We start from the raw sequence: 57,671 nt of genomic DNA on the forward strand, positions 1-57,671 counted from the left end.
GTGGGTTGAAATCTGTTACTGCTGGTGAATTACGCGATAAAAACTCTCGTCGTTTAATCGAAACTTCTGTAAAAGGTATGCTTCCTAAAAACACTTTAGGCCGTAAACAATTTACTAAGTTGAACGTATACGGTGGAGCTGAGCATCCACATGCTGCACAACAACCAGAAGTATTAGATATTACTAACCTAATTTAAGGAGGGAAATTCATTGGCTCAAGTACAATATATCGGCACTGGCCGTCGTAAAAATGCAGTTGCCCGCGTACGTTTAGTACCTGGTACTGGTAAAATTACTGTAAATAAAAAAGATGTTGAAGAATATATTCCACACGCTGACTTGCGTGAAGTTATCAACCAACCATTTGGTGTAACTGAAACTAAAGGCGCTTATGATGTAATGGTAAACGTTAATGGTGGAGGCTACTCTGGTCAATCAGGTGCGATCCGTCACGGAATCGCTCGTGCATTATTAGAAGTAGATCCTGATTTCCGTGCTGCTTTAAAACGCGCTGGACTTCTTACTCGTGATGCCCGTATGGTAGAACGTAAAAAACCAGGTCTTAAAAAAGCCCGTAAAGCTTCACAATTTTCAAAACGTTAATTGTTGGAACCGTTGCGAATTTATTCGCTTACGAATACAATATGGGACGGAGATTTTACAAGAAATTGAGTACCATTCAATTGCGACATCTCAAGACACTTTCCAAGTTTTTGGAAGGTGTCTTTTTTTGATTTGAGTAAGATTTTTTTTTGACTTGCTACCAATTAATCTTGGTTTGTCTGTCTATATTTTTCTAAACATATGATTATATCAATTTTTGTCTGTTAGCATGACTATAAACATCTCGAATTCTTGCTGAAATTAGCACAACAAAAGTATGCAAAAAATAATGAAACACTAAAAACTACTTTCAAATACCGAAATAGCCGAAATTCGAAGACCGATTACCTTCAGGTGCTAATTAATAGATTTGAGACTCTAATAGAACAAAGTAGAGTATTTCAAAAGAAGCAACTAAACAAAAGAGAGCGTAAAGAATTACTAAGGTTTATAAGAGAATTGAAGAAATTTAAAGATGGATGTTTGTAGTATAACGTCATTAGTTAAGTAAAAGACCACCTAGAAGATACTCCTGTCAAAGGCTGTCTTTTAAGTATTCTTTTGATATGTACTAAGAAATTGTACTTTGTCTTATAATCTGAAAAATTATAAATTTATCATAAAGTGATATTTAAATTAAGGTGAATAGAAAAGATAAACTGTTTCAATTCAACTATTCGAATAAAAAAGGTACAGGAGCTACCAATATGAATAGTGATCATATATTAAGAAATCAAGCACATGCAACATTTTTTGAAAAAAATACTAAAAATAAAAAATTTGATTGTCATTAGTTTCCTTTAATTTATTTGCTAGGACTATCAGAAATAAGCAGAACTCATTTTAACGAAATTTATTCCAGTGGAAAGGGCGCTAAAATATGAATCTATTTCTGCAGATTGGCAAACCGAAGAATCAACTCGTCTAACAATTGTAGCATTTAATCTATATGAAGATTATTTATTTAGTTTTAGTGATCAAGCCTATCAGCATAAACTAAATCTAGAGTTTAATGAAGAACAAAAAGAAAACTGGAATAATTTTATAAAAATTAATTCAATTAGTAATCTATTCTCGGATTTAAAGCTGAGGGAATTTTATCTCCAAGCAATCGGTTTGCGTTTAGATTAATTGTATAAAAAAACTTACAATTAAATAATATATTTTTCCCTTAAAAAATAATCAATTAGAATCTGAATACTTGCATTAAATCGTATTTTTATTTCTAAAAAACGTTGACAAGAAAACTTAATGACCGATATACTTACTTATGTAAATGATTTTATTATAGAGTAGGAGCAATTTCAGTCACGCCCGAGCAACTGAAATCACAAGCAAAGGTTTATACACAATCACAACAACGAATCCAAGATGCGATTCGCAAAGTAAACTTAATGACTCAACAGATTGCTCAAGAATGGAAAGGACAAACTTTTCAATCATACTTAGAGCAATAAAATCAGTTAGAAGGCAACGTGAAAAAATGGAAAAATTGCTGATTAGCATTAATAGTCAATTAAACAAATATGGGGATACAGCCACACAACGTGATCAACAAGATGCAAGTTCTTTCGGTTTAAACTAAAAAATATAGTGACAACAAAAGCGTTCGTGCAAAGTTTTAGTAAAGGAGTTTAACGTTTGAATAAGAAAAGAGCAGTTAAACTAGGAATAATTACAGGAATTATCGTACTTGTAGGAATAATAGGTGTGTTAGGAGTGAAAAAAATGACCGAACCCTCAACAAAAGAAAAACAGATTGCTTTTCTTAAGGAACATGAAGGTGAATTGACTAAATATATCAAAACTAAAAATACCAAAAGTAATATTACACGCATTGTTTATAGTTGGAACTCTTTAAAAATTGAAGATAGTGGAGCGTTTACTCAAAAAGAATATGTTCTAAATATTAGTCTATATGATAATGATAACCTTAAAATTAATGGTGGCATTATCACCATTCGACCTGACAATATAGACATACCTTCAAAAATAAATGAATTATCAACCAATAACTTTGATAAAGAGATAGGTGAAGAAAATCATGGCTAACTTGGATAATTTCACAAATATATATGCAGACTTAGCTCAAAGTTCTTATACCAATAGAAAAGACAGCAATGGAAACATTTATAATTTTGCTAACGGTTTAACAGACAATCAACAAAATAAATTAAATTCTAATGAGTCCGTAAAATTTAATTTTTCAGATACAAAAGATGCACATGGAAATAGTCTTGATTCTGTCTATTTACAACCAGAAAGTCTTGCGCTAACGCTTTTTTTAGTAAAGGAGTCTAACTTGTGAATAAAAAAAGAGCAGTGAAACTAAGCATATTAACAGGAATTATTTTAATTTTAGCAATAATAGGTGTGTTAGGAGTGAAGAAAATGACCGAACCAACAGAGAAAGAAAAACAAATCACTTTTCTCAAAAAACATGAAAATGAAATGAATGAGTATATCGAAAATAGTGTTGAATTTCAAATATCAAAAGTTACTTATAATTGGGATAGTGTAATAGAAAATACGATAGGAAATGGTCTGCCTAAAGGAGCAGGTAAAGTTATTCAAATATTTGGGTTCGTAAATAATAAAGAGAATTTGGATTTTAGATTGGACATTCCAATAGACAATAGTAACCTCCCCGACCTAAATACTATCAAATATGGTCAACAATTAACTGACGAAGGAGAATGACATGGCTAATTTAGAAAAAGTTTATAATATATATGCTGATTTATCACAAGGTGCATATACCGGTAGGGAAAACAACTTTCCTTACAATGAATTAAAGCCTAGTCAACAAAATAAATTAGATTCTAATGAGTCCGTAAAATTTAATTTTTCAGATGCAAAAGATGCACATGGAAATAGTATTGATTCCGTCTATTTACAACCAGATAATACCGTTAAAACAGTCACTGAAAAAAAGTTTTTTGGCAAAGACAAGGAGTATCAAAAAGGGTTATTAACCGATGAAAAAGCAGGTTATAACTCTTATTATCTAACTAATACCCCTACTCTAAATACAGACACAAAACATACCTACTTCACTACCAGAGGAAGTGATGCTCTTCCTACAGGTGTGAAGGATGTGACAAAAGGGTGGGTAGGAAATAATTTAAACGATTGGGTGGACAATAATCTCGTTTTTGCTGAGAAAGGCTATATTCCTCAAGCGAAACTTGCTACAGAAGCGATGCACAAAAAAATAGAAGAGATGAGAACTAAAGCGCCGAATGCAACCATCTCAATGACTGGACACTCATTGGGAACAATGGTCACGATTCAAGCAGTCGCCAATCTTCCAGCAAAAGATATCAGCAAAATTGATAAAGTGATCTTATTTCAAGGTCCTGATGCTCGTGAAAGTATTAATAATATGTCTGAACAAGCACGAAAAAATATTCAACTGCTGGAAGAACAAGGAAAGATTGAGTACTACGTCAATGCATTTGATATTGTATCAATGTTAAATCGAAACAAAAAAGGCGTGGATGAAATTGGAAAAGTACATTACTTACTTCCGAAAACATTCACGTCTACGTTTGATATGGGTGGATCTCCAGGATCAAGTCATGATTTTGGCCAGTATCAATTAAATCCTGATGGCACGCCAAAAGAAGCGAATTTAAAAGAACATGGCTATATCTTTGCAGCTGGAATTAAGGTCTCAAATTTAATTGATAAATACATAAAAAAACTGATTAAAGAAAAAGACGGCGCTGGCAGCCTTTCGTATTATGAACTTGTAAAATTATTAACCTCTGGTGACTATAAAGACTTTGAAAAAGAATATTCAAAGATCATTGCAGATGCAGAGGTTGCCAGTAAATGGAATGGGAAAGTATCCGGTTTACAGGCAAGTATACGTGGGGCTTCTGGTAGTAAAAAAATTGAACTTCGAGGAGAACTTGCCACAGAAGTCGCAAATAAAGCGAAAACAGTTGGCGACGAATATGTATTGATTCAAAAAAATGAGCAACAAGAAGCGGAAGATGAAGTAGATTTAGTCGTCCGAGAAATTCGAGAAGGTGCTCTAGCAATCCAACAATCCTTAGAAAGCTATGAAGTTGAAGCTCTAATAGCGCCTTATAAAAAAAATAACTTGTGGGATAGTGGACAAGCAACAAGCAATACTAACGAAGCAAAAAAATATAAAGAAAAATTGACCGCATTTAGTAAGACGTTAACGACTGTTGCGAAGAATATTCAAGAATATGATGGCAATGCAGGGAAAAATATATTCACGAAGAAGTAATAAAGGAGTTTTATTATGGATGAAGAAAAAGCCTTGCTTTTAAAATTAAAGCAAGAACGAAAAAATCAGGAACGGATCGCTATAAAAGCAATAATTACCGCAAAAAAGGCACGGTTAAGCACAACAAGACAAACTTCTACTAGTACGCTAAATGAACTAGCAGAAGCCATGTACCAACAAAGCAACAGTGTCCTTCCGGGCGCACTAGAAGGAGCTTTACAGGGAAACAGTGCAACGTCTGCCAAACAGAGTTTGACCCAGTTAGCGAAACCAACCTTTAAAACCCCTGTAAAAGAGGTTTAATCGAATGAGTCCAGAAGAACAAAAAAAGAAACAACGACAAGCAACAGAACAATACGAGCAGGAAAAACGAGCTCTTCAACAAACACAGAAAAAAATGGAAGAAGAAGTGGATCGCTTCAAAAAAGACACCGAAAAGTTGATGGATAAAGTTCTCTATCTAACAAAAAATGATTCCTGGGATAAACGAGTGTTTTATAGACAAATGGAAGAAAGTCAAGCAACGATTCAATCTGAAAATCGACGATTCACGCAAAAAGTGGAAGAAAAACAAATCGAATTAAAACGAACCTACCAACGAGATATAGAAAAAATAGATCAGACCGAAGGAACAACCTGAAACTTTGACTTATAACAGAATCAAAACCTATTCCTGTTTTAGAGAAATGGGAGTATAGATGTATAAGAAATAGTTCAAAAATTATCGAATGACCATCGATATTCTTTCACTTCAGTATTATTTATTAAGGTTGTCTAAATCATCATCAGAACTTATTTTAATAGAATATATGCTGAAAGAGAAGCTATTAAGCATGAATCTATCAGAACAGATTGATAGTATTTTATAAAGATCAATTATATCAGTCACTTGTTTTCTGATATAAAGCTGAGTGAGTTTTATCTACAAGCAATTAGTTTATGTTTAGATTGATTACATAAAAGGTTACAATTAAATAATATATTTTACCTTTAAAAAAATAAAAATATTCAATTAGGGTTGAAGAATTTCCTTGGGATTGTATTTTATTTCTAAAAAACGTTGACAAGTATACTTATTGACCGATATACTGTTTATGTAAACAATTTTATTACAGAGTAGGAGAGATTATAATGGCAGGAGCAATTTCGGTCACACCCGAGCAACTGAAATCACAAGCAAAGGTTTATACACAATCACAACAACAAATCCAAGATGCGATTCGTAAAGTAAATTCTATGAATCAACAAATCGCACAAGAGTGGAAAGGTCAAGCGTTCCAATCGTATTTAGAACAATACAATCAATTAGAAGGTAACGTTAAAAAAATGGAAGAGTTGTTGATCAGTATCAATAGTCAGTTGAACAAATATGCTGACACAGTAGCACAACGTGACCAACAAGATGCAAGTTCTTTCGGTTTAAACTAAATTAATTTTTGAAATAAAAAAGCGTCAGTGCAATTCATTGCGCGGACGTTTTTTATTTAGGAGAGAAGAGCAAATTGAAAAATAAACTAAAAAAATACATTCCTATTATTTCGATTATTCTCGGCAGTATATTGTTCTTATCTATTCTTTCTTATATTGGGTTTAAAAGTGATAATATCCAACAAAACTCTAATGAAAAGGTAACAAAAATGCAGTATGTATTGGTAAATGAAGATAGAGGAACACTTTTTGAAGGGAAAAAATACTCTTTAGGAACGGACTTTGTCACATTGATCAATCAAGACACTGCTAACCGTTGGGAGACCACGACCAGAGATATTGCTAGCCGTGGAGTTGCAGATGGACAGTTTGATGCACAGATCATTATTCCGCAGGATTTCTCTGAACGATTGCTTTCTTTGCAAAGTATAAATCCTGAAAAGGCTTTAGTAGAGTATCAAGTAAGAGAAGGTCAAAATGAGATAACCAATCAGGCGATTCAGGTAAAAGTGAATGATATTTTAAAAGATTTCAATCAAAGAATTGTACAAATGTATTTTTCAAGTATTGTAGGAAATCTGTCAGAGGCCCAACAAAACGTCAATCAAATTGTTGGATTGGAAACAGATCACAAAAATAATTTGGAGAAAACAATTTACTTACCATTTAAAGAAGTACCAACTAATTTCTCAAATGTTATTGATACGGCAAGTATCTTTGATGAAGACAATAAAATGTTTACATCGGAACAAAAAGCATTTGTTGAGTCAGTGAAGCAGTTGATGGAAAGTAACAATACTGGTTTGGAAGCAAATAGCCAATCAACAGAGGAAGTACAGAAATCTGTGGATGATTATGCAGATGAAGCAAATGAAAAATTGGAAACATCTATTAAACAGTTTAATGAGCAATTTGAGCTACAAAAAGAACAATTAGAAAATCAATGGCAAAACGATTTGAAGGGATACAAAGCTCAATATGATGATTTTGATGATAGTATAAAAAATCAATTGGGACTGTTTCTTACAAAAGGGTCTGAAGAATCTAATAATACTGGCGTTTACGCGAATTTTTTAACGAATGCTTATGCGTTTAAAGATACGCAAACTAAGAGAATTGAAGAGCTAACAAGTGAAATAAAAGAATTGGAAAAACAAGTAACTGAATTAACAGTTTTAAAAGAAGATGTTGCTGAAAAGTACTACAACGATAGAGGTGCTAATCCAGAAACTGCGATAGAAGATCAAGTGAAACTAGCTATTTCAAAGTTAATCTCACCTGTGGATAAAGAATCAGAAATTAAGGAAGACGGGGAATATTTAACCGCTGTAAAGAACGAACTTATGCAATTACAGAATCTTGCTCTTCCATCAAGTGCTGATTTTCCTATTCTTTTAAATACGCTTTTAAATAAAGGGTTACTGACACGAGCGGCAAGTGATAAATTAAATGCTTCATACAATATTGTTACACATTATGAACCAACTCTGACTGGTAATGGGAATCAATTCAATATACTCACGACAACACCAAAAGAAGATCTTTCATCTGTATTCACTGTAACGAATACAGTAGGAGTAAATTTGAATCCTGGAACCAACCAATATTTACAATTCTCACATACTTTTGGTTCTGAGAGCAGTGGTACAGTTGAAGTCATTAATTTGGAAATGATTAGAGCAAATTTAGAAAGAAATATCATTGCAAATTTAACTGGTTCAAGCTATACAGCAACTGTTTCTATTAATGGAACACAACTAAATATAGCTATTATACTTAAGGACACCGAGAGTAGCGCACCGCCAAAAGCGCCTACACAATCTCAGATGTCTTACACATTTGATTCTGAAATAAAATGGACTTATCCAAATGACTACAGTAACAATGAGTATGTTCAATGTAATTACTCTTGGAGTTTAAATCGTTCAAGAACATCTGGGCAATTAGCTGCTTATATAGATAAAGATCAGCCTCTAAAGCAAGATTTACCTGAACTTTTTAACCTATTCACAACTCTGACTTCAGCTGCTGATAAATTGACAACAATCTATGCTGACCCGACTCAACAAGATATCATTAGTTTTGCTGGCTATGTCACAAGTAATCCAGATAAATCATTCAAGGAGTTAGCTACACCTAATTCTGTTTATTGGTTGTATGATAATATTACGGATACTAAAAAAGTTTCACAAATTTCGGAGTCACTTTATAAAAATTATAGTGCAAACGGAGATAGCCTATATAACGATATTGTAGCGCAAATCGACAAATTAAACGCCACAATCGGAACAAGCACCGATAAAAATGAAGGCGAAGCCATGACGTTATATGGGACGTTAAATCTGATGACTATTCCAGATATGATGTTACAAGAAGCCTCGATTTTAGGTGAGTGGTTCGATAAAGCCAGTCAAGAAATCGACGGGACCTATAATTCATGGACAGAAACAGAACGAGTAGCAGCAGAATCTGTTATTACGGATACAAATGCACATCCTGATAAGAATGATACGGCTGCAATCAATTCTACTACGGAAAACTTGGTGAAAAGTATCCAGACATTAGCAAGTAGTTCAAGAGAAACGGCTAAAGCAACAGAAGAATCCGCAGCACAGGTCAAAGACGTTGCACCGATTATTCAAACCTTGAAAGAATCGACAAACAAAGTACAAACAAATGCAAATGACATTTTAACGAACTTAGATAAAACTGTTACTAAAGTGGATGAAAAAACAAATGACAATGCGAAGTACGCAGAAACATTTGATAAAGTTCTTTCTAATACAAGAAATGGCGGTTCGGATAATTCAACAGTCTTTAACTTCCTTTCAAATCCAATTCAGGAAAAAGGCGATTTTGGTAAAACCAGACAAAATTCTTTGATTCCTTATTATGCAACGATTATTGCTGCATTTATTATTATTTTGGTCGCGACCGCGATGCAAAAATACATGAAACGAAGAAAAGTGTCTAAAACGGACTTGCTGATGAATCCATCAAGAGCTTGGTACAATACGTCAAATGTGATGGTGATACTGCTAAGCAGCGTTGCTTTGTCGATCGCATTTGCCCTTAATTTGAGTCTAGTTGTTGGGATGAATGCAAAATTAGCTTGGTTTAGTTATGCCTTTTTAGTTTTACTAGCAGGATTGTTGCTGACACTTGGCTGTATGAGACAGTTCAGATTACTGACGCTTTATCTTAGCGGTGCAATATTAGGCTTATTCTTTATGCTGACACCACTACTAGGAGTAGCCACTAAAACAGGCACATTCGCCAATATATTGTATCGAGTATCACCATTACAAAATATTCAAAATGGCTTCACCGCATTGCTAAACGGAGCCAGCATTGGTTGGGTAAGTTATCTGATTCTCGTAATTTTAGCATTGAGTGGTATTCTATTGAATTTTTGGGTGAAACCAGAAGACAAAAAAGTAAAAGCATGATCTTTTCTATTATTTGTAAGGGAGAAAAACGATGCGACATAGACCAAAAATTGATGTTAAAACGATTTTAAAAGGAATGCTTGTTCCTTTACTCTTCATTTTCTTACAAAGCATTCCTGTTCATGCAGATACTGGCGACTTAAAAATAAATAACCATGTGATCTACGATAAAAATGAAGGTAGTCAGAGTAATTCTGCTACCTTTACGATCAATCAATTATTTATGAAAGATATGTCTGCTCAGGATAAACAATTAGATGAAGAAAAAATGAAGGTAATTGCAAATGCACAAAAAGAAGTTTTTATGAAAGAAACACCAGCACAACGTACAGTTAACCAACAAACAACACCCCTTCTTTTCTCAAACGGATATGTCTTGAACGACAGTTTAGATTCTGGAGATTCAGGGTTAAAGCAAGGGAATAACATTGGATTTATTGTATTTTGTGTAGTCGGTGGACTCCTTGTGGTAGGCCTTGGAATTTTATTAGGTCGAGCATTTCCTGCATGGGTAAAAAAAGGATAGGAAGGTAGAATTTTATGAGGAAAGATACATCTATTGGTATTGGGTTACATGTGGGTAAACAAATTATTGATTTACAGATTCCTATAAAAGTTTCTGGAAATCGTTTAAAAGAACTATTGAGAGAATCACTAGAATTATTGAACATCTCTTTACCAGATACATTTGAGTTAGAGATATTGAATAAAGCAATTAAGTTAAACGGAGAAGTTCTTCTAGCAAACTATGCACTAGGTGATGGGGATCAATTAATTGTTAGAGAAACGATGAAAAAGTAAAGGGGCCTAAAACGTGAGTGAAGTAAAAGATATATCAGAAAAAATAGATATCCAAGTTCAAAAAGATAAGGTGCTAGTTACGCTACAAGCGAACCAATATCGCTTATCAGAGTTGGATCAATTTCAAGCCGTTCTCCAAAAAAGAGACGCACTATTAGCTGGAGAACTATTGGAGGCAACAGAAGAGCAGTTAGTCTTATCATACGAAAAAGATAACTACGCGGTACCAATCGATGAAGCAATAAAAAAAATGACGCCATTTAAGAGACTGCTTTTAGCACAAAAAATTCGTTTTATTGAGCCGTTCATCCATTCTACGATTCAACCATTTATCCACCCAAGAAATATATTTCTTTTTGGAGAAGAACTTTCGATTGCACATAGAGGTTTTATGAATCTAGTTGTTCCACATGTGACGAATGAAGAAGATTTTTTAAAACAATATCGTGCGTTGATCCTATTGATTCTTCATCCAAAATTAGATTATGAACGGTTGATCGAAGGATCTGGAACATTACAAGATCCTCTGTCTAAAAATATTCAAGCTGCACTTTCACCAGAACAAATCGATCAAATGATCAGTGAACAAGTCGTTATCCAAAAAATGAAACAAGAAAAGCAAAATCAACTTGTAAACAAAAAAAGCTATACGCTGTTTAAATGGGGCAGTCTTGTGTTGTTGGTTGCAACGCTTATTTTAGGTTTCTTTGTTGGAAATTATGCACTGAAAGAAGTTCCTACGCAAGAAAGAATCATTACAGCAGAAGCAAATTACATTGCTAATGATTATTCAGGCGTATTAAGCACGCTGAAAGAAGATACACCAGAGAATCTACCTAAAAGTGCACAATATGTCTATGCAGTAAGCTCGATACAACTGGATAATTTATCCAATGAGCAAAAAGAGATGATTTTAAATAATATTTCACAAAAATCAAATGAAAATACACTTTTATATTGGATCTATATCGGAAAAGGCGCGTTCGAAAAAGCTCTTGATATTGCGCAAAACGTAGGAGATAACCAATTTATTTTACATGCTTATACAAAACTGTATGACGCAACAAAACTAGATACAAAAATGAATGGTGAAAAGAAACAAGAGCTATTAACGAAATACGAAGAAGCCATTGCTAAATATATGAAACTATTAGGAGGAGCAACCGATGATTCTGAAAACGAATAAAACAGAAGATGAGTCAATTGTTCCTATCGATGATCAAATGCAGCCAGCTGCGGATGTTCTTTTTGATGTTTTCTATTTTGGCGATGTCTTTTCTCATCATCAGTTGACAACAGCGAAACAAGAACGAATGATCGAGGAACATTCAGTATCTTATGATGGACAGAAGATTTTATTTGATAACAAACCGTTTGAAAAAAATAATCCTCAATTTATTATTGTAAAACCAACCGAGTATCAAACGATTGCTACAAGTAAACCTAAAAAAGATTTTACGATCTCTTCTACGGCTTCCTCCGCAATTAGTTTACCAACTGCGGCATTTGTTTCAGTTACAGTTGAGGCAAAAACGACTAATTATACTGTTGATATTTATGCAAATGAAGAAACGATTTATTTCAACGGACAACGAATTGCTAAAGGAAAATTTGACTTTGGTACTGGCGATCAGCTAGTGATTGATAAACTGATTCTAGAAGTACGAGAAAATCAGCTGAAGCTAACAAATTTAGGTACTGATTTTAAATTGAATCCATTTGAAATCATTGAACAAAACTACGAACCTGAATACCCATCAGAATTTCCATTATTCAGACGAAGCCCGCGTATCCATTTAAAAGAACCGAAGATGGATGTAGAAGTAATGACACCGACACCGAAAGAAAAAGAAGGAAAAAATGAACTCTTAAGAACCCTTGTTCCTCCTTTGGGAATGGTGGTTTTAAGTGGTGCTACAAGCTTTTTAAGTGGCGGAAATCCAATCATGATGCTAAGTATGGGTGGCGCTAGTTTATTAACGGCAGGTTTTTCAGTTTCCAGTTATTTTACCAATAAGAAAGAAACCAAAGAGAAAAACGAACGTAGTGAAGGCTCTTATAGACAATACCTGATTCAGAAAAAAGGGGATATCTCTCTTTTACAACAAGAACAGGAACACGCTCTTACGTATATGTATCCTTCAATGAATGATCTTGCCTTGATGGCCAAAGACTACCAAGCACGGATCTATGAACGCATGACAACCAACGAAGATTTTCTGAAAATCCATGTTGGTACTGGAGAAATCAAATCAAGTTTTTCTGTAAAATATCAAGCAAATGAAGAAAGTGATTTAAGTTCGCTAGCGGAAAAACAACTCGTTTGGCCGTATCAACAATTAGAAGCTGCGCCAATTATTATTCCTTTGATGGATCAAACAGTTGGTCTAGCAGGAAATTATCCAGTATTACGGACCGCTGTTCAAACGCTCTTATTCCAAATCTCAATGCTGCATTCGTATCGAGATGTTGAATTTGTGACATTGGTTCCAGAAAATGACTATGATACTAATTGGCATGCGTGGCGTTGGCTGCCTCATTTGAAGATTCGCAGTTTGAATCTAAGAGGGATCATCCACAATGCCCAAACACGGGACATGGTGCTTAACTCGTTTTACCAAATTTTAACGAAAAGAAGACAAGAACTGAAAGAAAATGGCAATGAAAAGATTCGATTCCAGCCGCATTATGTATTCTCTATTTTAGAAGAGAGCTGGTTATCTGGACATGGGCTAAATGAATTTTTAGCAGAAGACATGAGTCCGTATGGTGTGACCGTGATTTGGGGGAAAGATGCCTTACCGATGTTGCCTGAGACAACGACGACGTTGATTGATTACCAAAGCAGTGAAGCGGCGATCTTGATCAACCAAAATAATGAATATGTGAATCAAGCGTTTGTACCGACTCATTTACCAACGGCTTATCCGATTGAAGAAGCGTTGCAGAGATTGGCGAATTTACATCATGTTGAGGTAGAGAAGAATGCCATTCCAGAAGCAATCGATTTTCTTGAATTATACGATGTAAAAGCAGTTGATGAATTAAACATCGGCACACGTTGGACAAAAGCAGATACGTCTAAATCATTAGCGGTTCCATTAGGTGTGCGCGGTAAAGACGATATTGTTTACCTTAACCTACACGAACGAGCACATGGGCCTCACGGGTTAGTTGCTGGTACAACAGGGTCTGGTAAATCAGAAATCGTTCAAAGTTATATCTTATCTTTAGCGGTGAACTTTGCACCAGAAGATGTTGGCTTTTTACCGATTGACTTTAAAGGTGGAGGGATGGCGAATTTATTTGCTGACTTACCTCATTTACTGGGTTCTATTACCAATTTAGATGGCGCAAGTTCTGCCAGAGCTTTACAAAGTATTCGGGCAGAATTACAAAAAAGACAACGTAAATTTAGCCAATTTGGTGTGAATCATATTAATGGCTATACAAAATTATATAAACAAGGCAAAACAATTACAGATCCAGAAGAAAAGAAAAAATACCCAAGCGACCCACTACCACACTTATTCTTAATCAGTGATGAGTTTGCCGAATTGAAAGCCAATGAACCTGATTTTATGGCGGAACTTGTTTCAACGGCTCGAATCGGTCGTTCTTTAGGTGTCCATTTAATCTTAGCTACTCAAAAACCTAGTGGGGTCGTGGATGACCAAATTTGGTCGAATTCTCGTTTCAAACTAGCGTTGAAAGTAGCCGATGCTAATGATTCAAATGAAATTATCAAAACACCGGATGCCGCAACGATCACACAACCAGGTCGTGCGTATTTACAAGTCGGAAACAATGAAATTTACGAACTATTCCAATCTGCTTGGAGCGGGGCAAATTATGATCCGTTTGTCTCACGAGAAGAAAAAGTAGATGAACGTATTTGGTTGATCAATCAATTGGGACAATACGAATTATTAACAGCGGATCTGTCACAAGAAGAAGATACCGTTGTGAAAAATGAAGAAGAAAAGACGCAGCTGGATGCTATTGTAGAAGCAATCCAAGCATATTCAGAAGAAACCAACGCGGTATTACCAGAAAAACCTTGGCTTCCGCCACTAGAAACAGTGATCGATTCGCCTATCTTATCGAAGGAATGGCGCGATACAAGACAATTAAGTGTTCCGTTTGGCTTTATGGATATTCCTTCTAAACAAGAGCAAGTCGTGTTCAACTTTAATTTTAACGAACTGACACATACGGCGTTTTATGGCTCACCAGGTTTTGGTAAATCAACGGCGCTTCAAACATTAGTGATGAATCTTGCGCGACTAAATACACCAAGTCAAGTGCAGTTTAATTTATTTGATTTCGGTACAAATGGTTTGCTTCCGTTGAAAAAACTTCCTCATGTCGCAGATTTAGTGCGTTTAGAAGAAGAAGAGAAGTTAGTGAAATTCTTGAAGCGAATCAGAAAAGAGATTCAAGAGCGAAAAGATGCATTTACCGATTATGGTGTCGCAAGTCTATCGCAATACGAAGAAAAATCAGGAAACAAACTTCCTGTAGTGATTACGATCATTGACGGATTTGATGCCATCAAGGAAAGTCCGTTAGAAGAAGAAATCGAATCTGTTGTGAATCAGTTGCTACGAGAAGGGGCTAGTGTAGGTCTGTACGCTGTTTTATCTGTTCTTAGAACGTCTACCTTCAAGATGAGCATGGCAAGTAATATTCCATCTCATATCGGTCTATTCCTTGTAGAAGAAGGCGCAATCAGAGATGTTGTTGGGCGAGATGCATTGATTCCACAAGAAATCATTGGACGAGCACAAATCAAATTAGATGATCCACATGAACTTCAAGTCTTTCTTCCAACACATGGCGAAAATGATATTGACCGCTTAAATCATTTAGAGCAAGAGATAGAAGCAATGGATCAAGACTGGACTGGTGAACGTCCTATTAAGATTCCGATGCTGGCAAAAGTGGTTTCAATGGCTGATTTCTACGAGTCAAAACAAACACAAATGATGCTGGAAAATATGCAATTGCCAATTGGTTTGGATAAAGAAACAACCAATGTAGTCGGATTTGACCCACAAGAGCATGGCTACTTTGTGATTGGAGACGATTCACCGCAACAAACAGAATACATTGAAAAAGTCATTGTAGAAAATCTAAAACACTTTGAAGGACGAGCGCAACGAGTAGTCTTTAACGGCTCAGAACGTTTCGGTGGTTTTACGGAAAGCTTTGACATGATGGTTGCAGAACCTGATTATAGTACCTTTGTAAATGATTTAGTTAGCGAAATCGAGGTTCGCCAGGACGCAACAGATCCAGAACCAATGTTTGTCTATGTTCCAGAGGCGCATGTATTTGGAGACAAGACATTCATTACCAATGATGCAATTGACGTGTATCTAAGAAAAGCAGCGAAAGTGAAGATTTACTTTATTTTCCAAGGCAATCAAAAACAAATTGAAAATAGCTTCGATGACTTTAATAAACGACTACGTACGAATATCCCAGCAGGAATGATCGGTACACGTTTAGCGGATCAAGGATTTATCAATGTGAAATCAGGCTATAGTGAACCGACAGTTGAACTAGATGAGTCTCATTTCTTTGTTGGACGGAATGCTTGTCGAGTGAAGTTGGTTAGTGAGTAAAATAAATAATTATATGCTGTAACAAGGAGGAAAAAGCGATGGCTAAAGATGATGCAGCAGAAAAAAAGCGTCAGGAGAAGAATGCTCAAAATAGACGAGAATCAACAAGATGGCAACAAATAGGAAATGAACGAAAAGCAAATTATGATAAAAATCAAAAAAAATTAGAACGATTAAAAGAAGCAAAGAGCAAATTAGAAAAATCTATGAAGAACTTTTCGCAATTTGAGAATCAAGTGAAGCAATACCCAACAAAATTAAGCACTGGACAATTCAAAGGAACGCTTCGAGACAAATTTGATGAAAAGGCTAAAAAAATGGGTACGACATTGCATAAAGAGGAAAATTCCTATCAACAAAATATGGCAAAACTAGATGCAGAAATAGCAAAGAAAGAATTAGAACAAGGGGATTTGATGAGTGCTGTAGAAAGTGCTTTTGATATGGCAAAAAATTTCTTGGCTTCTATCTTTTAATCTGACACAAGGAGTGATTATAGATGGGGAAAACAGGTGTAGATAAGGCGGCATGGGATGCAGTAGTTTCAAAAGCAGATAGTGCTGTTTCAAGTATTTCCAAACCAACGATTAATGAATTGGGCAAAACAACCCTAAAACGCTTTAAAAAAGTGATAGAGACACAAAAAACATTGGTGAATACAGTAGAATCTTTCAAAAATGTTTCAAGTACTGATACACAGAAAATGAAGCAAGTTGCTGAAAATATTGTGAATGAAGATAATCAAGCATCTAAATCATTTGAACAAAATACAACCAAAGTGAGGTTTAAATGATGGCGAATTATGATTCAAAGAAATTTTTTGAAGGTGTTTTAATCAATGATGAATCACTTACCTTTGAAGTGACAGAAGAGCTGATCCTAACAGGTGTTCTCTTAGGATCAAATTTTCAGCTATTAAAATCAGTCTATAAGACACACCGAAATTTAGAGCAACAATTTGAATACAAACCGATGATCGGTGCTAAATTGAGCGTATTCTTTGATTATGAGGAACAAACGGTCACCTTTGATCGCCAATCAAGTCAAGTGGTATTGACTATTCCCCAATTTTTACAATACATTGGCAAAATTGATGTTGCGTTTGCGCCTATTTATCCAGTTGGAACAACCGTTGAACTGGATGAAAGTATGTTGCCAGACAGCGTAGCAGAGATGTTTAAAGACGGCGATTTAGGAGCAATTGTCACTCTTACTGGAAGAAAAGTTCCGTTGATGTCAGGGTTTGATCACTATGTTGTCGATTATTTAGGACGACTATGGCCGTTTGGAGAAATCCCAGGGAATGATCCAGTCTTGATTTCAAATATGATGATTAAGCGTGTAATTGCCGAAAGTTATACGAATGAATATGAAGAAGCCTTTTCCTTTGATGTATTACGGGCTACCCAAGTATTGAATCAACAGATATCTACAGCCTACATGACGACAGAAGATGCGATTTCCTATTACGAAGCACTTTCTGAAATCACAGAAACAGAGTAAACTATAAAGAAAGGAGCATGTTATGGGCTTTCACGTAGAAACAGCCGAAATGAAAAAGGCGTTGGAACAGTATCAAAAACTATCAAGAACCGCACAAGAACAATTAGATAATGCCAAAAGGTCAATGAATGGTATCATTAACAGTAATGCGATGCATGGTCAAGTAGGCCAAGCAATCGCGGCTGATATCAATAATAATAAAAATGCCGTACTTGTTGGCTTAAAAAATAGCTATAAGTTAGTAGAAGCAGACCTCCAACAAACTTATGCAGATTTTGCAGGAACCACAGGAGAAACCTCACAAAGTGCGGTGTTAGATGAAGATGTTTTAACGAAGGCAAAAACAGCCATTGATAAATTTAAGACGGAGCACAAAGAAAAAAGACAAACAATCAAATCGACTTACAGTGATATAGCCGATTTGATTTCACTTTCTATGCCAAGCAGTAGTACCTTCACTAGTGCTTGTGATGAAGCAAAAAAGCACTTGGATAAGATTATTCAAAAAGTCAATGAGTTTGATAGTAAGCAACCACCAAACTCAGCAGAAGAGATTATCAATGCTCTATCTCAACAAATCAAAATGTCTGAAACAGCGAGCGGTGTAAGCTACACAGACCCAAGATTTATGGAGTTTGTCTCCCAAACAGGGTTAGCAGAATCAATCCAAGCTATTGACAGTCAACTAGCCAAGGCAGAAGCAGAAGCAAAATTAGAAGCAGAAAAAGCCGCAAAGGAAAAACAAGAACAATGGGCAAAAGATCATCCATTAGAGAATGCGTTACGTAATTTTTCAGACGGCATCGGTTCTTGGTGGAATGGGATTGTCAAAGGAACAAAAGGGCTCAATACGGAAGGGTTTTTCCTCTTAGAAACAGGCAAAGGTATTTTATTAGCCTTAGAATCTACAGTAGGATTTGTAGGAGAAGGGATCAGTTCATTAGCGATTGGGAGTGTACAAGTTGGGCAGCTTTTAGGTGGAGGACTCGCTACAGGGATTAATAATTTAAGAGGAGTAAAATCCCCAGATTGGATTGGGAAAGATTGGTCAGGAACTGTTAAGAATGTTCAGGCACTGACGCCTTCCGCTATTTTTGAAATGAGTAAAGCGGCGATCGGCTCAATGGCTGATGACTTTAAACGTGGAGATATCTATGATATGACGACAGATGTTCTGACAGTGGGAACGATGTTAACGGCAGCGAATGGATTGAAAAACACGGCGAAGAATGTTACAACTAAGTTGAAAGCGCCAAAAGTTGGGTCGGTTGTGGATGATGTAGCTAAGAAAGCCAAGAAAGCTGAAAAAATAATGAATAGCGCGGATGCTGAAAAATACGCTTTTAATGCAACAAAAGGTGCCAATAATTCAGATTCTATTGTATTAGGAAAATTTGATGGTGGTGGACCAACCGCTTATACTACTAAAGCTAAAAAAATTGGTGCACAATACTTTGAGTTGGATAATTGGGATGAATTAAGTAAAATGTATAGTGACAAAGAAATTTGGAAAATTAATGAGAAATTCTTAGATATACAAATTGCTTCTGGAAGAGAGATATATTTTTCACATAATCCACTCGATTTTATTGGTGATGGTTCATTTTATTCACAAGAAATAGCATACTTGCAGAGTCACGGATTTGGATTTGAAAAGATAGGAGACCTTTGGCATGTTATCAGGTGATGAAAAATTTATTAATAAACACTATTTAGACTATACGAAAAAAATTTTTTTGGAGTATTTTGGGCAAAATATATTTTTAAAAAAAGAAGAATGTTCTAATGAGGCAGCAGGTATGGGATTCTATAGACTTAATTATGAATATTCAAAGTATCAGATAGTCTTCGAGTATGAAAGATTACGTTTTACAATTAGAATCAAATGGAAAGATGCTGTTTCAAATTTCTTCTCACAACATAAAGAACTATCAAATGGTTTAAAAGAAGAAGATATAAAAAAGTCAATTTCTATTCTAAAAAATGATATTGATAATGGTTGTTTGGATTTTTTTCGCATTTCAAAAAAAGGTGAAATAAAGAAGATTGAAGGGGCGCTTATTGATGAATCAAAGATTTAATTTTGATAAACAAGTTGATGAGAAATATTTAAATAACAGATTACGAGTTTTGGAATACACAAATCAAGATATGAATTTAAGCCTTGAAAATAACAATCAAGTTTATATTGCAGTATTTGATATTCCAACAAAAACTAATATTATCGGTTTTCAGACTGAAACCCTAGCTTTAGTTTTTGGTTTAAATGTCCATCTTTATCATGGAAGTGGTTCAGTAATTACAAATTTAGAGCAATATCCAGAAGTAATGAAAGCAATGCAATCTTTATTACTAAGTAGCTCCCAAGCATTACCATATATGAAATTAACTGAGGATTTTAATTTCTACAATAGCGAGTATGTGAGAGTCTATTTAAAAACAGAGCAGGGTGTACATTTTAAAGAACTCAATAAAAAAGATAAAATTGACATTTTTTTGCAGAATATGATGAATTATGTTTTAAATGAGATTACGAAAACTAATGCTTTGAAATAAAAGCTACTTAATCACGAAACAGGTAACCAAGTGATTAAGCCTTGAATAGCAACAACTAAACTGCTAATAGCTAACTAAATAAAAATGTAATTAGCTAATTAGTATAGACTATGGGAACGGTATTAGTGAGAAACAACACTAATATCGATTTTCGTATATCAAAATTAAGAGGACAAATTTAAGGAAATCTTAATTCAGAGGTGTCTTCGGTGTGTATATATAAGCATGTATGACCAGAGAAGATGCGATTTCCTATTACGAAGCACTTTCTGAAATCGTAGAAACAGAGTAGATAGTAAAATGTAAAGAAAGGAGCATGTTATGGGCTTTCATGTAGAAACAGCCGAAATGAAAAAGGCGTTGGAACAGTATCAAAAACTATCTAAAACGGCACAAGAACAATTAGATAATGCGAAAAATTCAATGAATGGTATCATTAACAGTAATGCGATGCACGGTCAAGTAGGCCAAGCAATCGCAGCAGATATCAACAACAATAAAAATGCCGTACTTGTCGGCTTAAAAAATAGCTATAAGTTAGTAGAAGCAGACCTCCAACAAACTTACGCAGATTTTGCGGGAACCACAGGAGAAACCTCACAAAGTGCGGTGTTAGATGAAGATGTCTTAACGAAGGCAAAAACAGCTATTGATAAATTTAAGACGGAGCACAAAGGAAAAAGACAAACCATCAAATCAACGTACAGTGATATAGCCGATTTAATTTCGCTTTCTATGCCAAGCAGTAGTACGTTCACTAGTGCTTGCGATGAAGCAAAAAAGCAGTTGGATAAGATCATTCAAAAAGTCAATGAGTTTGATAGTAAGCAACCACCAAGCTCAGCAGAAGAGATCATCAATGTTTTATCTCAACAAATCAAAATGTCTGAAACAGCGAGCGGTGTAAGCTACACAAACCCAAGATTTATGGAGTTTGTCTCCCAAACAGGGTTAGCAGAATCAATCCAAGCTATTGATAGTCAAATAGCTCAGGCAGAAGCAGAAGCAAAATTAGAAGCAGAAAAAGCCGCAAAGGAAAAACAAGAACAATGGGCAAAAGATCATCCATTAGAGAATGCGTTACGTAATTTTTCAGACGGCATCGGTTCTTGGTGGAATGGGATTGTCAAAGGAACAAAAGGGCTCAATACAGAAGGGTTTTTCCTCTTAGAAACAGGCAAGGGTATTTTATTAGCTTTAGAATCTACGGTAGGATTTGTAGGAGAGGGGATCAGTTCATTAGCGATTGGGAGTGTACAAGTTGGTCAGCTTTTAGGTGGGGGACTCGCTACAGGGATCAATAATTTACGGGGAGTAAAGTCACCAGATTGGATTGGGAAAGATTGGTCAGGAACTGTTAAGAATGTTCAGGCACTGACGCCTTCCGCTATTTTTGAAATGAGTAAAGCTGCGATCGGCTCAATGGCTGATGACTTCAAACGTGGAGATATCTATGCAATGACGACAGATGTTCTGACAGTGGGAACGATGTTAACGGCAGCGAATGGATTGAAAAACACGGCAAAGAATGTTACAACTAAGTTGAAAGCGCCAAAAGTTGGGTCGGTTGTGGATGATGTAGCTAAGAAAGCCAGCGGGGCTAATATGGAAGAAACAGTCACATATAGCAGAGTTCAAGGTGGAGGCAGCAAAGATTTACTTTTAGTTAATGATGATGGTACACTATCGTTAAATGGTAAGTGGAAGTCTGACCATAATTTAAATGTTTCAACTGGGAAAGACCATGCAAATTATTTTCAAGGTAAGCGTCCAGATTCCTATGTAGTTGAGTTTGAAGTACCTCAATATTTAGATGATTTAATTAAAGAAAATGCAATTTCTCAAAATGGCTATAAAGCCAACCCTTTAAATCAAGGTGGAACAGCTCCTAAAATAGTTGATAAAGGTATTTTTGATAAATATAATTTTGAAGGTGTTGCTTATGAATTACCTGATCCTATTAATCAATGGTTAGTGGAGTATGCCCAAAATGCGCGAGTAGTAAAGTGAAAGAGGTGAACTAGCTGGTATGCTGAAACCCATGTATGCAGAAAATATTATTGTAGGAGTAAGATATAAAGAAGTATTCAATTGGTATATTACTGATACAGAATTATGGTATTTAGATTACAATCAAGCTGGATATTCAACTGAAGAATATCCAAAAGAAAGAACGAATATAAGTGTCTTAAATGAAGACACAGAGAGTATTTTTTTGGAAAATGTTGAAAAGTATAAAGTTTCAACAAATTCTATTAAACTAGACTTTTTTAAAGAGTTTAGAAAAGATAGAGAAGAAGCTATATATGATTATAATCCTAGCTTATTAATAGATTTTGATAATCAAATTTTTTATTCTAATTATCCTGAATCTATATCTTTTGAAGAATATATTCCTGATAATTGGGTTGGTCATTTCCAAAAATTTTTTGAAAGAATTCCCTCAAAATATAGATATTGGGAAGAAAAAGGTATAAATTATTTAACTAGAAAGGATTAAGTTATGGAAAACGATAAATTAACAATGATAAAAGAAACATTTAAAAATGATAAGACTGGAGAACTAACACCAGCTGTCACAATAATTCTTGATGGTAATGTAGCCCAAGTATTGGATATAATTATGAAAAAGAAAGGTTATTCTGATTATCCAGAAGCGCTAAGAGATGTTATTTTTGAGGGGATTCATAGTTTTATAAAACAAAATAATTAAATAAAAAGGCACTTTACTATCTGATTGGAGTCGAATAGCAAAGCTTTGACTAGTAAGCACTCACTAATCAAGTTGTCAATGGCTAATAAAAAAGATATGAGAATAACTAACTCTTTCAAGAGAGTAGGGTTCCCATATCTTTTTTAGCTATCGGTAATTGTATTAAATTTAGCATATTCCTTTTTATAATAATCTATCTGTTGTTCAAAATAATTTTTATCTGTTTTAAATTCAAACTCTGACTCTAAAAATCGTAAAGTATCTTTAAATAGCGTTGTTACTTCTTCGTTAGATAATCTGTTTTCACTACTCATTTCCATTACCTTATAAACAATGTCGTCGAATTGAGTTTTATATTCTCTGGTTATTTTTGAAAATGAATTACCTATGTTCAATAGCTCTTTTTTATGGTCTTGTACGTAACTATTTACATCGCTAACTCCCAATAAATAGTCTACAGAAACATTAAATAATTTCGCAAGCTTAGCGAGTGTGACAAAATTAGGCTCAGTTTTTCCATACTCCCAGTTAGAATAAGTTACACGATTTACATTCAGTAAGTCTGCAACCCCTTGTTTACTCAAATTTTCTTTCTCCCTAAGTTCAGTTAATCTATCAGTGAAAGTAGCCAAAATGAACGCTCCTTTGAAAAAAGTAATTATTTTATACTTTTTTATTGAATTAGTATCAAAATAGTGCTAATATGATTCTATAGTAATACTTTAATACGATTTTAGCAAATTAGGAACAAAATTACAATCATAGAGGAGGCATAACAATCTACGAGTATCAAGAAGTGATTTCTTTTGTTGAAGGGTTATCCAGTATTTCTACACTAAAACGTTGGCGAAAAAAGGCAGAAGAATTAACAGGGGTAACGTTCAAAGTTGAACAGATTCGTATAGGCAGAAAATCTACTCAAACGATTTATACGTTTACAGATGCGGACGTTCAAAAGTTCCAACAAGTCGCTGATACAAAAAAAGAACTAGGATTAGACAAGGCGATTATTACCGCATTTACTACATCTGATAAACAGACTGTTTCTATCTCTGAAAGAGTCGGCGTGTTAGAACAAGAGTTAGCGCAACAGCGTACTGATTTCGTCAACCGTATCAACTGTTTGGAAAGTCAAAATAGGCAATTTCAAACAGCGATTACTGACTTACAGGTTCAACTCCAACGGATAGAAACACAACCAAAAGGCTTAAGAAAGTTGTTTCAGTCCGAGAACGATAAGCACCGTTAATGGTGGGCGAGTGGCTAACACAGTAGCCCAACCAGTAACGAGTTGCACTAGCGGTCGAGAACGTTTCAAGGGTGTCTAGTAACACCACCCTCTGCAAGAGACAAAAAACGGCTGTAAGTGCTGGTATAACTAGTTTTTACCGAGAATATTTTTCTCAAAAACGTGTTGAAAAAAGAGGTGAGAACTATTGCGACACTAAAGAACTTAAGGGGGCTAGAAGATTGGCTACAAATTGACTTTCTACAAACAAATTTAGAGATGATTACGACACAATTAGGATTATCACTTTCTGACTTCAACTACTCTGAACAAGGATTGACCTATTATCCATTTGATTGTTGTTATAGCTTAGGTGATGTCAAAATCTACGGAATGGACTATTATTCAGTAACGGATACCGCTAGGTATATGTTAGTGCTAAGTGGGAGAGGCTGTCAGTTTTACCGAGAGTATACAAACAAAGAAACCTTAAAACCTTTGTTGAAAACATTCTTTAACGATTATGGAGACACAATAAAAGTTACTCGTTTTGATGTCTGTATCGATGATTTTAACCAAAAACCTTATTACACCCCTAGCCAGTTATTGAAATTTTGTGAAAAGAAACGATTTCACTATGGGAAAAGCACAACATATCAAACGTATGGGAATAAACAACAAGGCGTTACGCTTTATTTAAAACCAGCAGGTTCAGACGATAGACTGCGTATCTATGATAAACATATGGAACAAGCCAAACAACTTGGCATACGTCCCAAAGACTATGAATTTCCCTCATGGATACGGTATGAAGTAGAATTTCACCGAGAAAAAGCCCACCAACTAGCGAAAAAATATGCTTATGGTGAGAGTGATATAAAGGAATTAGTCAAAGGGTATCTAAAAGAAAAATTAGTATTTTATTCAGATGATTCCTTTCAAAAAGTTGCTCAACGATGGAAAGAGTTTTTAGGACAATCAGAACCGTTTAAATTAGTTATTAAAAAAGAAAAAAGCCCTTTGCTTGATAAGTTTGAGTGGTATCAATTTAAAGGCAGTTTAGCGATTTACAAGGCGATGATTTTTTTAGAAGAGAATCAGCTTTATCCTAAAAGCATAGACACACTTGACGAAGCAATAGATAAGACAACATTCTCAACAGAGTTATCAGATGAACTAAAAAAATACGTATTGTTGTATGGTCGAGAAGACCTACTTTCAGAAATAACAGTCAATACAAAACAACGAAAAAAATAGAAAAAGAAAGAGGAAGAAAAATTATGGCAAAATTATTATCCCAAAGGGATTGGAACTTTAACGATATTGGTACGATATTTGAATTGGATGAAGTGATTCCAGTGTATGAAACAGAACACCGAGCAGACGAAAACGGAGAAGTCATCAAAGATAGAGAAGGAAAAGCTCGTAACTTTCAAACAGAAACATTAATTGGTTATACCTTTAGTATCACTATTTTAGATGGACAATTTAAGAAAAAATCAACGCAAGTCAAAGTATTAGATACCAATTTACCAATAACCAACGATGAAATTATGAAACGTGATAGTGTCAAATGTACCTTTAAAAATTTACAAGCGAGTATGATTAGTACCGTTATGTATTATAAAGCAGATAGTATTACCCTTGTATCACCAAAATAAAAAAGCAGAATTTCAAAAATAAGAAACGAATTTCTTAGATTTAAAACTCTACCGTAGACAAGTTGAGTATACCATAATTTAAGAAATTCTCCAATTCAAGAAATGGGATAGGCTGACGCTTTCTTGCCCGCTACTCGTCATCATTGAGTATGCAGAGGCTTCAAACTGAGATTGCCACTCACTGATTGAATAGAATAGGAGAATCAATGGACAGAACACAGTATTTATATGTTGGTATGGATATACATAAGGAAACACATACTGCTGTATTATTAAATTATCTAGAAGAAAAACTAGGAGAAATTAAAATCAAGAATACCTTACAAGGCTTTCACAAACTAGAAGACTATGTAAACAAACAAAAAGGAGAACTGATTCCGATTTTCGGATTGGAGGACGTGACCCACTACGGTAGAAACTTATCTATATTTTTACTCGATAGAGATTATCCAGTAAAAGAAGTGAATCCGTCACTTTCTTATATGGAACGCATGAGTTATGCGAGTACACGAAAAAATGATAGTTGGGACGCTCAATGTATTAGTGCTGTCTTAATGAGAAGGTCACACTTATTACCAGAGGCTAACCCTCAAGACTATTATTGGACAATGCGCCATTTAGTCAATCGGAGAAATGCCCTAGTAAAGGCAAGTACAAAATTAATGCAACAATTTCATGAACAGATACAAACAGCCTATCCAAACTATAAAGGTTTTTTCACAGAATTAGACTGTCAAACGTCATTAACGTTCTTTGAACACTATCCCTCACCCAAACACTTAGAATGTATGTCTGAGGACGAATTAGGGGCATTCCTACGAGTTCCAAGTCATAATACCTGTTCAACCAATCGAGCTCGTAAAATCATTGATTTAGTGGCTCAAGAGACGACAAAAGAACGCGACTATCAATTTGCCCGAGATACAGTGATTCAAAGTATCACACGACAGCTAAGAGCCTACCAACGTGAAATTAAGGTGTTAGAACAGACAGAAAGAGAAATGTATCAAGAACTAGGTTACCAACTAGAAACAATGTCGGGAATTGATATCGTAACGGCTTGTGCGTTGGTTGGACATATAGGTGATATCCACCGTTTTTCTAGTGCGGATAAATTGGCGAATTATGCGGGTGTCGCACCCTTACGATTTAGTTCAGCGGGAAAAGGAAAAGATGTAAAGAACAAGTCACAAGGCAATAGAAAGCTGTATTCTACGTTGTATTTTCTAGCGATACAACAAATTTATCTTACAAATAAGGGAGAACCACGAAATCCAGTATTTCGGGCTTATTTCGAGCGGAAAGTTTCAGAAGGAAAAACAAAGATACAAGCGTTATTGTGTATTATGCGAAAATTAGTTAAGATAATTTATAGCATGATGAAGCAAAAAACAGTCTATAAACTGCCCGAAATTGAGGGGAAAATCGCTAGTTAAGAAAAACAGGTTGAAATGTTGATATGCAAGCGTTTTGACTGATTTTTAAAAAGAGTAGTTTTCCGCCCCGAGAAAGCCAGTGGACTTGATTATCTAGATGACCAATTGGGAAGCATGAAAAATAATGTAAAAGTTAATAAATATGAATCAGCCGAAAGTGTCAATAATTGGTGGAAAAATCAAGGATACGCGGAACCACCATATACTTCTAAAACAGTAGTTCAAGATTTAAATTTATTAGATGAAGGAAAATTTGTAAGAGTTTATGACAAAACTAATTCTAACTTGCATGGTGGATGGCTTATGAAAGCAGATGATATTAAAGGGTTAACTCCTGCTCAAATCCAAGATAAATTTGCACTCCCTCACTTACCAGAATATGTTGGAGAAGTAACGATACCAAAGGGAACTAATTTACGAATGGGCGAAGTAAATCCATTGTTCGGACATAAAGGTGGAGGTGTTCAATTTGACTTGAAAGGTCAATATATTGGGGATTTTAAAGAATTAGGAACTATTAAAGAATGGAGTGGGTTAAAATAGATAATAAAGTTGAATACGAGAATAATGAATTAACAATTTCAGGAGGGAAAATAGTATTTCAATATAATATATCTGAACTGAAATCAAATAATAATTATATTTTTGTAAGGTTAGAAATTCCTTCTGGGCGAAATTTGACCGAAGAAGAACTTTGTAATGTTGTTGCTGTTAATCAATCTGGAAGTATTAAGTGGCGAATAAAAAATATTCCTCCTCAAAATAATCCAGACTACATTTGTGCTCCCATAGTTGGGATGAATTTAGATGTAAATGACATATTATTTGTTACGGATTTTATGGGAAGAAAATTTCAGGTTAATCAAGAGACAGGTAGTTTAAACCAAATTGAAATTGTAAAATAAAATGAATGAGCTTGGGACGTAAGTCCCAAGACAAATGAAATAGCAGACCGAAAATCGAAAAAAGGATTTTCGGTTTTCTATTTTTAAAATTATGGGGAGAATCATCCTTGTTTGATAGCTTATTTAGACTATACTTCCTTAATAGACTCCAAGATAGATACTGCACTTTTACCAGAATGGAGTTTGTCTCCCAAACAGGGTTAGCAGAATCAATCCAAGATATCGATAGTCAAATTGCTAAGGCAGAAGCAGATGCAAAATTAGAAGCAGAAAAAGCCGCAAAGAAAAAACAAGAACAATGGGCAAAAGATCATCCATTAGAGAATGCGTTACGTAATTTTTCAGACGGCATCGGTTCTTGGTGGAATGGGATTGTCAAAGGAACAAAAGGGCTCAATACAGAAGGGTTTTTCCTCTTAGAAACAGGCAAGGGTATTTTATTAGCTTTAGAATCTACGGTAGGATTTGTAGGAGAGGGGATCAGTTCATTAGCGATTGGGAGTGTACAAGTTGGTCAGCTTTTAGGTGGGGGACTCGCTACAGGGATCAATAATTTACGGGGAGTAAAGTCACCAGATTGGATTGGGAAAGATTGGTCAGGAACTGTTAAGAATGTTCAGGCACTGACGCCTTCCGCTATTTTTGAAATGAGTAAAGCTGCGATCGGCTCAATGGCTGATGACTTCAAACGTGGAGATATCTATGCAATGACGACAGATGTTCTGACAGTGGGAACGATGTTAACGGCAGCGAATGGATTGAAAAACACGGCAAAGAATGTTACAACTAAGTTGAGAGTTACTAGACCTCAGACTTTGGGAGAATTTTTGAAAGAGATGGACGAATTACCCAGAGCTAGGCTATCGAAAAAAGTAGAAGACGGGCTTGTAAGTACTCCAAAGGGAGAAAGATTTGATCCTTCTATATATATGTCTAAAGCGGAAATAGAAGCACATTTATCAATATTTGATGACGGTGTCGTAAAAATTCAAAGCATAGAGGAATTCAATAATGGGCTTCGAAAATTTGGTGGTTCTATAGGGCACCCCAAAACTGGAACATACGTCTTACCTAAAAATGTAGTGGATAAAGCGATATCTGTTTCTAATGGAGATCCTAAAGTTCTAGAGAAACTGTTAGGATTGGAACCAGGATATCTGGGTAAAAATCCTGTTTTATTAGATATTAATAAAGTAGATGGGTTAAGGGTTCCAACAGGGAATGAAGCTGGGGCTTGGCAAGGCTTGTGGGAACCTGGTGGGGAATTCCAGAAGCAGTCATCAATCAGCTTCCCTCAAATGGATATACAGTAACAGATGTATTTAAGTAAAAAAAGGAGGATAATTATGGAAGAAATATTCCCAGGTAACGGTTTTGCAGTGATCAAGAAAGATGATAAATATACAATTGAATGGCCTCAAGGACCATTTGATCAAATAACATCATATCCAATAACTAAAGAATTGGCAGATAAAGCTTTTAGATCTTCTGACGATGCTTATGAAGTAATGATATATGCTGAAACAGGTCTATGGCCAGATAGAAACACAGAAGAAGAAGAGAATGAAAGAGTTAGAGAATTTGTAAGGAAATTCCCAGAGTTATTGATAAAAGTTCCTGATAATCAAGATTTATTTACAGAAGAGGAACTGAAAGAATTACTTCCTTTAGGGGAGAAAAATTTATCAGAAGAAGAGTAAGTTAATAAAATAAAAAGGCTCTTTACTATCTGATTGGTATCGGATAGTAAAGTCTTGGCTAGTGAGAACTAATTCACTAATCAAGTTGCCGATAGCTGATATAAGCTATCTGTATTTATTTTAGAAAACTTCAAAGGATTGTTCTAGTCTTTTCGAATACTTCTTTGACGTATAATCAGCCGGATTCTAGGCTCTTAAAACGGTATTGGTGGATAAATTACGATCACTGTACCGTTTTTCGTGTATCAAAATAAAAAGCTAAGATAGGGATATTTTAGCTGGAGATCTTGTTATGTTTGATGTACTGCGTGCGACCCAAGTATTAAATCAACAAATTTCTACAGCCTACATGACGACAGAAGATGCTATTTCCTATTACGAAGCACTTTCTGAAATCGTAGAAACAGAGTAGATAGTAAAACGTAAAGAAAGGAGCATATTATGGGCTTTCACGTAGAAACAGCCGAAATGAAAAAGGCGTTGGAACAGTATCAAAAACTATCCAAAACGGCACAAGAACAATTAGATAATGCCAAAAGTTCAATGAACGGTATCATTAACAGTAATGCGATGCACGGTCAAGTAGGCCAAGCAATCGCGGCTGATATCAATAATAATAAAAATGCCGTACTTGTTGGCTTAAAAAATAGTTATAAGTTAGTAGAAGCAGATCTCCAGCAAACTTACGCAGATTTTGCGGGAACCACAGGAGAAACCTCACAAAGTGCGGTGTTAGATGAAGATGTTTTAACGAAGGCAAAAACAGCTATTGATAAATTTAAGACGGAGCACAAAGAAAAAAGACAAACCATCAAATCAACGTACAGTGATATAGCCGATTTGATTTCGCTTTCTATGCCAAGCAGCAGTACCTTTACAAGTGCTTGCGATGAAGCAAAAAAGCAGTTGGATAAAATCATTCAAAAAGTCAATGAGTTTGATAGTAAGCAACCACCAAGCTCAGCAGAAGAGATCATCAATGTTTTATCTCAACAAATCAAAATGTCTGAAACCGCGAGTGGCTTAAGTTATACAGATCCAAGATTTATGGAATTTGTCTCACAAACAGAATTGGCAGAAGCAATCAAAGATATCGATAGTCAAATAGCTCAGGCAGAAGCAGATGCAAAATTAGAAGCTGAAAAAGCTGCAAAGAAAAAACAAGAAGAATGGGCAAAACATCATCCAGTAGAAAATTTCCTTCAAAATATGTCAGATAGCATCGGCGATTGGTGGGGAAATGTTGTCCAAGGAACAAAAAATCTTTCTATTCCAAAAGGATTTAAAGATATTCTTCTATTTGGAGAAGGGTTCCTTGGCGGTGCAGGTGAGATGGTAAGCTCAGTAGCTATTGGTGGTAGTCAAGTCATTCATTTAGGTGTTGAACTAGTCGAATGGGGTCTTGATTCAGCGAGAGGTATTGAAACACCACAATGGAAACTAGACGATATCAAAGGGGCATGGGAAAATACGAAGGCGATTGGCAGTACGTTAAAAACAATCGGTTTGGGGCTTCAAGGAGCCACGAATCCATGGTTATTGGCAGTGAGTCCAACGCATCGAGAGGCGTTAAAAGAAACCTTTGACATGGGTGCAGGAATCGTTAATACTATAGTTAACGATATAAAAACAGGAAATGCCTATGCAATAGGTGGCTATGTATTTGATGTAGCGAGTATGTTTGTCGGAGTAGGCGAAGTAAATGCGGCGTTGAAAGGAACGAAGCTAGGTGCAAAAATAGCTGAGGGATTAAATGCGTTCAAAGCAACAACGAAAGCCACGACATTAAGTAAATTAGGCAAAGTCACATCGATGATGGATAAAGCGCTGAAATATGGAGATGATGCGCTAAAAGCCTTTGTGACCAAATTAAAAAATATTCCGATGCCGATAATGGATGAGTTAGCAATTGCAGGTGGAGGAAGCGTTAAAGTCTTTGGTAAGGGAACGTTGGATGATTATATGAAGGCAGCAAAAGCGAACTTTAGTAAGGGAAGTGGCGCTGTTGATGATTTTACCGGTAAACTCCGTGGCAAAGAGCATACTTTAAAAAATGTTAAAACTGAAGTCATTGATTATATTAAGAGAAGTCCTTCAGAAGCGAAAAAACTAAGAAATAAATTTGATAGTTCAGTAAGAAAAAATTTCTTAAAAGAGTTAGGTACGGATGAAAAATATCTAAAGCAGTTAGGATTTAGCGAAAAAGATATAGCAAGAATAAAAAATGGAAATGTACCACAAGGGTGGCAAGTTCATCATAAGTTACCATTAGATGATAGTGGTACTAATGATTTTGCTAATCTTGTACTGATAGAAAATGAACCTTGGCATAAAGTTATTACTAATCATCAAAATAGTGTAGCAAGAGGAATGAAACCAGGAGACATTAAAAAGGTTGAGTGGCCTATGATCGATGGAAATATATATCCAAAATAGGAGGAAAATAAATGTGGAAAGAAAATTTAAACCGTGTAAAAAAAGTAGAAGAATCCTATGATGATAAAGTTAATAGAGGTGCTACAGATTATGAAATAGCTAATTTTATAAAAAAAGGTAGGGAAGATCTTAATATAGAATTTCCTGCAGAATATATAGAAATACTAAAAGAAATAAATGGTCTAGATTTCAATGGTTTTGTGCTATATGGTGTTGACGAAGAGCAATTAGAAAACAGAGAGAATATTGAGCAAAGGATTTATGGAGCTATAGAGTATAATGAGATATGGTACGACGTAGAAGAGAATAAAGCATATATATTTTTAGGAGAATCCAATATTAGTTGGTATGTATATGAAACAAAAACAAAGCTATATTGGGAACTTGACAACCCTTCTGGAAGTGAAATGTATAGCTTTAAAACATTTTCAGAATTATTTGATAAAATGTTAAGTGATTCATTACTATAGAAGCTTCTTTCCTAGGTTAAATAGGGGAGCTAAAATAGTTGAAATATGATTATTTAATATCTAAACCAGAGAGTAGTTCTTATCCAGTAAGATCAGATGAAATTGAGAGTCTAGACAAAGATTTAGTGTTGCATTATCCTAAATAACTTAAATATTTTTTTAATTGTTGGTTAAGGATTCATAAAGGATCTGAGTATAATATTAACCGTATAAAAAGAAAAAAGCGCAGAATGCAAGCTCTGCGTTTTTTGTAATTATTATGGTTCGTGGGATGGATGATAGTAATAATGTAATTAGATTTACTACATTAAGCTAACTTTAGTAAGGGGAGTGGCGCTGTTGATGATGTGGCTAAGAGCGCAAGTAAACTTGATGGAAAATTACTAAGAGATTACGTTAGGGACGTCGAGGCACGAACTGGTAGAAAGTTTGATAAATCTCAAATAGAAAATTTAAAAGAAGCACTGAGAAATAATGAATATGAACGTATGATACCAAAAGAAGTGGCGAAACATCGGGCAGAGTTCAATAGAAAGAAAAATTCTATGATTAGTGACTGGGAGAAACAAACTGGTCAACAATGGCCTACTTATACCGAAGAGGTAATAGGAAAGAATGGTGATGCAGTAAGGAAAATTGGAGATAGGTATGATGCGCATCACATAATAGAGAACTCTTTCGGTGGAAACAACGAGTGGTGGAATATTCACCCAGCTAAATTTCCAAATGAACACCAAGCAGGTATCCATAAAGCAGGATCCCCAGCAAGGGAGTTATTTAAGTAATAAGGAGGCACCAAAGAATGTTCAAAGATATCAAGGAAAACAGCAAAAATATTTTTTATGCTGTAAAAATGGAAGATATAATTGAAGTAGAAAAAGCGCTTGGAATCATTTTTCCCAAAGAACTTAAAAATTTTTATTTAGAAGTGGGCTATGGATTTATCCACAGTAATATTGGTAATGTAAACAGAATTATGCATCCATTCTCAGTTAGAGATTTTAGACTAAGACAAAACGATTTTGAATATTATCCTGATATCGAAATATATGATGAATTTGAAAATGAAAAATTAATATTTTTTGAGGGCAATGAGGCTTCTATGCTATCTATTGGACTTGCTCCAGAAGAAAACGACATTTTTTATTATGATGAAAAAGTAGCTAATAGTTTTTCGGATTTTTTGATGAAGATTAATGAAGATGATACTTTTTATTATGATGCTCTTTAATCTAAAACTTAAGAAGAAACTCGAAAAATATTTTCACTATCTAATTATATTTTATGTAATAGCTATTAAAGAGTAAAAATAGAAGTAATAGTATATAAAAACTAGTGATTCGTTCAAAGATTGCTAGTTTTTGTATATTTAAACTACCAAGTGAATCCGTGTATAACAATCTATGGTGTGATCTCTTGTAAGATATTGCTTTTTGAGTTTTCGAAAACAGCAAGGGAACAAAAATACGAAAAATGATTTTGAGTGGTATTACATAATTTTAATGAAAGTCTTATAAATAGAAAATTCTAAATCTGAAAGAAAGTTCTACAATATTAAGAAAAAGGCTACCATACCTCCTAGTGGAACTATCAAAATGTAGAATCTAAGGTAAGTGATTCTTTGCTGATGAGAGAATGTTAGAATTAGAAAAATGTCTGGGAATTTTTGAAAATTTTCATCAGAAGTAGGTTGAAATAAATGAAAGAATTTAAGCAAAAAATAGGAAGTAAAGAATTTATAGCTACTGTAGAAAAAGAGTTAGAGCCTCAATTGTTAAGCCTGTTCTACATTCTAAAAAATATGAATGAGGAAAAGTTAATAAATGGATTTTCATTCCAAATTGGCTGGTCAATTTATTTTTTAGAAGAAATAAATAAAGACTCATTCGTTATACTAACAAATGATACTAGCAAAAATCCTTTTGAAGATAAGACTAAAGATTTAACCTTGGCACTATGGGTACAGTTAGAACAAGGTCATTTTTTGAGAAAACTAAACTTAGAAGGCAAATCAATTAGTTTTAGCGATAAAATCATACTTCAAAAAAATATTTTAACTTTCGATACAATGTATATGCAAAGATCTAGTGATGTGGAACTAGGTGATTCAGGTTGGTATATAGGTAGTATAGAAGAGGATAATTCAGAAGAAGATCTATATGCCTTATATGCTTATCAACTTTTAAAACAAAAACCTGAGATAATTCAAGTTCTGGCTCTCCCAGATGAATATATGGTAATTTATGAAAATAATGAAATAAAAACTGTATTGAATGAAAATGATGAACCAGTTCTATAAAAAATATATGAGCAAAAGCTATACTTATTTACGATAAAATAAGGGAATAACGACTTATGATTAAATGTAGCGAAGATAATAGTGGGAATATTTTTTACAATATAAAAATGGAAGACATAATTGAAGTAGAAACGGCATTAGAATTAGAAATTCCTAAAGAACTAAAGGAATTCTTTTTGAGTGTAGGTTATGGTTTTATAAAAGGCTCTGAATATAATATCAACCGTATAATGGATCCTTATTCTATAAGAGATTTTAAATTAAAACAAAATGATTATGAATTTTTTCCAGATATTGAAGTTTATGATGATTTAGAAAATGAATTGGTATTTTTCGAAGCGAATGAAACCGCGATGATTTCAATAAAAATATCTAATAATGAGAGAAATGAAATTTATTATGATGAATTTAAGATAGCCGACTCGCTAGAAGAATTTTTAAAAAAGATTTCGGAAGATGATGAATATTATCTGAAGTTAATAGATTAATCAGTCTCAATAAGTCTAGTAAAATGGTATCAGCAAAAAATGCTGATACCATTTTTTGTGCATAATTGTAGGATAATCAAATTTTCGATAAGAGAACTGTTTAAATAATAAAAGACTTATTGAAATACATCAGAACAAGTTCAATGTATTTTATAGATTCTAAATAATCTAATGGTCAAAAACTAAGCCAGAGAGCAGTATTAAAAAGTAAAATTCTTACTATAAAAACAGTGTAAGTTCCCAAATGATGGTGTTTACACAGCATTTCCTACTCATTTCAACCGAATTATTTCGGAGATATCATCAATATCCAAAGCATCTGCTATCCTCTCAATATGAGGTAAATAAATTTTCTCTCTTTTATTATTAGCCAATTTATTAACAATTGAAGGCTCGATATCTGATAAACGAGCAAGTTCTCTTAAAGAGATTCCTCTATCATCAACTAGTTGTTTCAAACGAATTTCTATTTTTCTTTCCACAGAATTCTCTCCCTTTTTAGTGTTGTTTATAGGAACATCATATAATATAATGAAAAAAGAAGTGGTGTTTGTATAAGCATCGATTCTGAAAAAAGTAGGAGAATTATGGAAAAGCAAAGTTTAAAGACAACAAATAATCAACCTATTAAAATGGTAAGTTATCAGGAGGTATATTCTCTGCATGATCTGTTGGAACAACTAAATTCATGGGAGCGTACTTTAAAACTACTAAATGAATTTTTTAGCGATCAAAAACGTCCTTTTAATAAAAAGAAAATAGCGAATGAATACTATGCTTGTTCTCAGATATTAGCCATTTTTCACAAAGATTTTCACAGATGACTGAAGTGCAGATACGCACATATATAAGACTTGGAATGCTTACTAGAACTGGACTATCACATCGTTTGATAGATTACGACTGATGTGCGAAAAAAATTATTAAAGAAGAGATAGCTCTGTTTAAACGATTACTCAGATCTATTTAGATGACCAACTTGAGTTGGATTTAAATAAGCTACCTGAAACCGTCAGTGTGGAACAATCATTGATTGCTATAGTAGAGCCAGTAATAGAATAACTGACCTAAAAATTTCTTTCAGTAATAGAAGGCCTGTTTTGATTGGCTTTCTTTGATATCGACTACCATTTAAGGCACTCTCCAATTTTTGGAAGGTGTCTTTTTTGATCATTTAAAAGTTGAAATAGTTCTTTTTTTATACTCAGATATGATTTTTTAATGAGTAAGACGTTTATAGACATCTCTTTTTATAGGATCATTGTTTTTCTATTTAGACGTTTATTGATTGTTATTTAATACTTGGAAATCGCTATCCGAGCTCTTTTTCGTTAAAATGTAGTTCGGTACTATGATGCAGAATCAGAAAAAAAAAATTGGGAATCAATCCTCATAGAAATGTAAGCGGTTTTCGTGTAAATTTATATCAAGGAGTAGATGTATATGAATCTGGATGAGCGAAGCAATCAACTATTTATGTCAATCCTTCACAATCCTAAAGAAACAAGCAAACAGTTAATGGAAAAATTCAATCTTAGTAGAGGGCAATTAAATTATGATAGTCAAAAAATCAATGATTGGCTAAAAGAGCAACAGCTGGAAAAAATTGAGCGAACCAAAAGCGGTTATTTTATTGTTCCTAATGAAGTAAGAAAGAAATATCAAACCAAGAAAACGACTATTACCAAACAAGATTTTTATCTGTTTTCTATGTTGGAACGAATGTATCTACTTGAGCTAATGCTATTAAGTAAAGAAGAGTTCATTTCGTTGAATCATTTAATAGATGCTTTGCAGTTCAGTAAAAATACGGTGCTACGTTCCTTAAAAGAAGTAGAGCAAAATCTTACCCCGTATCATCTAAAACTAAACTATTCAAGGGCGCGTGGTTACTACATTGATGGAAAGGAATGGGATAAGCGACAGTTACTAAGAGATGCCTTAAATCTTTTAGCTGGAAGTACAAATAGTAGTGATCGAATCGGTGAATTTGCTCAATTAGATGGGGCAGATATTAAATGTTACAAGGAAAAATTTGAAACAATTGAAAAAGAATTAAATGTTCGTTTTACAGATGAGCAAATGACGATTCTACCATATTACTTCCCTTTGATTCTAAGAAGGATCGCAAAAGGAAAAACAATCAAATATAATTTTGAAATTGATTTTGAAGTACTAGTTGATACACAAGAATACAAGGCAACGAAAGAAATTACTGGAAACATTTACATTAGCGAAGAGGAAAAAATCTATCTGACGCTCCAATTACTAGCAACAAATGTCTCAAGTTCAGATACCTTAACTAAAGGTGAACTGACGAGAATGGAACTTGCTCTGAATGAAGTACTTACATTATTTGAAAAAGGTTCAGCGATTAAAATTGAACACAGAGCCAAATTGCTAAATCAGTTAATGCAACATATGAAACCTGCGTATTACAGAATAAAATACCAAATGAACTTAAAAAATCTTTTCTATGAAGCTAATAAAGAACAGATGACGTCACTTTTTTATTTAGTAAAAGAATCTCTTCATCCTTTAAACGTATTTTTCAATAAACCAATTCCTGATGTCGAAGTATTCTTTATTTCTTTATTTATTGGAAGCCATATTTTAGATACAAGTGATTCAACAAAAATAAATAAACAGTTAAAGGCAGCGATTGTCTGTCCAAATGGGATTTCTGTTTCTATTCTTTTGGAAAAAACATTGCGAAAATTATTTCCTGAACTTAATTTTTTGCCCGTGATGTCAATTCGAGAATTTTATCTTCAAAATCCAGAGGTAAATTATGTTTTTTCAGCTACGCCGATCCAAACAGATAAACAGTTATTTGTAGTTAATAGCTTTTTAACTGAAATAGAAAAACGACAATTGCGTCAACGAGTGTTCCAAAAAATTGAAAATGCAGAAAAAACCGTTTTAACTCCAGAAAAAATCATTAAGATTATAAAGAAACATGGGGCCATAAAAGATGAACAAAGCCTCTACCATGAGTTGCTGGAGATGATCGATAATGAATGGTCAGATGAAAAAGATCTTCCATTGACATTGACCGACTTGTTAAAAAAAGAGTACGTTCAGGTATTTACAGAAGACCTCAGTTGGGCGCAAACAATTGAAGCATTGGGCAAACCATTAGTGGAGAAAAAAATCATTACCCCACACTATATTTCTAAAATTATCACGGACTATCCTACCATTCCAGCACATATTGTATTAAGAGAGACCATTGCATTGCCTCATACTGAAGCGGAATATGGAGCATTAGGCGTAGGAATGAGCTTAGGTATTATACAAAAAGGACTTCCGTTCAACGAAAAAAAAATCTATCTTGTTGTTCTTATAGCCTCAAATGATAAGAAAAAACACATTGAGGCAGTGTTACAATTAATGGATTTAGCGGGGAAAGAACAGATCATTGCTAAGCTAGAAAGAGCATCGTCAAAAAAAGAGATTGTTCAAGTAATCAACGAATTTATGCTGATTTACGGGAGGGAAAAAAATGAAAGTAAGGCAATTAGAGCTCAATGACTTAGTACAAGAGTCATTGTTATTTTTGCAAAAGGATTATCAATCAAAGGAAGAACTGTTCGAAGATGTTTATCAAAGCACATTTAAGCAAGGGTTAGTTCGAGAAGACTTTTTACAAAGAGTACAAGCACGTGAAGAAGAATACCCGACAGGAATTCAGCTAGAAACAATAGGTGCTGCTATTCCTCATACTGACTCGGAATGTGTGCTACATGAATTTGTTGCAATAATAACGAATAAAAAACCTATCGAGTTCCAACGAATGGATGATAAAAACCAAACTACTCAAGCGAAGATTATCTTTCTTTTAGGACTCAACCAACCGCATACGCAATTGAGTATGCTGCAAACATTGATGGGATTGATGCAGAATCAAACGCATTTAGATAGGCTACTAAATAGTACAGAAAAGAAAGAAGTCATTGACTATATTGCTGAATTAAACAACAAAGAAGAGGAGAAAAAATCATGAAAAAATTAAATGTATTAGTTGCCTGTGGGGCAGGAATCGCAACGTCAACTGTAGTTATGAAGAAAATTGAGGATCTATTTAAAGAAAACAATATTTTAGCGAATTTTTATCAAATAAAAATCTCAGAAGCATCTTCCAAGCAAGACAATGCTGATTTATTGATCTCAACGACGGTTTTACCGACAAATTATTCAATTCCAGCTGTGATGGCGATGCCGTTTCTAACAGGAATCGGTGAAGAAAAATTAAAAGAAAAAATTGTTTCACTGGTACGTGATATTCAAAATGGTTGATCAACTTACGTTATAAGAGCTCATAATGTAAGCAAATAAAAATAAAATGCGCGCATAAAAAGAAATAGCTTCACATCAAAAATAGGCTAGGAGGATTCTTTTATGAATGTATTAATGGATGTAGTTCAAAGTATTTTGGATATGGGACCTAGTGTAATGTTGCCGATTATTATTTTTATTATTGGTCTGATTTTTCAAGTGAAACCTGGAAAAGCAATGGTTTCAGGTTTGACTGTAGGTATTGGGATGATCGGGATCAATTTAGTGATCAATCTCTTAACGTCAAGCGTAGGACCAGCTGCTCAGGCAATGGTGGAACGATTTGGTTTAAATTTGACGATTATTGATGCTGGATGGCCGGCGGTTGCTGCTGGAACATGGGCACAACCACTGTCAGCAGTCATGATACCAATTATTTTACTGGTGAATGTCTTAATGTTGATCGCAAATAAAACGAAAACCTTAAATATCGATATTTGGAATTATTGGCATATGATTGCGGCAACATCTACAGCGTATGTTGTCACAAAAAATTGGTGGTTCAGTATTTTATGTGGAATTGCTTATGAGATAATCGTTCTAATTATTGCAGATAAGACTGCACCAGCAGTTCAAAAATATTATAGCTTAGAAGGTGTCAGTTTTTCAACAGGATCGACTGCGGGCTATGCTGTAATTGGTATCCCAGTAGGCTGGTTAGTAGATAAAATACCGGGTATCAAGGATTTAGACGTTAATCCAGAAACGATTCAAAAACGATTTGGTGTGTTTGGAGAACCAATGATCATGGGGATTGTTATTGGAGCCACTTTAGCCGCACTAGGTGGATATGATATTCCTGGTATTTTACAAATGGGTATGACGATGGGTGGCGTGATGTTTTTAATGCCTCGAATGGTAAAAATATTGATGGAAGGGCTAATTCCAATACAAGAGAGTGCACAAAAAATGTTACAAAAACGATATGGTGATCGTGAAATTTATTTAGGTATGGATGCAGCATTATCAACAGGTTCACCTGCAACCTTAGCAACGGGATTATTAATGGTTCCGATCACACTCTTTTTAGCAATTATTTTACCAGGAAATAGAGTATTACCTTTTGGAGATTTAGCAACAATACCATTTTTTGTTGGAATGATCGTACCTAGTAGAAAAGGAAATATTGTCCATTCAGTGATTTCATGTACCGTTGTAATGGTTTTTGCGCTGTGGATGGCTACAAATTTTGCACCTGTTATTACTCAAATGGTTGAAGGAATCGTAGAATTTCCAGAAGGTGCTGCAAAAATCACAAACTTAGATACTGGTGGAAATATTTTAAACTGGGCAGTCTTAAAACTGTCAGAATTATACAATGCAGTATTTTAAACGATTGCTATAAAAGTGAATGGTAGAAGATTACTGGAGGGATTCATATGATGGAAACAAAAGTTAAAACGATGATGACTGTTACAAAAGTAGCAGATGGCTATGATCGAATGGAGCTAAAGGAAATTTCAATCCCTGAAGCGACAGGCGATAAGGTGCTGATAAAAGTAGCTTATACAGGAATTTGCGGATCGGATATTCATACATTTAAGGGAGAGTATAAAAATCCAACGACCCCAGTTGTTTTAGGGCATGAATTTTCTGGCCAAGTCGTAGCAGTAGGAGAAAATGTAACATCTGTGTCAGTTGGTGATCGAGTAACGAGTGAAACAACATTTTCTGTTTGTGGTGAATGTGAGTATTGTGAAGAAAAACAATATAATTTATGTCCGAAACGTAAAGGACTAGGTACACAGCAAAATGGGAGCATGGCTGATTATGTACTCGCAAGAGAAGAAAGCGTTCATACTTTACCGGATCATTTAAGTTATGAAGGCGCATCATTGACCGAGCCACTAGCATGTTGTGTTCACGCTATGTATCAGAAAAGTCAGCTGGTTCTTCAAGATAAAATTATTATCATTGGACCTGGACCTATTGGATTATTGCTCTTGCAAATTGCTAAAGAGATTGGCTCGTTTGTGATCATGACAGGAATAACGAAAGACAAACATCGCCTGGATTTAGCCAAAAAAATGGGGGCTGACATCATTATTGATACTCAACAAAATGATTTGTCTACTATTATAAATGAAGCGACTGAAGGATATGGTGTGGATAAAATTTATGATGCGTCGGGTTCTATTCAAGCAGTAAATGCTAGCTTACCTTTAATGAAAAAAGGTGGGACGTTTGTTCAAGTAGGGCTGTTCAAACAAAAGATGAATGCCTTAGATATTGAATCGACAATTCAGAGAGAGATCAAATACGTCGGGAGTCGTTCACAAAATCCGTTTGATTGGCCGATCGCTATCCATTTACTTGCCAAAGGTGCAATCAATATTGATGAAATGGTTACGAAAATTTATCCATTATCTGAGTGGAGAAAAGCGTTTATTGATGTTATGGATGGTAATGAAATCAAAGTGTTACTTGAGTCTAATAATGGCGAATTAAATGAAAGAAAAAAGGTGTAAGAATGAAAGTGGCTATTGCGAATGATCATGGTGGTTTCCATTTAAAAGATAGGATCATCAGCCATCTACATGAAAATAGCATAGATATTTATGACCTAGGAACCCATAATGCCTTTGAATCAGCAGATTATCCAGATTATGCTGAAAAAGTAGGTTTATCTGTCATAAAAAAAGAGGTAGACTTAGGTATTTTATGCTGTGGAACAGGAATTGGCATGAGTATTGCGGCCAATAAGATACCAGGAATTCGAGCAGCAGTCGTTGGGGATGTTTTTTCCGCTCAGAGAACAAGAGCGCACAATGATACAAATATTCTTTGCTTAGGAGAAAGAGTTATTGGGGAAGATTTGGCATTGATGATTCTTGATGTATGGTTGAATACATCTTTTGAAGAAGGACGGCATCAAAGAAGAGTGGACAAAATTTCGAAAATTGAGCGTGCGTATTAAGTGATAAATTGAAAGAATAAGAAGAGAGTATGAGACAAGAATTAGAGAAAAATCTGATTCTTGTCTCACTTTTTTTGAATGTACTGTACATAAAAATTACTCAAAATTATTTAACTGTAAGAACACACTATTTGTCAAAATTTCAAATTCTTTTAAACTATTTAGAGAAATTCTGGCAGATATCTATTCTTATATCTAGTTTAAGTACAGGCACTATTAGTATTTAAAAGTGAGTTATCAAGTAAAATTATATGCACATTTCATCAGGTAAGCGTTCGCATTCTCAATGGTATTATTGTACAATATTATCGAAACGTTTCGATAAAAAATGAAAAGGAGCTTTTAAGTGAAAAATAGACTAAAATTTATAATTTTACTTTCATTACTTGTACTACCGTTATTCTTTACTATCAATACATTCGCTCAAAATAATGAAAAAAATCAAAATACGGAAGTACAAGCTATGAAAGATGAACGATTAAGTATGTTATATAGAAACAGTTATGATGTTTTTAAAGACTTAAGAAATGATCTAGGTGTTTATAGAGATAGTATATTGCTGGAACCTGGTGAAAATTATCACCCTTCATCAGTTGCTGCAACAGGTGTGGGTTTGATGTCATTAACGATTGCCGATAAAAAGAATTGGGAAGAACGTGCATTGGAAAAAACTAGACAAACTGTAGCAACGATGACAGATCAAACAGCAGGTTTTCATGCTGATAGAACAGCAAATGGTTTTTACAGGCATTTCATCAATATGGAAACAGGTACACAAGAATGGAATTCTGAATATAGCACGATTGATACAGCAATATTTTTAGTGGGTGCGATGTTTGCTGAAAAATATTTTAATGATGAAGCGTTAAGTGAGGCGGTTGCTAAACTCTATCATTCTATTGATTTTGAAGCGGCAATTGCGGATGTTGAGACTGGTGGCATTTATCTTACAATGAATGAAGATGGAACTGGTGGTTTGAATTCAATAACATTACCCTATAATGAATACATCATTGTAGCATGGTTGGCTTATAATCAAAATAGAGCTGTTCCAGAAAGTAAAGCAGTCAAATTCTGGCAAAATCATTACGCAACACCAGACAAACTTCTAAATAAAACATTTGCTGATATAAGCCTTTTAACGGATCATTCAGAACATTATTTGTCATCATTTACATTGCTGTTTCCTTATTATATGGTGAATATGTTTTCTAAATCAAACGAGTATAATGTCTACATTGAAAATGGCTATAAAGCAGATAAGCTTTGGAGTGAAGAGACAAAAAAAACGGCTTCTTATGAATGGGGAAATGGTCCTGGAGCTTCTCCAGAAGGATATGGGTATCATGCGGATGCAATAAACAACAACCAATCAATAACCATTTCGCCTCATATTATTGCAGGTTTTTTACCTGTGAATCGTAGTGGCACTCAAGACTTATTCGATCTATACACAAATAAAAAAGGAATTTATCGTTTACAATCTGATAATTCTAAAGAAATCCTTTGGAGGTATAGCGTTGAAGATCCCACATGGAGAGCGAATTCAATACAAGGTATTGACTATTCGACGTTCTTATTTGGGCTAGCAACATTAGATGACAGTATTGGTCTTTCTTTTTTTCAAGATAATAATAATTTTTTTACAACTATAGATTTTGATTTAAATGGTGGAACCAGTGAGACACCGATGCCCCAACATTTAGCTGTGGGTGATATCCTGCAAGAACCATCGCCTAAACCAACGCGGCCCGGCTATACTTTTTCTGGATGGAGTACAGATGCAGATGGATTAGAAGATGTGTGGGATTTTTCTACTGGTATAACACCTGATAATGATTTAACGCTATATGCACAATGGCGAATGGATATGCGTACTGTTACGTTTGATCTAAATGGCGGAACAAGCGTCCTACCCCCAGTGCAAAGTGTAGCAATTGGAGCGCACATAAACGCCCCAACGCTTGAACCGACTCGTTCTGGCTATACTTTTTCTGGATGGAGTACGAATGTAGATGGGTCAGCAAAAGTATGGGATTTTTCTACAGATGTAATGCCAGATAATGATTTAACGCTGTATGCACAATGGCGAATAAATACGCATACTGTTACCTTTGATTTAAATGGCGGAACAAGTGTGGAACCAACAGCACAAAATGTAGCAGTTGGATCGTATATAGAAAAACCAAAGTCAGAACCTACCCGCTCTGGTTATAGCTTTGCTGGATGGTACGATGCACATGATGATTTATGGGATTTTAAAAAAATGACTATGCCGGACGATGATCTATTATTATATGCACGTTGGAAAACGATTGATTCTGGCTCAATAGATTCAGAGCATAAAGATACTTCAAAAAAAGAAGATCCTCCTTCGACGAGATCAACTTCACTACCAAAGACTGGAGAAAAATTAAATTTTTTAAGTATATTGGGATTCTTGCTGTTCGGTTATCTAGCTATTGCATCTTATAAAAAATATCTAAAATTTAACTGGGATTAAAGAATACCTTTTTACTCGATGTCTCTTAAGTATGCCCAAACTCACATGATTTTAATGGATCAATACCGATCACCTTAAAAATATTTTAAAGCAATTGAACTGTCTCTCAAAGTTAGTTTTTCTCTAACTTTAAGAGGCAGTTCAATACATTTAACCCAAGAAGATTCTGGAAGATAGACGCAGCTTGCGATGTGTACTACTATGAGAGTGACAAATATATTTGTTTAGAGATAAGGAAGTCCTAGATTATCTCAGAATGAATTGACTAGTTAAAGGGTTTCTTAAATTTAGATAATGACTTGGAGGATTTGTTTTGAAAAAAGTGAAGAGAACTATTTTGTTCGGTTTTTGTACGGTACTTTTGGGGGAATTAGTGGGATGTAGTCATTTAGATAAATCAAGTGCAGATACTGTTGAATCATCTAGTGCTAAAGTCATGACAGAATCAACTGTTAGTAGTAAAGAAGCTAAAGCAACCACAGAAATAACGACTGAGCAATCGAGTAGTGTTCAGGAAACGAAAGAAGCTGATGAATTAAATGCATCGGAAAAAGAAGAGCAAGTAAAAGTCGTAACAGAAGTAATGAATCTTGCTCAAATTCAACAAGGAGATTATTCAAGCCTGAATGGAACGTGGGAAAACGGATTAGGTAAGACAATCTATGTAGAAAATAATACAATGACTTTTACAGACATCTCTAATCAAGAACAACCAGCAGGAATAACGGGACTAAACATAGATATTCCCAAACTAAATTCACCTGATGGTACACCTGAAATAGTATCCTACATGGGGGATAGCAACAAAGTTAAATCGTATGAACAACAATTAGGGATTGAAGAGAATCAAGGGTTTATTTCCTTGAGAAGTAATCTCCCTGGTGCAGTAATCTATGTATCCTTTTTACCAAACGGTATAGTGGGGGACATAGTAGAAGGAGAGATTGACAGAGATAAAATTGTAGCTGTGGGTACTCAAAATACAGCTACCTCTGTTCGAGCAGCGTATGTTTATTATAAAATCGACTAAGTCATCCGAGCATGAAAGGATCTGTTCGACAATTATTAAGGTATATCCTTAATTGTTGTGATACCTTAGAAGGTGTGGGACAAAAGTAACATTCACGTTTGTTTCCCACACCTTTTTTATCATACTCTTTTTGCACTTCCTGAATTTCGGTAGTAAAAAGAAAAAACGCTCTTATCTACAGAGCGTTTAAAACAAAACTAGATACCAATATCATTCTATGAAAGACTCACGTGTCTTCTGTTTATAAAACTCCTTCAAAATCTCCCGAACCTCATCTGTAGATTTCGTCCCCATCAATTTCACTCGTAAATCACTAGCTCCAGGAAATCCCTTAACATAAATCTTAAAGAAACGATGCAAGCCAACAATCGAGCGGGGAATCATTTCAGCATACTGATCTTGCAAATCAAGTTGCATCTCCAACAAACCAAGCAACTCTTGAGCAGAGTGTTCCCTTGGTTCTTTTTCAAATGCATAAGGATTTTTAAAAATACCGCGGCCGATCATAATCCCGTCCACACCATATTGTTTCGCAAGTTGTAAACCAGTTTTACGATCAGGAATATCGCCATTGATCGTAATCAGTGTTTGAGGGGCTACACGATCACGGATTTCCATGATCTGAGGAATCAAATCCCAATGTGCATCCACTTTACTCATTTCATTTCGGGTTCGCAAGTGGATCGATAGGTTCGCGATATCTTGTCTCAGCAAGTGTGTAATCCAGTCTTCCATTTCAGCTATTTTGGCATAACCAATTCGAGTTTTAACGCTGACGGGTATTCCACCTGCTTTTGCTGCCTCAATCAATTCAGCCGCTACATCAGGTCGTAAAATAAGACCGCTTCCTTTTCCACGTCCTGCTACATTAGGAACGGGGCAGCCCATATTGATGTCGATCCCTTTAAAGCCCATTTCGGCTAAACCAATACTCATCTCTTTGAAGAATTCAGGCTTATCACCCCAGATATGAGCGACCATCGGCTGTTCATCTTCGGTAAAAACTAAGCGTCCACGCACGCTTTCTTTCCCGTCTGGATGGCAATAACTATCAGAATTCGTAAATTCAGTAAAAAAGACATCAGGTGCCCCTGCTTCTTTTATGACGTGGCGAAAGACAACATCGGTCACATCTTCCATCGGTGCTAATACAAAAAAAGGCTTTGGTAATTCTGCCCAAAAATTATTTATCATTCTATATTCTCCACTCTATTACTTTCGGTTAGATTTTGAAAAACACACTCATTATACTAATAATACTAGAAAGAATCAAAGAGAAGATTTTATAAGCTGATAAGGGCAACGTTGTGCCAAAAGAGTTTGTATAAATTGCTTATTTTTAGTAAGTATATTATACTGATTTCATCAGTTTGGTTCTAAACTTAAAAAGGAGGATCAATACATGGAGGAATTATCACTTTCAGAAAAAGTAAAATTAAGTAGCTGGATGTCTATTTTACAGTTTGTTCAAAAGAGCAATGCTCAGTCTAATGAGTTCCTAAAGCAATATGATTTAAATGTTTCAAAGTTTGATATGCTTCATCATATTCAGGAAAATCAACCAATCACGCAAAAGGAACTTGGAGAGAAGTTATTGATCTCTAAAGGTGGTGTTTCACAAATGATCAAGCAATTTGAAGCGGATGGTTGGATTGACCGTCAGCAAGAATGGAAGGAAAAATATATTTCTTTGACAGATAAGGGACAAAAGCAATTAAATACTTGCTTTATTAAACAGAGTAAATTGCAGGCATCTGTTTTTGATAATTTAACGAAACGTGAAGTCCTTGAGCTAGCAAAAATCAGTAAAAAATTAATGCAATCATAACTCTATTTAGAGAATGAAAAAGGAGTGTTGAAAAATGAATGAAACATTTGGCATCAATCCATCAAAAGGCATGGAAATTGGGTTGTATTCTTTAGGCGATCACATCAAAAATCCAATGACAGGAAACAAAATTAGCGAACAACAACGAATCAATGAGATAATCGAAGCGGCGAAATTTGCGGATGAAGCTGGGATCGATGTGTTTGGTGTCGGTGAAAGTCACCAAAGTCATTTTATTGGACAAGCCAATCAAGTGATTTTAGCAGCAATTGCGGCACAAACTAAAAAGATTAAACTCTCTAGTTCAGTTACAGTTTTAAGTACAAATGATCCGGTACGTGTATATGAAGAGTATGCTACATTGGATTTACTTTCAAATGGTCGTGCAGAAATCGTAGCAGGCCGAGGCTCTCGTGTCGGCGTGTATGAACTTTTAGGATTTGATTTAAAAGATTACGAAGAATTATTTGAAGAAAAAATGCATCTGTTAAAATTATTGAACGAAGCTTCACCGAATGAACGACTAAATTGGGAAGGGAAATTTCGCGCGACACTTCAAAATGCAGAAATTTTGCCACAACCCGTTCGCGGATATTTACCTATTTGGCGAGCAGTAGGCGGACCAGCAGATAGTGCAATCAAAGCTGGATTAGATGGAATTCCAATGATGTTGACGACATTAGCAGGACCTGCACCCATTTTCAAACGGGCAGTAGATGCCTATCGTTTGTCTTTGGCAGAAGCAGGTTATGATGAAAAAGAATTTCCACTTGCTACAACGAGTTTATTTTATGTTGCAGAAACAGGCAGTCAAGCACGTAAAGAAATGTACCCATTTTTAAATGCTGGTTGGTCAGCGATTCGTGGCGGCATCTATCCGAAACAACATTTTGCTCAATCACAAGATTCAAGAGATACACTGATGGTTGGAAGTGTTAATGAAATTATTGAGAAAATTCTTTATCAATACGAATTATATGGACATCAACGTTTTATGGCACAAATCGATTTTGGTGGTGTTCCGCTGGATCTTGTTAAGAAAAATATTGAATTGATTGCAACAAAAGTGATGCCAGAAGTTAAAAAATATACTAAACATTAGGAGGCCGATTTATGAAAATAGTAGCGATCATTGGCTCGGCTTTCGGTAGTAAGTCAAGAGTAGCAGTAAATTACACGGTAAACAAAATAAAAGAAGTACGAGAAGATATTGAACTTGAAGTGATTGATTTTTCTGAAATACAATTCCCATTTGCAGATGGGCGTGACTATTTTCAACATGAAGGAGAAGTTGGAGAAGCGCTGAAAAAAATCATGGAAGCGGATGGTTTGATTGTTGGAACACCGATTTTTCAAGCGTCAATGCCAGGCACGTTGAAAAATTTATTTGATATGTTGCCAGTTAATGCTTTTCGAAATAAGGTAGCTGGAATGATTGTGACAGCAGGATCTGAGAAACACTTTTTGATTCCTGAACAGCAAATTCGTCCAGTTTTGAGTTATATGAAAGCCAACTTGGTGCCAAATTATGTGTTTATTACGGATCAGGATATTATCCGCCAAGAAATCAAAAACCCTGATATCGAATTTCGGTTGGATCGATTTGTAGATGATTTTTTCTTGTTGTTGGATACTTACCAAACAATGATTCAGCAAAAAGAGGCGGAATATGATTTTTAATAATCTTTGTGTTTATACAGATAACAGCGATTAGTAAAAAAAGTTGAAAATTAGATAGATCGTTTATTTTTTATGAAAAATCAAAAAAAGGCTAGAACATAACTCTAGCCTTAAGTAATCCGAATACACGATGGGAGCAGAAACTTATTTGGAAATAAGTTTCTGCTCCCAATCTCTTTTGATTTTTTTATTTAAACTAGCTAACAACAGTCCATTCATTAAGTGTTTTACCATTCGCGTCGACCAGCTCCAGCCAACTATTTGTTCCGCCAAAGTATAAAAATAGACCGACTTCATTGACACTTTTCAAGATGATATCTTCAGTGGTAACAAAATTTTTCACTTTATCTTTATGATCGTCTCTGATTCGTTGCCCCATTTTTGCTGCGAATCCTAAAGACCCATCTTTATTTAGAGGCGGGTCGGCCATCATTGTTGCCCCAGCTTTTAAGAGCATTTCATTTCGTTTGTGCCAAAGAGCGGTCGCTTTGCTTTCTCTGGTATCGATAAAAAATTCTATCTGGCTGATTTCCTTAGTCCATCTATGCCGTGCTTTTGCAAGTTTTGCTTTGATTTTTTTTGGTTCTTCGTGGTGTTTTAAAGGATAACCAAATTTTTCAAGAACTAACAAAACATTGTCTGTATAAGTGGTAACCGTTTTTTTATAGCTCGTCGGGATTTTTGTTTCCGCTTGAGATGCATGGCTCAATTGAATCCCATTATCGGTTGCTTCTACAATAAATTGTTGTTCTAAATACTCTAATTCGATATCCCAAGACGGTGAAACGGTGATCATATTGTCAAAATCTACTTCATTTTGGAAAACCCCTAATTCTGCTTTTCCGATGGCAATAATAGAATTGCTTTTAACCAAAATATAAACAGCTGGTTGATCGAGTATGAGTTCGCTGTCGTTTTGATCGAATATATTGATCGTTCCTTGTTGGTTCTTAAATGCAATGCTCGTTTTCGTTTCTGTAATCTCTACAGTTAGTTGGATTTGCATAGTAGTCTCCTTTAAAAAATAGATTTATTTGCTATGTTCACTTTTTTTAATTTTTGGGGTAAGTCACTTGATTCTATCATGAAAGTAAAAATAAGTCTTGTAAGCTGAAATTGAGTAGGCAATACGTTTCATATTTGATTGAGACTATTCAAGAAATAAATGAACATCTATCTATTGACATTTTTGGTTAATCGCAGTATCATCTTAATGTAACCTTAGAAGTTACTAATAATTGGAGTGATAGACATGGCCATGTCGACGAAATTAAGTGTGGCGATCCATATTCTCAGTTTGATCGAAATCGGGCCACCCGAACAGGTCAATTCTGAATTGATTGCATCAAGTGTAAATACGAACCCGGTTGTAGTCAGAAGGCTGATGAGCAAGCTAAAAAAAGCTGGATTTATTCATACAAGCAGAGGGACAACCCAAACCTATTTATTGAAAAAACCAGAAGATATTTCGCTTTATGATATCTATGAAGCAGTCGAATTGGATCGCGAAGTATTCAATATCCATCAAAATCCTAATCCCGATTGTCTGGTAGGAGCAACGATACAAACGGCGTTAGAAGGACAATATAAAAAAGTTCAACAAAGTATGGAAACAGAATTAAAAGAGATTGCTTTATCTGATGTGATTCATCAAATCAAGCAGAAAGAGACGTAGGTCTCTTCTCTTTTTAAATTTAAATGTAACAAAATAAGTTTCATTAAGAGAAAGGAAGATAAATATGAAAGTAGCAATTTTAGGCGCAAATGGTAAAGCAGGTTCAGCAATTTTGAAAGAAGCAAAAAAAAGAGGATTAGACGTTACTGCTGTTGTTCGTGACGCAGCCAAAATTACAGATGGAACTCCTGTTATTGAAAAAGATGTTTATGCGTTAAAGACAGAAGATATATCAGGTTTTGACGTTTTGGTCAGCGCATTGGGTTTCTGGGGTGATGTAAGTGAATTTACAGGATCGACGCAACATTTGATCGACATTTTAACAAATCAAAAAACACGTTTATACGTTGTTGGTGGCGCTGGAAGTTTATTTGTAAATCCAGAACATACTGTACGTTTGAGTGAAACACCAGATTTCCCTGAAGCATTTAAACCATTAGCTACTGCAATGGGCAAAGGACTAGATTTATTAGAAGCTGCAAACAATGTTAATTGGACGTATATTAGTCCAGCAGCAGAATTTGATGCACAAGGTCCAGCAACGGGTGAATATGTTATCGCTGGTGAAGAGTTAGAAACAGACAAAGAGGGAAAAAGCTACATTTCTTATGCTGATTATGCGGTCGCTATGGTAGATGACATTGAAAAAAATGCACATCCGAACCAACGATTTAGTGTGCACCAATAAAACGCAATTTAAGAGAAGACTGGCATAGAAGCGTTTAACTTTGAGAAATAAGAAAAGGTTGCTTCTGTTACTATCATTTATTTGTATTTAGGGTGTGAAACAAAAGTAGAGTTTACTTTTGTCTCACACTCTTATTTTTATTTCTAACGGATATCGTTCATATAACAAAAATGATAGGCTCCTGAAAGATGATTCTAAGGTGAAAGAGTAATTATTCTTCTATAATTAGTTAGACGAATGTGTAAGGGGTGTATAACAATGAGTAAGTTTAAAGGTTTTACTACATTTGATTTAAAAGTAATTGGAATCATCTTGATGTTTATCGACCATATTCATCAAATGTTTGTTCCAATGGGAGTACCACTTTGGGTAGACTGGTTTGGTAGACCTGTTGCAACACTTTTTTTCTTTGTTAGTGTGATCGGTTTTATACATACGAGAAGTAAAGAGAAATATATGTTACGTTTGTATTTAGGCATGGTCATCATGACGCTAGGAAATAATGTTTTGGAGCAGATGGTTGGATATGATGAAGTGCAGCTGATGAACAATATTTTCCGTGACCTTTTGGTGGGTGCATTGATGATGTATGGAATTGACAAAATTTCTGAAGGGCATTCAAGTAAAAAATTCAGCAAAATAATTACAGGGATCGTCATTATTTTATTTCCTATATTGTCTTCAGGAGTATTTATGATTCTTATGTCAAATCCGAATACGATCACGGCAGCAGCTCTGGGTGTTACTTTTATTCCGGCTTTACTATTTGCGGAAAACAGCGTGCTGGTATTATTGATTCCACTTATGTATTTAGCTAGAAATAAGCGATGGTTGCAATGTTTGTTGATTACGATTATCGCAGTATTCTTCTTTTTCCAAGGTATGACACAATGGATGATGATTTTTGCAGTAATTCCTATTTTGTTGTTCAACGGTGAAAAAGGAAGAGGGATGAGAAACTTCTTTTATTTCTTTTATCCATTGCATATTTGGATTTTATATTTGATTTCTGCGTATTTATACATGCATTGATTGGAATTAGAAATTATTACTGTAAAAAACACCTATAGCAAAAACATTCTATTTATAAACGACAAGAGTTTACATGCAAAAAACCTCTACACTAAATGTAGAGGGAGTTGCTCTTGCTCCCGCCGCTTATTAAGGCTAGGATATGACTCGTAGCGTTATGTCCAACCTTCGTGGCATTTTTGTGTGTTTTACAAAAGTATTAAAATAGTTGTTACATTATTGATAGCATTTAGAACAAGGTGTAAGTCCTCGAGCTTTTGCTTGTTCTAATGTCGCAGGAGTATAGGTTCCACTGCCACATTTGTGATTATGATATTTTTCTCCTGTGCGAGTAACTAGAACCATTTCTCCTGTTTCTTGCGTGTCTGGTACAGGCGTTTCCGGCGTTTGAGCAGCAGCTTGTTCTTGTTCTAAGGCGACTTTTTGTGCTTCTGCAAGTTTTTTTGCTTCTTCTTTTTGAGCGGTGAGTGTTTGTTTAACCTTGTTTGCTCGCTTGGTTAATTCAGTATTACTGTTTGGCAATTCTTTGATCTTAGCAATTGCTTGATTGTAATGATCATCTGTTGGCTCTTGTTCGGCTTTTTCAACAGCTTCACGAGCAGAAGCAAGTTGTTTTTCTGCTAATTCTTTTTCTGTGATTTTTTGTTGGACCGTGGTCAAACGTTTTAGTAACGAATCTTTATTTAAGGTTGCATTAGCCACTAAGTCAGTTGCTGAATCGACTTGTTCTTTTGTTTGTTTCGACTCCGCCAATTCAACTGCTTCGTAGATGGGTATATTTTCTTTGACAATTGCTAAACGTTTTGTAAAGTCGTCTTTGTCTCTTGTTAAAGTGCTGATACGAGTTGCGGCTTCATCATAATTTTTTTGCGTCGGTTTGTTTTCTGCTGATACTAGAGCTGTTTCAGCTTTTTTTAGTGTTTCTTGTCCTTGTTTTTCTTCATTCAAAAAAGCAACGAAGGTTTTTGATGGCTTAACTTCGATTGTTTCAACTTTGTCAGTATTGCCAATGGAAGCAACAAAAGTAAATTTTTGCGAGTGATCATCTGTTAACGTTACTTTGTAAGAAAATTCACCGTTTTTTGTTTTGATTTTTTCGCCGTCAAGACTGATGCTGCTTTCGTCGTTTGTTTTTCCTTCGATTATTGCGATTCCTTGATCATTTGTTTCTATTATTTTTTTAGATAAATTAATTCGTGGAGATGCTGGTGTTAAGGCAATCGCTCCAACCATCATGATAAAACTAGCGCTAGTTAAAAGTAAAACTTTTTTCTTCGGTTGTTTCTTAAAGACTGCTCTCAATAAAAGAAAGCCACCAATTATTATTCCTAAAAAACCTATAAGTCCAATAAATACTGACATGTTCCCCTTTTCCCCCTTTTTCTCAATAAACAAATTGTAGCATATTATTATTTAAATGATAAATTATTTACCTTTTTGATTTATAAATGAATCAGAGTCGTTTCACCGCGACAAAAAAAATTCCTGTGATAAAATGAAATAAGAATTATTTACGTATCTTATTAGAGAAGAGGAGAAAAATGAAAGCAGAGATTATTGCAGTCGGTACAGAGCTGTTACTAGGTCAAGTTGTCAATACAAATGCGACTTTCCTATCAGAAGAGTTAGCAGATTTAGGAATCGAGGTGTATTATCATACCGTTGTAGGAGATAATCCTCAGCGTTTAGAACAATTGTTAGTGGACGCCGAAAAACGTAGTGATTTGATTGTTTTATGTGGGGGATTAGGACCGACAGAAGATGATTTAACGAAAGACACAGTTGCTGCACACATCCATCACCCTTTAATCCAAGATGAGCAGGGGCTTAAGAGCCTTCATGAATTTTTTACTTTTTCAAAAAATAAAATGACCGAAAACAATTTAAGACAGACCTTAATGATCGATGGTGGAATCGCTGTTCAAAATCCCACTGGCTTGGCAGTAGGCACCTTGATTACAGAACAGGATACGACCTATTTATTATTGCCGGGTCCACCGAATGAATTAAGACCCATGTTCCGACAAAATGCTCGTCCACTATTAGAAGAACGTTTCCCACAAAAAGAGCAGTTGATATCTAGAGTTTTGCGATTTTATGGGATTGGTGAATCGCAATTAGTGACAGAATTGAAGACATTGATCGATACACAGACAAATCCGACGATTGCGCCTTACGCTAAGCCTAATGAAGTAACATTACGCTTAACAGCTAAGATTGTTGATGAGGTAACAGGTCAGCAGTTATTGGATAATCTAGAATCAAAAGTCATGGATCAAGTCGGCGAGTATTTCTATGGGTATGGCGATGAGAACAGTTTAGCAAAAGTTACAGTCGATGCGCTAAAAAGAAATGGAAAAACTGTAACAGCAGCAGAAAGTTTAACAGCAGGTCTTTTTCAAAGTACTTTAGGGGATATTTCAGGTGTTTCAAAAGTATTTAAAGGAGGTTTTGTTACTTATTCTGCTAAAACAAAAGAACAGTTTCTAGACATTGATCCTAAGTTGCTTGAAAAAGAAGGAACAGTCAGTGAGGCTTGCGCAATCGCGATGGCAGAGCAAGCAAGAAAGTTAGCAGATGCAGATTTTGCCGTATCATTTACAGGTGTAGCGGGTCCAGATGAATTAGAAGAACAACCAGCAGGAACAGTCTGGATTGGTTTAGCAGAAAAAGGGCAACCGACTGTAGCAGTGCTTCAACATTTTAATCGTGATCGAAGTTACATTCGTCAAAGTGCTGTGATGAAAGGCTTAGACCTGATTCGAAGAGCAGTTGATAAGAAAAAATAAAAAGGCGAATGTTTGTTCGTTTTTCTCTTGCTTTTTTTAAATAAACCAGTTATGATATATTTATTGAAAAGGAATTTAAATCGTTTATATATAAGGAGGATTATCGATTGGCAGATGATCGTAAAGTGGCCTTAGATGCCGCATTAAAAAAAATCGAAAAGAACTTTGGTAAAGGTTCAGTAATGAAATTAGGGGAAAAAATCGATCAACAAATCTCGACTATTCCGAGTGGCTCACTAGCACTGGATGTGGCTTTAGGTGTTGGTGGGTATCCCCGGGGACGAATCGTTGAAGTCTATGGACCAGAAAGTTCTGGTAAGACGACTGTTGCATTACACGCGATCGCTTCTGTGCAACAAGAAGGCGGGACTGCTGCATTTATCGATGCAGAGCATGCTTTAGATCCTCAATATGCGCAAGCACTAGGTGTCAATATCGATGAACTGCTCCTTTCACAACCAGATACTGGTGAACAAGGATTAGAAATCGCAGATGCATTAGTTTCTAGTGGCGCCATCGACATCGTTGTTATTGACTCTGTAGCGGCGCTAGTACCTCGTGCAGAGATCGATGGGGAAATGGGCGCAAGTCACGTTGGACTGCAAGCACGTTTGATGTCACAAGCCTTACGTAAGCTTTCAGGTTCGATCAATAAGACGAAGACGATTGCAATCTTTATCAATCAAATTCGTGAAAAAGTCGGAGTTATGTTTGGTAACCCTGAAACAACACCTGGTGGTCGTGCCTTGAAATTCTACGCTACTGTTCGTTTAGAAGTAAGACGTGCAGAACAATTGAAGCAAGGAACAGATATCATCGGTAACCGTACAAAAATCAAAGTGGTTAAAAATAAAGTAGCACCGCCATTTAAAGTAGCTGAAGTAGACATCATGTATGGTCAAGGAATTTCTCAAGAAGGTGAGTTACTTGATATGGCTGTCGAAAAAGACATTGTTGATAAAAGTGGTGCATGGTACAGCTATAAAGAAGAACGAATTGGTCAAGGTCGTGAAAATGTCAAAGTCTACATGACAGAACATCCAGAGATGGTCGAAGAAGTTTCTAAGCGTGTACGCGATGCATTCGGTATTGGCGATGGAACAGCTGTTATTGAAGAAGAACAGGCGCAAGAAGAACTTCCTCTTGACGAAGAGTAATATTGAATACAAAGCAAGCCGATAAGCGCTGTCAAAAGCATCTTATTGGTTTGTTTTTTTTTGCAACAACTATTCTTTTCTACAAAGAAGCTCTTTAAACCAGAAAGGGCTTTTTTAAGTTGACACACTGGTGTACAAACATTAGAATAAAGTTGTATACAAATATTAGTATATAACTTTTACATGTATGCAAGTAGACATATTGATAATTGATTATAGTTTATCAGAAAACTACATGAATATTGAAAATTTGAAGATAGTACGGAGGTGGAAACAATGGGTTTAGAAATACTCCTCGCTATCATCGGTGTAATTGTCGGTCTTGGTTTAGGGTTAGTCGTTGCAAAATCACGTCATGAAAAGGCTATAGATGGTGCAAAGTCCTCTGCAGAAGGAATAATTGAAGGTGCCAATAAAGAAGCAGAGACTCTGAAAAAAGAAGCTTTATTAAAAGCTATGGAAGA

General features: G+C 35.1%; 61 protein-coding genes and 1 pseudogene (2 of these 62 running past the window's edge). 57 read left to right on the forward strand and 5 right to left on the reverse strand.

Features of this window, described 5'->3' with window-relative positions:
• The 25 genes and pseudogenes from rplM to IGI43_RS11295 all read left to right on the forward strand — a co-directional run.
• On the forward strand, nucleotides 1-197 hold the 3' end of the coding sequence (gene rplM / locus IGI43_RS11175) for a 50S ribosomal protein L13 (RefSeq protein WP_303393681.1). Its footprint begins 250 nt before the window's first position; 197 of the gene's 447 nt are visible here — the last part of the coding sequence; its start codon lies beyond the left edge, outside the window; it ends in the stop codon at nucleotides 195-197.
• Between the two features lie 13 nt (nucleotides 198-210).
• Entirely contained in the window at nucleotides 211-603 is a 393-nt protein-coding gene (gene rpsI, locus IGI43_RS11180; RefSeq protein WP_010762225.1) for a 30S ribosomal protein S9, read from the forward strand.
• An 861-nt stretch (nucleotides 604-1,464) separates the two neighbouring features.
• Nucleotides 1,465-1,734, forward strand: a complete 270-nt coding sequence (locus IGI43_RS11185) for a DUF6075 family protein (RefSeq protein ID WP_438757870.1) — start codon at nucleotides 1,465-1,467, stop codon at nucleotides 1,732-1,734.
• Between the two features lie 170 nt (nucleotides 1,735-1,904).
• Nucleotides 1,905-2,188, forward strand: a pseudogene (locus tag IGI43_RS11190) (WXG100 family type VII secretion target).
• 56 nt (nucleotides 2,189-2,244) lie between these two features.
• Nucleotides 2,245-2,655 (forward strand): hypothetical protein, encoded by a 411-nt coding sequence (locus tag IGI43_RS11195; RefSeq protein WP_438757871.1) that lies wholly within the window; start codon nucleotides 2,245-2,247, stop codon nucleotides 2,653-2,655.
• Nucleotides 2,648-2,911, forward strand: a complete 264-nt coding sequence (locus IGI43_RS11200; RefSeq protein ID WP_438757872.1) for a hypothetical protein — start codon at nucleotides 2,648-2,650, stop codon at nucleotides 2,909-2,911. Before IGI43_RS11195 ends, IGI43_RS11200 begins: the two co-directional genes overlap by 8 nt.
• A complete protein-coding gene (locus tag IGI43_RS11205) occupies nucleotides 2,908-3,303 on the forward strand; it encodes a hypothetical protein (protein WP_438757873.1) in 396 nt (131 codons plus the stop codon). Before IGI43_RS11200 ends, IGI43_RS11205 begins: the two co-directional genes overlap by 4 nt.
• Nucleotide 3,304: 1 nt before the next feature.
• Entirely contained in the window at nucleotides 3,305-4,867 is a 1,563-nt protein-coding gene (locus tag IGI43_RS11210; protein WP_438757874.1) for a cutinase family protein, read from the forward strand.
• 15 nt (nucleotides 4,868-4,882) lie between these two features.
• Complete coding sequence (locus IGI43_RS11215; RefSeq protein ID WP_438757875.1) at nucleotides 4,883-5,170, forward strand: hypothetical protein; 288 nt, start codon at nucleotides 4,883-4,885, stop codon at nucleotides 5,168-5,170.
• A gap of 4 nt (nucleotides 5,171-5,174) precedes the next feature.
• The gene (locus tag IGI43_RS11220) at nucleotides 5,175-5,507 is read left to right on the forward strand and encodes a hypothetical protein (RefSeq protein WP_438757876.1); all 333 of its coding nucleotides are present in this window, start codon (nucleotides 5,175-5,177) and stop codon (nucleotides 5,505-5,507) included.
• 491 nt (nucleotides 5,508-5,998) lie between these two features.
• Entirely contained in the window at nucleotides 5,999-6,295 is a 297-nt protein-coding gene (locus tag IGI43_RS11225) for a WXG100 family type VII secretion target (RefSeq protein ID WP_010761887.1), read from the forward strand.
• Between the two features lie 74 nt (nucleotides 6,296-6,369).
• Entirely contained in the window at nucleotides 6,370-9,744 is a 3,375-nt protein-coding gene (gene esaA / locus IGI43_RS11230; RefSeq protein ID WP_438757877.1) for a type VII secretion protein EsaA, read from the forward strand.
• A 31-nt stretch (nucleotides 9,745-9,775) separates the two neighbouring features.
• Nucleotides 9,776-10,270, forward strand: a complete 495-nt coding sequence (locus IGI43_RS11235; protein ID WP_438757878.1) for a hypothetical protein — start codon at nucleotides 9,776-9,778, stop codon at nucleotides 10,268-10,270.
• 14 nt (nucleotides 10,271-10,284) lie between these two features.
• Nucleotides 10,285-10,545: a type VII secretion protein, YukD family gene (locus IGI43_RS11240; protein ID WP_438757879.1), complete on the forward strand. Its 261-nt coding sequence runs from the start codon at nucleotides 10,285-10,287 to the stop codon at nucleotides 10,543-10,545.
• Between the two features lie 13 nt (nucleotides 10,546-10,558).
• A complete protein-coding gene (essB, locus tag IGI43_RS11245) occupies nucleotides 10,559-11,731 on the forward strand; it encodes a type VII secretion protein EssB (protein WP_438757880.1) in 1,173 nt (390 codons plus the stop codon).
• On the forward strand, nucleotides 11,712-16,175 hold the full coding sequence (gene essC / locus IGI43_RS11250; RefSeq protein ID WP_438757881.1) for a type VII secretion protein EssC: 4,464 nt from the start codon (nucleotides 11,712-11,714) through the stop codon (nucleotides 16,173-16,175). Before essB ends, essC begins: the two co-directional genes overlap by 20 nt.
• 38 nt (nucleotides 16,176-16,213) lie before the next feature.
• Entirely contained in the window at nucleotides 16,214-16,651 is a 438-nt protein-coding gene (locus IGI43_RS11255; RefSeq protein ID WP_438757882.1) for a DUF5082 domain-containing protein, read from the forward strand.
• A 23-nt stretch (nucleotides 16,652-16,674) separates the two neighbouring features.
• The gene (locus IGI43_RS11260) at nucleotides 16,675-16,968 is read left to right on the forward strand and encodes a TIGR04197 family type VII secretion effector (protein ID WP_438757883.1); all 294 of its coding nucleotides are present in this window, start codon (nucleotides 16,675-16,677) and stop codon (nucleotides 16,966-16,968) included.
• Nucleotides 16,968-17,678, forward strand: coding sequence for a DUF4176 domain-containing protein (locus IGI43_RS11265; RefSeq protein ID WP_438757884.1), 711 nt, complete (start codon nucleotides 16,968-16,970; stop codon nucleotides 17,676-17,678). The genes IGI43_RS11260 and IGI43_RS11265 overlap by 1 nt, the downstream gene beginning before the upstream one ends.
• 22 nt (nucleotides 17,679-17,700) lie before the next feature.
• Nucleotides 17,701-19,365 carry a T7SS effector LXG polymorphic toxin gene (locus tag IGI43_RS11270; RefSeq protein ID WP_438757885.1) on the forward strand — a complete coding sequence of 555 codons (1,665 nt, stop codon included), beginning with the start codon at nucleotides 17,701-17,703 and terminating at the stop codon, nucleotides 19,363-19,365.
• A complete protein-coding gene (locus tag IGI43_RS11275; protein WP_438757886.1) occupies nucleotides 19,352-19,759 on the forward strand; it encodes a hypothetical protein in 408 nt (135 codons plus the stop codon). The genes IGI43_RS11270 and IGI43_RS11275 overlap by 14 nt, the downstream gene beginning before the upstream one ends.
• A complete protein-coding gene (locus IGI43_RS11280) occupies nucleotides 19,743-20,234 on the forward strand; it encodes a hypothetical protein (RefSeq protein WP_438757887.1) in 492 nt (163 codons plus the stop codon). Before IGI43_RS11275 ends, IGI43_RS11280 begins: the two co-directional genes overlap by 17 nt.
• A gap of 321 nt (nucleotides 20,235-20,555) precedes the next feature.
• Nucleotides 20,556-22,244: a T7SS effector LXG polymorphic toxin gene (locus tag IGI43_RS11285; RefSeq protein ID WP_438757888.1), complete on the forward strand. Its 1,689-nt coding sequence runs from the start codon at nucleotides 20,556-20,558 to the stop codon at nucleotides 22,242-22,244.
• A gap of 19 nt (nucleotides 22,245-22,263) precedes the next feature.
• Nucleotides 22,264-22,734 carry a hypothetical protein gene (locus IGI43_RS11290; protein WP_438757889.1) on the forward strand — a complete coding sequence of 157 codons (471 nt, stop codon included), beginning with the start codon at nucleotides 22,264-22,266 and terminating at the stop codon, nucleotides 22,732-22,734.
• Nucleotides 22,735-22,737: 3 nt separating this feature from the next.
• Nucleotides 22,738-22,947: a hypothetical protein gene (locus IGI43_RS11295; protein ID WP_438757890.1), complete on the forward strand. Its 210-nt coding sequence runs from the start codon at nucleotides 22,738-22,740 to the stop codon at nucleotides 22,945-22,947.
• Nucleotides 22,948-23,090: 143 nt separating this feature from the next.
• Here IGI43_RS11295 and IGI43_RS11300 read toward each other — a convergent pair whose 3' ends face one another.
• Nucleotides 23,091-23,579: a helix-turn-helix domain-containing protein gene (locus IGI43_RS11300; protein ID WP_438757891.1), complete on the reverse strand. Its 489-nt coding sequence runs from the start codon at nucleotides 23,577-23,579 to the stop codon at nucleotides 23,091-23,093.
• Nucleotides 23,580-23,743: 164 nt separating this feature from the next.
• Here IGI43_RS11300 and IGI43_RS11305 point away from each other — a divergent pair, with 164 nt between their 5' ends.
• From IGI43_RS11305 to IGI43_RS11370, 14 genes are all read left to right on the forward strand, one after another.
• Nucleotides 23,744-24,196: a hypothetical protein gene (locus IGI43_RS11305; protein WP_438757892.1), complete on the forward strand. Its 453-nt coding sequence runs from the start codon at nucleotides 23,744-23,746 to the stop codon at nucleotides 24,194-24,196.
• Between the two features lie 177 nt (nucleotides 24,197-24,373).
• Nucleotides 24,374-25,432, forward strand: coding sequence for a replication initiation factor domain-containing protein (locus IGI43_RS11310; protein WP_438757893.1), 1,059 nt, complete (start codon nucleotides 24,374-24,376; stop codon nucleotides 25,430-25,432).
• Between the two features lie 23 nt (nucleotides 25,433-25,455).
• Nucleotides 25,456-25,836, forward strand: coding sequence for a hypothetical protein (locus IGI43_RS11315; protein WP_438757895.1), 381 nt, complete (start codon nucleotides 25,456-25,458; stop codon nucleotides 25,834-25,836).
• A gap of 206 nt (nucleotides 25,837-26,042) precedes the next feature.
• Complete coding sequence (locus IGI43_RS11320) at nucleotides 26,043-27,272, forward strand: IS110 family transposase (protein WP_438757896.1); 1,230 nt, start codon at nucleotides 26,043-26,045, stop codon at nucleotides 27,270-27,272.
• A gap of 114 nt (nucleotides 27,273-27,386) precedes the next feature.
• Nucleotides 27,387-27,815, forward strand: coding sequence for a hypothetical protein (locus IGI43_RS11325; RefSeq protein WP_206850649.1), 429 nt, complete (start codon nucleotides 27,387-27,389; stop codon nucleotides 27,813-27,815).
• Complete coding sequence (locus IGI43_RS11330) at nucleotides 27,797-28,177, forward strand: hypothetical protein (RefSeq protein WP_206850647.1); 381 nt, start codon at nucleotides 27,797-27,799, stop codon at nucleotides 28,175-28,177. The genes IGI43_RS11325 and IGI43_RS11330 overlap by 19 nt, the downstream gene beginning before the upstream one ends.
• A 176-nt stretch (nucleotides 28,178-28,353) precedes the next feature.
• Entirely contained in the window at nucleotides 28,354-29,490 is a 1,137-nt protein-coding gene (locus tag IGI43_RS11335; protein ID WP_438757897.1) for a hypothetical protein, read from the forward strand.
• A gap of 33 nt (nucleotides 29,491-29,523) precedes the next feature.
• On the forward strand, nucleotides 29,524-29,877 hold the full coding sequence (locus IGI43_RS11340) for a hypothetical protein (RefSeq protein ID WP_438757898.1): 354 nt from the start codon (nucleotides 29,524-29,526) through the stop codon (nucleotides 29,875-29,877).
• Between the two features lie 441 nt (nucleotides 29,878-30,318).
• Nucleotides 30,319-32,313, forward strand: coding sequence for a T7SS effector LXG polymorphic toxin (locus IGI43_RS11345; RefSeq protein WP_438757899.1), 1,995 nt, complete (start codon nucleotides 30,319-30,321; stop codon nucleotides 32,311-32,313).
• Nucleotides 32,314-32,324: 11 nt separating this feature from the next.
• A complete protein-coding gene (locus IGI43_RS11350) occupies nucleotides 32,325-32,783 on the forward strand; it encodes a YrhA family protein (protein ID WP_438757900.1) in 459 nt (152 codons plus the stop codon).
• A gap of 347 nt (nucleotides 32,784-33,130) precedes the next feature.
• Complete coding sequence (locus tag IGI43_RS11355; protein WP_438757901.1) at nucleotides 33,131-33,568, forward strand: HNH endonuclease signature motif containing protein; 438 nt, start codon at nucleotides 33,131-33,133, stop codon at nucleotides 33,566-33,568.
• 17 nt (nucleotides 33,569-33,585) lie between these two features.
• Nucleotides 33,586-34,014, forward strand: a complete 429-nt coding sequence (locus IGI43_RS11360) for an SMI1/KNR4 family protein (protein WP_438757902.1) — start codon at nucleotides 33,586-33,588, stop codon at nucleotides 34,012-34,014.
• Between the two features lie 468 nt (nucleotides 34,015-34,482).
• The gene (locus IGI43_RS11365) at nucleotides 34,483-35,082 is read left to right on the forward strand and encodes an immunity protein Imm33 domain-containing protein (RefSeq protein ID WP_438757903.1); all 600 of its coding nucleotides are present in this window, start codon (nucleotides 34,483-34,485) and stop codon (nucleotides 35,080-35,082) included.
• 56 nt (nucleotides 35,083-35,138) lie between these two features.
• Nucleotides 35,139-35,570, forward strand: a complete 432-nt coding sequence (locus tag IGI43_RS11370; RefSeq protein ID WP_069654200.1) for an SMI1/KNR4 family protein — start codon at nucleotides 35,139-35,141, stop codon at nucleotides 35,568-35,570.
• Nucleotides 35,571-35,842: 272 nt separating this feature from the next.
• On the opposite strand, the gene IGI43_RS11375 is transcribed toward IGI43_RS11370, so the two are convergent.
• Nucleotides 35,843-36,052: a helix-turn-helix domain-containing protein gene (locus IGI43_RS11375; protein WP_438757904.1), complete on the reverse strand. Its 210-nt coding sequence runs from the start codon at nucleotides 36,050-36,052 to the stop codon at nucleotides 35,843-35,845.
• A 105-nt stretch (nucleotides 36,053-36,157) separates the two neighbouring features.
• Here IGI43_RS11375 and IGI43_RS11380 point away from each other — a divergent pair, with 105 nt between their 5' ends.
• The 9 genes from IGI43_RS11380 to IGI43_RS11420 all read left to right on the forward strand — a co-directional run bounded on the left by IGI43_RS11380 (nucleotide 36,158) and on the right by IGI43_RS11420 (nucleotide 46,358).
• Nucleotides 36,158-36,394, forward strand: coding sequence for a hypothetical protein (locus IGI43_RS11380; RefSeq protein ID WP_438757905.1), 237 nt, complete (start codon nucleotides 36,158-36,160; stop codon nucleotides 36,392-36,394).
• A gap of 619 nt (nucleotides 36,395-37,013) precedes the next feature.
• Complete coding sequence (locus IGI43_RS11385) at nucleotides 37,014-39,104, forward strand: BglG family transcription antiterminator (RefSeq protein WP_438757906.1); 2,091 nt, start codon at nucleotides 37,014-37,016, stop codon at nucleotides 39,102-39,104.
• On the forward strand, nucleotides 39,076-39,576 hold the full coding sequence (locus IGI43_RS11390) for a PTS sugar transporter subunit IIA (RefSeq protein ID WP_438757907.1): 501 nt from the start codon (nucleotides 39,076-39,078) through the stop codon (nucleotides 39,574-39,576). The genes IGI43_RS11385 and IGI43_RS11390 overlap by 29 nt, the downstream gene beginning before the upstream one ends.
• Nucleotides 39,573-39,869 carry a PTS sugar transporter subunit IIB gene (locus IGI43_RS11395; RefSeq protein WP_438757908.1) on the forward strand — a complete coding sequence of 99 codons (297 nt, stop codon included), beginning with the start codon at nucleotides 39,573-39,575 and terminating at the stop codon, nucleotides 39,867-39,869. The genes IGI43_RS11390 and IGI43_RS11395 overlap by 4 nt, the downstream gene beginning before the upstream one ends.
• A 102-nt stretch (nucleotides 39,870-39,971) precedes the next feature.
• The gene (locus IGI43_RS11400; protein ID WP_438757909.1) at nucleotides 39,972-41,240 is read left to right on the forward strand and encodes a PTS galactitol transporter subunit IIC; all 1,269 of its coding nucleotides are present in this window, start codon (nucleotides 39,972-39,974) and stop codon (nucleotides 41,238-41,240) included.
• Between the two features lie 47 nt (nucleotides 41,241-41,287).
• Nucleotides 41,288-42,376, forward strand: coding sequence for a zinc-binding dehydrogenase (locus IGI43_RS11405; RefSeq protein ID WP_438757910.1), 1,089 nt, complete (start codon nucleotides 41,288-41,290; stop codon nucleotides 42,374-42,376).
• A gap of 2 nt (nucleotides 42,377-42,378) precedes the next feature.
• A complete protein-coding gene (rpiB, locus tag IGI43_RS11410) occupies nucleotides 42,379-42,825 on the forward strand; it encodes a ribose 5-phosphate isomerase B (RefSeq protein ID WP_438757911.1) in 447 nt (148 codons plus the stop codon).
• A 346-nt stretch (nucleotides 42,826-43,171) separates the two neighbouring features.
• Nucleotides 43,172-45,328 carry an InlB B-repeat-containing protein gene (locus IGI43_RS11415; protein WP_438757912.1) on the forward strand — a complete coding sequence of 719 codons (2,157 nt, stop codon included), beginning with the start codon at nucleotides 43,172-43,174 and terminating at the stop codon, nucleotides 45,326-45,328.
• Between the two features lie 322 nt (nucleotides 45,329-45,650).
• Nucleotides 45,651-46,358, forward strand: a complete 708-nt coding sequence (locus IGI43_RS11420; protein ID WP_438758850.1) for a DUF6287 domain-containing protein — start codon at nucleotides 45,651-45,653, stop codon at nucleotides 46,356-46,358.
• A 210-nt stretch (nucleotides 46,359-46,568) separates the two neighbouring features.
• On the opposite strand, the gene IGI43_RS11425 is transcribed toward IGI43_RS11420, so the two are convergent.
• Nucleotides 46,569-47,552: a tRNA dihydrouridine synthase gene (locus IGI43_RS11425; protein WP_438757913.1), complete on the reverse strand. Its 984-nt coding sequence runs from the start codon at nucleotides 47,550-47,552 to the stop codon at nucleotides 46,569-46,571.
• A 208-nt stretch (nucleotides 47,553-47,760) separates the two neighbouring features.
• Between IGI43_RS11425 and IGI43_RS11430 the strand changes: the two genes are divergently transcribed.
• The 3 genes from IGI43_RS11430 to IGI43_RS11440 are packed head-to-tail and all read left to right on the forward strand — an operon-like array spanning nucleotide 47,761 to nucleotide 49,866.
• On the forward strand, nucleotides 47,761-48,186 hold the full coding sequence (locus IGI43_RS11430) for a MarR family winged helix-turn-helix transcriptional regulator (protein WP_438757914.1): 426 nt from the start codon (nucleotides 47,761-47,763) through the stop codon (nucleotides 48,184-48,186).
• A 34-nt stretch (nucleotides 48,187-48,220) separates the two neighbouring features.
• Nucleotides 48,221-49,288: an LLM class flavin-dependent oxidoreductase gene (locus IGI43_RS11435; protein WP_438757915.1), complete on the forward strand. Its 1,068-nt coding sequence runs from the start codon at nucleotides 48,221-48,223 to the stop codon at nucleotides 49,286-49,288.
• Nucleotides 49,289-49,299: 11 nt separating this feature from the next.
• Nucleotides 49,300-49,866: an NADPH-dependent FMN reductase gene (locus IGI43_RS11440; protein ID WP_438757916.1), complete on the forward strand. Its 567-nt coding sequence runs from the start codon at nucleotides 49,300-49,302 to the stop codon at nucleotides 49,864-49,866.
• Nucleotides 49,867-50,062: 196 nt separating this feature from the next.
• Here IGI43_RS11440 and IGI43_RS11445 read toward each other — a convergent pair whose 3' ends face one another.
• A complete protein-coding gene (locus tag IGI43_RS11445; protein WP_438757917.1) occupies nucleotides 50,063-50,872 on the reverse strand; it encodes a hypothetical protein in 810 nt (269 codons plus the stop codon).
• A 246-nt stretch (nucleotides 50,873-51,118) separates the two neighbouring features.
• Between IGI43_RS11445 and IGI43_RS11450 the strand changes: the two genes are divergently transcribed.
• The 3 genes from IGI43_RS11450 (at nucleotide 51,119) to IGI43_RS11460 (ending at nucleotide 53,261) form a co-directional block, all read left to right on the forward strand.
• Nucleotides 51,119-51,541, forward strand: a complete 423-nt coding sequence (locus tag IGI43_RS11450) for an Rrf2 family transcriptional regulator (RefSeq protein ID WP_438757918.1) — start codon at nucleotides 51,119-51,121, stop codon at nucleotides 51,539-51,541.
• A gap of 64 nt (nucleotides 51,542-51,605) precedes the next feature.
• Nucleotides 51,606-52,229 (forward strand): NAD(P)-dependent oxidoreductase, encoded by a 624-nt coding sequence (locus IGI43_RS11455; protein ID WP_438757919.1) that lies wholly within the window; start codon nucleotides 51,606-51,608, stop codon nucleotides 52,227-52,229.
• 258 nt (nucleotides 52,230-52,487) lie between these two features.
• A complete protein-coding gene (locus IGI43_RS11460; protein WP_438757920.1) occupies nucleotides 52,488-53,261 on the forward strand; it encodes a TraX family protein in 774 nt (257 codons plus the stop codon).
• Nucleotides 53,262-53,477: 216 nt separating this feature from the next.
• Here IGI43_RS11460 and IGI43_RS11465 read toward each other — a convergent pair whose 3' ends face one another.
• Nucleotides 53,478-54,623: a hypothetical protein gene (locus IGI43_RS11465; protein WP_438757921.1), complete on the reverse strand. Its 1,146-nt coding sequence runs from the start codon at nucleotides 54,621-54,623 to the stop codon at nucleotides 53,478-53,480.
• Between the two features lie 179 nt (nucleotides 54,624-54,802).
• On the opposite strand from IGI43_RS11465, the gene IGI43_RS11470 reads away from it, so the two are divergent.
• From IGI43_RS11470 to rny, 3 genes are all read left to right on the forward strand, one after another.
• Nucleotides 54,803-56,050 carry a competence/damage-inducible protein A gene (locus IGI43_RS11470; protein ID WP_438757922.1) on the forward strand — a complete coding sequence of 416 codons (1,248 nt, stop codon included), beginning with the start codon at nucleotides 54,803-54,805 and terminating at the stop codon, nucleotides 56,048-56,050.
• 107 nt (nucleotides 56,051-56,157) lie between these two features.
• Nucleotides 56,158-57,207 (forward strand): recombinase RecA, encoded by a 1,050-nt coding sequence (gene recA, locus IGI43_RS11475; RefSeq protein ID WP_438757923.1) that lies wholly within the window; start codon nucleotides 56,158-56,160, stop codon nucleotides 57,205-57,207.
• Between the two features lie 276 nt (nucleotides 57,208-57,483).
• Nucleotides 57,484-57,671, forward strand: partial view of a ribonuclease Y gene (gene rny, locus IGI43_RS11480; protein ID WP_438757924.1) — the 5' end (the start) only. 1,369 nt of this gene lie beyond the right edge of the window; 188 of the gene's 1,557 nt are visible here — the first part of the coding sequence; it begins with the start codon at nucleotides 57,484-57,486; its stop codon lies beyond the right edge, outside the window.

Origin of the sequence: Enterococcus sp. AZ126, assembly GCF_051714545.1 — a bacterium.
Taxonomy (GTDB): domain Bacteria; phylum Bacillota; class Bacilli; order Lactobacillales; family Enterococcaceae; genus Enterococcus_L.

Excerpts from the sequence above, each read along its gene's own strand:
- IGI43_RS11200 (WP_438757872.1), top strand. The coding sequence starts at position 2,648 with ATGGCTAACTTGGATAATTTCACAAATATATATGCAGACTTAGCTCAA.
- IGI43_RS11210 (WP_438757874.1), top strand. The coding sequence starts at position 3,305 with ATGGCTAATTTAGAAAAAGTTTATAATATATATGCTGATTTATCACAA.
- IGI43_RS11215 (WP_438757875.1), top strand. The coding sequence starts at position 4,883 with ATGGATGAAGAAAAAGCCTTGCTTTTAAAATTAAAGCAAGAACGAAAA.
- IGI43_RS11220 (WP_438757876.1), top strand. The coding sequence starts at position 5,175 with ATGAGTCCAGAAGAACAAAAAAAGAAACAACGACAAGCAACAGAACAA.
- IGI43_RS11225 (WP_010761887.1), top strand. The coding sequence starts at position 5,999 with ATGGCAGGAGCAATTTCGGTCACACCCGAGCAACTGAAATCACAAGCA.
- IGI43_RS11235 (WP_438757878.1), top strand. The coding sequence starts at position 9,776 with ATGCGACATAGACCAAAAATTGATGTTAAAACGATTTTAAAAGGAATG.
- IGI43_RS11240 (WP_438757879.1), top strand. The coding sequence starts at position 10,285 with ATGAGGAAAGATACATCTATTGGTATTGGGTTACATGTGGGTAAACAA.
- essC (WP_438757881.1), top strand. The coding sequence starts at position 11,712 with ATGATTCTGAAAACGAATAAAACAGAAGATGAGTCAATTGTTCCTATC.
- IGI43_RS11255 (WP_438757882.1), top strand. The coding sequence starts at position 16,214 with ATGGCTAAAGATGATGCAGCAGAAAAAAAGCGTCAGGAGAAGAATGCT.
- IGI43_RS11260 (WP_438757883.1), top strand. The coding sequence starts at position 16,675 with ATGGGGAAAACAGGTGTAGATAAGGCGGCATGGGATGCAGTAGTTTCA.
- IGI43_RS11265 (WP_438757884.1), top strand. The coding sequence starts at position 16,968 with ATGGCGAATTATGATTCAAAGAAATTTTTTGAAGGTGTTTTAATCAAT.
- IGI43_RS11270 (WP_438757885.1), top strand. The coding sequence starts at position 17,701 with ATGGGCTTTCACGTAGAAACAGCCGAAATGAAAAAGGCGTTGGAACAG.
- IGI43_RS11275 (WP_438757886.1), top strand. The coding sequence starts at position 19,352 with ATGTTATCAGGTGATGAAAAATTTATTAATAAACACTATTTAGACTAT.
- IGI43_RS11280 (WP_438757887.1), top strand. The coding sequence starts at position 19,743 with ATGAATCAAAGATTTAATTTTGATAAACAAGTTGATGAGAAATATTTA.
- IGI43_RS11285 (WP_438757888.1), top strand. The coding sequence starts at position 20,556 with ATGGGCTTTCATGTAGAAACAGCCGAAATGAAAAAGGCGTTGGAACAG.
- IGI43_RS11290 (WP_438757889.1), top strand. The coding sequence starts at position 22,264 with ATGCTGAAACCCATGTATGCAGAAAATATTATTGTAGGAGTAAGATAT.
- IGI43_RS11295 (WP_438757890.1), top strand. The coding sequence starts at position 22,738 with ATGGAAAACGATAAATTAACAATGATAAAAGAAACATTTAAAAATGAT.
- IGI43_RS11315 (WP_438757895.1), top strand. The coding sequence starts at position 25,456 with ATGGCAAAATTATTATCCCAAAGGGATTGGAACTTTAACGATATTGGT.
- IGI43_RS11320 (WP_438757896.1), top strand. The coding sequence starts at position 26,043 with ATGGACAGAACACAGTATTTATATGTTGGTATGGATATACATAAGGAA.
- IGI43_RS11325 (WP_206850649.1), top strand. The coding sequence starts at position 27,387 with ATGAAAAATAATGTAAAAGTTAATAAATATGAATCAGCCGAAAGTGTC.
- IGI43_RS11330 (WP_206850647.1), top strand. The coding sequence starts at position 27,797 with ATGGAGTGGGTTAAAATAGATAATAAAGTTGAATACGAGAATAATGAA.
- IGI43_RS11335 (WP_438757897.1), top strand. The coding sequence starts at position 28,354 with ATGGAGTTTGTCTCCCAAACAGGGTTAGCAGAATCAATCCAAGATATC.
- IGI43_RS11340 (WP_438757898.1), top strand. The coding sequence starts at position 29,524 with ATGGAAGAAATATTCCCAGGTAACGGTTTTGCAGTGATCAAGAAAGAT.
- IGI43_RS11345 (WP_438757899.1), top strand. The coding sequence starts at position 30,319 with ATGGGCTTTCACGTAGAAACAGCCGAAATGAAAAAGGCGTTGGAACAG.
- IGI43_RS11350 (WP_438757900.1), top strand. The coding sequence starts at position 32,325 with ATGTGGAAAGAAAATTTAAACCGTGTAAAAAAAGTAGAAGAATCCTAT.
- IGI43_RS11360 (WP_438757902.1), top strand. The coding sequence starts at position 33,586 with ATGTTCAAAGATATCAAGGAAAACAGCAAAAATATTTTTTATGCTGTA.
- IGI43_RS11365 (WP_438757903.1), top strand. The coding sequence starts at position 34,483 with ATGAAAGAATTTAAGCAAAAAATAGGAAGTAAAGAATTTATAGCTACT.
- IGI43_RS11370 (WP_069654200.1), top strand. The coding sequence starts at position 35,139 with ATGATTAAATGTAGCGAAGATAATAGTGGGAATATTTTTTACAATATA.
- IGI43_RS11380 (WP_438757905.1), top strand. The coding sequence starts at position 36,158 with ATGGAAAAGCAAAGTTTAAAGACAACAAATAATCAACCTATTAAAATG.
- IGI43_RS11385 (WP_438757906.1), top strand. The coding sequence starts at position 37,014 with ATGAATCTGGATGAGCGAAGCAATCAACTATTTATGTCAATCCTTCAC.
- IGI43_RS11390 (WP_438757907.1), top strand. The coding sequence starts at position 39,076 with ATGAAAGTAAGGCAATTAGAGCTCAATGACTTAGTACAAGAGTCATTG.
- IGI43_RS11395 (WP_438757908.1), top strand. The coding sequence starts at position 39,573 with ATGAAAAAATTAAATGTATTAGTTGCCTGTGGGGCAGGAATCGCAACG.
- IGI43_RS11400 (WP_438757909.1), top strand. The coding sequence starts at position 39,972 with ATGAATGTATTAATGGATGTAGTTCAAAGTATTTTGGATATGGGACCT.
- IGI43_RS11405 (WP_438757910.1), top strand. The coding sequence starts at position 41,288 with ATGATGGAAACAAAAGTTAAAACGATGATGACTGTTACAAAAGTAGCA.
- rpiB (WP_438757911.1), top strand. The coding sequence starts at position 42,379 with ATGAAAGTGGCTATTGCGAATGATCATGGTGGTTTCCATTTAAAAGAT.
- IGI43_RS11425 (WP_438757913.1), bottom strand. The coding sequence starts at position 47,552 with ATGATAAATAATTTTTGGGCAGAATTACCAAAGCCTTTTTTTGTATTA.
- IGI43_RS11430 (WP_438757914.1), top strand. The coding sequence starts at position 47,761 with ATGGAGGAATTATCACTTTCAGAAAAAGTAAAATTAAGTAGCTGGATG.
- IGI43_RS11435 (WP_438757915.1), top strand. The coding sequence starts at position 48,221 with ATGAATGAAACATTTGGCATCAATCCATCAAAAGGCATGGAAATTGGG.
- IGI43_RS11440 (WP_438757916.1), top strand. The coding sequence starts at position 49,300 with ATGAAAATAGTAGCGATCATTGGCTCGGCTTTCGGTAGTAAGTCAAGA.
- IGI43_RS11445 (WP_438757917.1), bottom strand. The coding sequence starts at position 50,872 with ATGCAAATCCAACTAACTGTAGAGATTACAGAAACGAAAACGAGCATT.
- IGI43_RS11450 (WP_438757918.1), top strand. The coding sequence starts at position 51,119 with ATGGCCATGTCGACGAAATTAAGTGTGGCGATCCATATTCTCAGTTTG.
- IGI43_RS11455 (WP_438757919.1), top strand. The coding sequence starts at position 51,606 with ATGAAAGTAGCAATTTTAGGCGCAAATGGTAAAGCAGGTTCAGCAATT.
- IGI43_RS11460 (WP_438757920.1), top strand. The coding sequence starts at position 52,488 with ATGAGTAAGTTTAAAGGTTTTACTACATTTGATTTAAAAGTAATTGGA.
- IGI43_RS11465 (WP_438757921.1), bottom strand. The coding sequence starts at position 54,623 with ATGTCAGTATTTATTGGACTTATAGGTTTTTTAGGAATAATAATTGGT.
- IGI43_RS11470 (WP_438757922.1), top strand. The coding sequence starts at position 54,803 with ATGAAAGCAGAGATTATTGCAGTCGGTACAGAGCTGTTACTAGGTCAA.